This is a genomic window from Sphingomonas sp. CFBP 13603 (assembly GCF_014892665.1).
Classification (GTDB): Bacteria; Pseudomonadota; Alphaproteobacteria; order Sphingomonadales; family Sphingomonadaceae; genus Sphingomonas.
Map to the genome: position 1 here is coordinate 57,672 of NZ_JADBIA010000004.1, position 57,671 is coordinate 115,342.

The 57,671-nt window shown below is 66.0% G+C and carries 45 protein-coding genes (1 of these 45 only partly in view); 22 read left to right on the forward strand and 23 right to left on the reverse strand.

Going from position 1 to position 57,671, the window contains the following annotated elements; all coding sequences use genetic code 11:
* Positions 1–968 carry the 3' portion of a glutathionylspermidine synthase family protein gene (locus IFR23_RS08075; protein WP_192975439.1) on the forward strand. Its footprint begins 202 nt before the window's first position, so 968 of the gene's 1,170 nt are visible here — the last part of the coding sequence; its start codon lies off the left edge, out of view; the stop codon is at positions 966–968.
* On the forward strand, positions 961–1,479 hold the full coding sequence (locus tag IFR23_RS08080) for an ankyrin repeat domain-containing protein (RefSeq protein WP_192975440.1): 519 nt from the start codon (positions 961–963) through the stop codon (positions 1,477–1,479). The genes IFR23_RS08075 and IFR23_RS08080 overlap by 8 nt, the downstream gene beginning before the upstream one ends.
* 73 nt (positions 1,480–1,552) lie before the next feature.
* Here the strand turns inward: IFR23_RS08080 and trhO are convergent, their stop codons facing one another.
* The 5 genes from trhO to hppD all read right to left on the reverse strand — a co-directional run bounded on the left by trhO (position 1,553) and on the right by hppD (position 6,174).
* Positions 1,553–2,527, reverse strand: a complete 975-nt coding sequence (gene trhO, locus IFR23_RS08085; RefSeq protein WP_192975441.1) for an oxygen-dependent tRNA uridine(34) hydroxylase TrhO — start codon at positions 2,525–2,527, stop codon at positions 1,553–1,555.
* A gap of 55 nt (positions 2,528–2,582) precedes the next feature.
* Positions 2,583–2,948: a Rieske (2Fe-2S) protein gene (locus IFR23_RS08090; protein ID WP_192975442.1), complete on the reverse strand. Its 366-nt coding sequence runs from the start codon at positions 2,946–2,948 to the stop codon at positions 2,583–2,585.
* Positions 2,945–3,589, reverse strand: coding sequence for a maleylacetoacetate isomerase (gene maiA / locus IFR23_RS08095; protein WP_192975443.1), 645 nt, complete (start codon positions 3,587–3,589; stop codon positions 2,945–2,947). Before maiA ends, IFR23_RS08090 begins: the two co-directional genes overlap by 4 nt.
* On the reverse strand, positions 3,586–4,911 hold the full coding sequence (hmgA, locus tag IFR23_RS08100; protein ID WP_192975444.1) for a homogentisate 1,2-dioxygenase: 1,326 nt from the start codon (positions 4,909–4,911) through the stop codon (positions 3,586–3,588). Before hmgA ends, maiA begins: the two co-directional genes overlap by 4 nt.
* A 192-nt stretch (positions 4,912–5,103) precedes the next feature.
* A complete protein-coding gene (gene hppD / locus IFR23_RS08105) occupies positions 5,104–6,174 on the reverse strand; it encodes a 4-hydroxyphenylpyruvate dioxygenase (protein WP_192975445.1) in 1,071 nt (356 codons plus the stop codon).
* Between the two features lie 79 nt (positions 6,175–6,253).
* Between hppD and IFR23_RS08110 the strand changes: the two genes are divergently transcribed.
* A complete protein-coding gene (locus tag IFR23_RS08110; protein WP_060525429.1) occupies positions 6,254–6,742 on the forward strand; it encodes a MarR family winged helix-turn-helix transcriptional regulator in 489 nt (162 codons plus the stop codon).
* Here the strand turns inward: IFR23_RS08110 and IFR23_RS08115 are convergent.
* Entirely contained in the window at positions 6,697–7,572 is an 876-nt protein-coding gene (locus IFR23_RS08115; RefSeq protein ID WP_192975446.1) for a LysR family transcriptional regulator, read from the reverse strand. The genes IFR23_RS08110 and IFR23_RS08115 overlap by 46 nt on opposite strands.
* Before the next feature lie 102 nt (positions 7,573–7,674).
* On the opposite strand from IFR23_RS08115, the gene IFR23_RS08120 reads away from it, so the two are divergent.
* Together IFR23_RS08120 and IFR23_RS08125 are read left to right on the forward strand one after the other, a co-directional pair.
* Complete coding sequence (locus IFR23_RS08120) at positions 7,675–9,774, forward strand: malate synthase G (protein WP_192975683.1); 2,100 nt, start codon at positions 7,675–7,677, stop codon at positions 9,772–9,774.
* Complete coding sequence (locus IFR23_RS08125; protein WP_192975447.1) at positions 9,774–10,301, forward strand: gamma carbonic anhydrase family protein; 528 nt, start codon at positions 9,774–9,776, stop codon at positions 10,299–10,301. The genes IFR23_RS08120 and IFR23_RS08125 overlap by 1 nt, the downstream gene beginning before the upstream one ends.
* 38 nt (positions 10,302–10,339) lie before the next feature.
* Here the strand turns inward: IFR23_RS08125 and IFR23_RS08130 are convergent, their stop codons facing one another.
* The 4 genes from IFR23_RS08130 to IFR23_RS08145 all read right to left on the reverse strand — a co-directional run bounded on the left by IFR23_RS08130 (position 10,340) and on the right by IFR23_RS08145 (position 15,831).
* A complete protein-coding gene (locus IFR23_RS08130) occupies positions 10,340–11,644 on the reverse strand; it encodes an OmpP1/FadL family transporter (protein WP_192144745.1) in 1,305 nt (434 codons plus the stop codon).
* A gap of 50 nt (positions 11,645–11,694) precedes the next feature.
* Positions 11,695–12,105 carry a DUF2147 domain-containing protein gene (locus IFR23_RS08135; RefSeq protein WP_107953232.1) on the reverse strand — a complete coding sequence of 137 codons (411 nt, stop codon included), beginning with the start codon at positions 12,103–12,105 and terminating at the stop codon, positions 11,695–11,697.
* 271 nt (positions 12,106–12,376) lie between these two features.
* Positions 12,377–14,695 (reverse strand): 3-hydroxyacyl-CoA dehydrogenase/enoyl-CoA hydratase family protein, encoded by a 2,319-nt coding sequence (locus IFR23_RS08140; protein WP_192975684.1) that lies wholly within the window; start codon positions 14,693–14,695, stop codon positions 12,377–12,379.
* Positions 14,695–15,831, reverse strand: coding sequence for an acetyl-CoA C-acyltransferase (locus tag IFR23_RS08145; protein WP_192975448.1), 1,137 nt, complete (start codon positions 15,829–15,831; stop codon positions 14,695–14,697). Before IFR23_RS08145 ends, IFR23_RS08140 begins: the two co-directional genes overlap by 1 nt.
* 131 nt (positions 15,832–15,962) lie before the next feature.
* Between IFR23_RS08145 and IFR23_RS08150 the strand changes: the two genes are divergently transcribed.
* Together IFR23_RS08150 and IFR23_RS08155 are read left to right on the forward strand one after the other, a co-directional pair.
* Entirely contained in the window at positions 15,963–17,648 is a 1,686-nt protein-coding gene (locus IFR23_RS08150) for a long-chain-fatty-acid--CoA ligase (RefSeq protein ID WP_244655531.1), read from the forward strand.
* 44 nt (positions 17,649–17,692) lie between these two features.
* Positions 17,693–18,037 (forward strand): MerR family transcriptional regulator, encoded by a 345-nt coding sequence (locus IFR23_RS08155; RefSeq protein WP_197978367.1) that lies wholly within the window; start codon positions 17,693–17,695, stop codon positions 18,035–18,037.
* Between the two features lie 327 nt (positions 18,038–18,364).
* Here the strand turns inward: IFR23_RS08155 and IFR23_RS08160 are convergent, their stop codons facing one another.
* Together IFR23_RS08160 and IFR23_RS08165 are read right to left on the reverse strand one after the other, a co-directional pair.
* Complete coding sequence (locus IFR23_RS08160; protein ID WP_192975449.1) at positions 18,365–20,839, reverse strand: PhoX family protein; 2,475 nt, start codon at positions 20,837–20,839, stop codon at positions 18,365–18,367.
* A 49-nt stretch (positions 20,840–20,888) separates the two neighbouring features.
* On the reverse strand, positions 20,889–23,276 hold the full coding sequence (locus tag IFR23_RS08165) for a TonB-dependent receptor (protein WP_192975450.1): 2,388 nt from the start codon (positions 23,274–23,276) through the stop codon (positions 20,889–20,891).
* Positions 23,277–23,447: 171 nt separating this feature from the next.
* Between IFR23_RS08165 and IFR23_RS08170 the strand changes: the two genes are divergently transcribed.
* The 7 genes from IFR23_RS08170 to IFR23_RS08200 all read left to right on the forward strand — a co-directional run bounded on the left by IFR23_RS08170 (position 23,448) and on the right by IFR23_RS08200 (position 31,665).
* Complete coding sequence (locus tag IFR23_RS08170; RefSeq protein WP_192975451.1) at positions 23,448–25,127, forward strand: alkaline phosphatase D family protein; 1,680 nt, start codon at positions 23,448–23,450, stop codon at positions 25,125–25,127.
* A 250-nt stretch (positions 25,128–25,377) separates the two neighbouring features.
* Positions 25,378–26,271, forward strand: a complete 894-nt coding sequence (locus tag IFR23_RS08175) for a fatty acid desaturase (RefSeq protein WP_197978355.1) — start codon at positions 25,378–25,380, stop codon at positions 26,269–26,271.
* The gene (locus IFR23_RS08180; RefSeq protein ID WP_192975453.1) at positions 26,268–27,065 is read left to right on the forward strand and encodes a phosphate/phosphite/phosphonate ABC transporter substrate-binding protein; all 798 of its coding nucleotides are present in this window, start codon (positions 26,268–26,270) and stop codon (positions 27,063–27,065) included. The genes IFR23_RS08175 and IFR23_RS08180 overlap by 4 nt, the downstream gene beginning before the upstream one ends.
* A gap of 1 nt (position 27,066) precedes the next feature.
* Positions 27,067–28,029, forward strand: coding sequence for a serine O-acetyltransferase EpsC (gene epsC / locus IFR23_RS08185; protein ID WP_192975454.1), 963 nt, complete (start codon positions 27,067–27,069; stop codon positions 28,027–28,029).
* Positions 28,026–28,796: a gamma-glutamyl-gamma-aminobutyrate hydrolase family protein gene (locus tag IFR23_RS08190; protein ID WP_192975455.1), complete on the forward strand. Its 771-nt coding sequence runs from the start codon at positions 28,026–28,028 to the stop codon at positions 28,794–28,796. The genes epsC and IFR23_RS08190 overlap by 4 nt, the downstream gene beginning before the upstream one ends.
* A 68-nt stretch (positions 28,797–28,864) precedes the next feature.
* The gene (locus IFR23_RS08195) at positions 28,865–31,324 is read left to right on the forward strand and encodes a TonB-dependent receptor plug domain-containing protein (RefSeq protein ID WP_192975456.1); all 2,460 of its coding nucleotides are present in this window, start codon (positions 28,865–28,867) and stop codon (positions 31,322–31,324) included.
* 122 nt (positions 31,325–31,446) lie between these two features.
* Positions 31,447–31,665, forward strand: coding sequence for a hypothetical protein (locus tag IFR23_RS08200; protein ID WP_107962349.1), 219 nt, complete (start codon positions 31,447–31,449; stop codon positions 31,663–31,665).
* Positions 31,666–32,067: 402 nt separating this feature from the next.
* Here IFR23_RS08200 and IFR23_RS08205 read toward each other — a convergent pair whose 3' ends face one another.
* Genes IFR23_RS08205 through IFR23_RS08215 form a run of 3 tightly spaced genes read right to left on the reverse strand, consistent with a single transcriptional unit; the run spans position 32,068 to position 33,748 of the window.
* Entirely contained in the window at positions 32,068–32,652 is a 585-nt protein-coding gene (locus tag IFR23_RS08205; RefSeq protein ID WP_192975457.1) for a DedA family protein, read from the reverse strand.
* A gap of 42 nt (positions 32,653–32,694) precedes the next feature.
* Positions 32,695–33,195 carry a DUF1993 domain-containing protein gene (locus IFR23_RS08210; RefSeq protein WP_192975458.1) on the reverse strand — a complete coding sequence of 167 codons (501 nt, stop codon included), beginning with the start codon at positions 33,193–33,195 and terminating at the stop codon, positions 32,695–32,697.
* 10 nt (positions 33,196–33,205) lie between these two features.
* Positions 33,206–33,748: a DNA-deoxyinosine glycosylase gene (locus tag IFR23_RS08215; protein WP_244655532.1), complete on the reverse strand. Its 543-nt coding sequence runs from the start codon at positions 33,746–33,748 to the stop codon at positions 33,206–33,208.
* A gap of 142 nt (positions 33,749–33,890) precedes the next feature.
* On the opposite strand from IFR23_RS08215, the gene IFR23_RS08220 reads away from it, so the two are divergent.
* A complete protein-coding gene (locus IFR23_RS08220) occupies positions 33,891–35,402 on the forward strand; it encodes an ATPase domain-containing protein (RefSeq protein ID WP_274599170.1) in 1,512 nt (503 codons plus the stop codon).
* Position 35,403: 1 nt separating this feature from the next.
* The gene (locus IFR23_RS08225; protein ID WP_107962354.1) at positions 35,404–37,383 is read left to right on the forward strand and encodes a PAS domain-containing hybrid sensor histidine kinase/response regulator; all 1,980 of its coding nucleotides are present in this window, start codon (positions 35,404–35,406) and stop codon (positions 37,381–37,383) included.
* 43 nt (positions 37,384–37,426) lie between these two features.
* On the opposite strand, the gene IFR23_RS08230 is transcribed toward IFR23_RS08225, so the two are convergent.
* From IFR23_RS08230 to IFR23_RS08260, 7 genes are all read right to left on the reverse strand, one after another.
* Positions 37,427–39,820 (reverse strand): TonB-dependent receptor, encoded by a 2,394-nt coding sequence (locus IFR23_RS08230; RefSeq protein WP_192975460.1) that lies wholly within the window; start codon positions 39,818–39,820, stop codon positions 37,427–37,429.
* Between the two features lie 142 nt (positions 39,821–39,962).
* The gene (locus tag IFR23_RS08235) at positions 39,963–41,369 is read right to left on the reverse strand and encodes a coniferyl aldehyde dehydrogenase (RefSeq protein ID WP_446740901.1); all 1,407 of its coding nucleotides are present in this window, start codon (positions 41,367–41,369) and stop codon (positions 39,963–39,965) included.
* A gap of 155 nt (positions 41,370–41,524) precedes the next feature.
* A complete protein-coding gene (locus IFR23_RS08240) occupies positions 41,525–41,770 on the reverse strand; it encodes a hypothetical protein (RefSeq protein WP_192975462.1) in 246 nt (81 codons plus the stop codon).
* A gap of 84 nt (positions 41,771–41,854) precedes the next feature.
* Positions 41,855–43,060 (reverse strand): acyl-CoA dehydrogenase family protein, encoded by a 1,206-nt coding sequence (locus tag IFR23_RS08245; protein WP_192975463.1) that lies wholly within the window; start codon positions 43,058–43,060, stop codon positions 41,855–41,857.
* Positions 43,061–43,072: 12 nt separating this feature from the next.
* The gene (locus IFR23_RS08250; RefSeq protein ID WP_192975464.1) at positions 43,073–44,170 is read right to left on the reverse strand and encodes an acyl-CoA dehydrogenase family protein; all 1,098 of its coding nucleotides are present in this window, start codon (positions 44,168–44,170) and stop codon (positions 43,073–43,075) included.
* Entirely contained in the window at positions 44,167–45,705 is a 1,539-nt protein-coding gene (locus tag IFR23_RS08255; protein ID WP_192975465.1) for an acyl-CoA synthetase, read from the reverse strand. Before IFR23_RS08255 ends, IFR23_RS08250 begins: the two co-directional genes overlap by 4 nt.
* Positions 45,705–46,958, reverse strand: coding sequence for an acetyl-CoA C-acetyltransferase (locus IFR23_RS08260; protein WP_187504768.1), 1,254 nt, complete (start codon positions 46,956–46,958; stop codon positions 45,705–45,707). Before IFR23_RS08260 ends, IFR23_RS08255 begins: the two co-directional genes overlap by 1 nt.
* Positions 46,959–47,070: 112 nt before the next feature.
* Here IFR23_RS08260 and IFR23_RS08265 point away from each other — a divergent pair, with 112 nt between their 5' ends.
* Both IFR23_RS08265 and IFR23_RS08270 read left to right on the forward strand, forming a co-directional pair.
* Entirely contained in the window at positions 47,071–47,643 is a 573-nt protein-coding gene (locus tag IFR23_RS08265) for a TetR/AcrR family transcriptional regulator (RefSeq protein ID WP_192975466.1), read from the forward strand.
* Between the two features lie 52 nt (positions 47,644–47,695).
* Positions 47,696–49,315: a choline dehydrogenase gene (locus IFR23_RS08270; protein ID WP_192975467.1), complete on the forward strand. Its 1,620-nt coding sequence runs from the start codon at positions 47,696–47,698 to the stop codon at positions 49,313–49,315.
* A 210-nt stretch (positions 49,316–49,525) separates the two neighbouring features.
* Here the strand turns inward: IFR23_RS08270 and IFR23_RS08275 are convergent, their stop codons facing one another.
* Entirely contained in the window at positions 49,526–50,305 is a 780-nt protein-coding gene (locus IFR23_RS08275; protein WP_192975468.1) for an SDR family NAD(P)-dependent oxidoreductase, read from the reverse strand.
* Positions 50,306–50,409: 104 nt separating this feature from the next.
* On the opposite strand from IFR23_RS08275, the gene IFR23_RS08280 reads away from it, so the two are divergent.
* The 4 genes from IFR23_RS08280 (at position 50,410) to IFR23_RS08295 (ending at position 57,671) form a co-directional block, all read left to right on the forward strand.
* Positions 50,410–51,780: a cytochrome P450 gene (locus tag IFR23_RS08280; RefSeq protein WP_192975469.1), complete on the forward strand. Its 1,371-nt coding sequence runs from the start codon at positions 50,410–50,412 to the stop codon at positions 51,778–51,780.
* Positions 51,781–51,822: 42 nt separating this feature from the next.
* Positions 51,823–53,910, forward strand: coding sequence for an alpha/beta hydrolase family protein (locus IFR23_RS08285; protein ID WP_192975470.1), 2,088 nt, complete (start codon positions 51,823–51,825; stop codon positions 53,908–53,910).
* Positions 53,907–56,015, forward strand: a complete 2,109-nt coding sequence (locus IFR23_RS08290) for a S9 family peptidase (protein ID WP_197978356.1) — start codon at positions 53,907–53,909, stop codon at positions 56,013–56,015. Before IFR23_RS08285 ends, IFR23_RS08290 begins: the two co-directional genes overlap by 4 nt.
* Before the next feature lie 411 nt (positions 56,016–56,426).
* The gene (locus IFR23_RS08295; RefSeq protein WP_192975471.1) at positions 56,427–57,671 is read left to right on the forward strand and encodes an ROK family transcriptional regulator; all 1,245 of its coding nucleotides are present in this window, start codon (positions 56,427–56,429) and stop codon (positions 57,669–57,671) included.

The window sequence follows — 57,671 nt, forward strand, 5'->3', positions numbered from 1 at the left end:
TCCGGGACCAGCAGCTGATGGAACGTTTGGCTATCCCGCGCGAGCAATGGAACTACGTCGCGGAAACGTGGCGCACGCGTCAGCCGTCGCTCTACGGGCGGTTCGACTTTGCCTATGACGGGACCGGACCGGCCAAGCTCTACGAGTATAACGCCGACACGCCGACCTCGGTGTTCGAATGCGCGACGTTCCAGTGGATGTGGCTGGAGGACCTGCTCGCGTGCGGTGCGTTGCCGGCGGGGACGGACCAGTTCAACAGCCTGTTCGACAAGCTACGCGAGCGGTTCCGTGCGCTGTTCCCGACCGGCGGTTTCGTCCACTTCGCGGCGGACGCTAGTGCCATCGAGGACCGCCAGACGGTGCGGTTCTTCGAGGATCTGGCGAGCCAGGTCGGGATCGAGCCGAAGTTCGTCGAGATGAAGGACATCGGCCTCGCTGCGGACGGGCGCTTCGTCGATACCGACGGCTTCGAGGTGCAGGCGGCGTTCAAGCTGTATCCGTGGGAGTTCATGCTCCGCGAGCCCTATGCGCCGAACCTGTCGCGCGCCGACGTGCGCTGGATCGAGCCGGCGTGGAAGTCGATCCTGTCGAACAAGGGTATTCTGCCGCTGCTGTGGGAGCGGCATCCCGAACATCCGAACCTGTTGCCGGCATTCTTCGACGACGATCCCGCCGCGAAGATCCTCGGGCCTAAGTATGTGCGCAAACCTTTGTTCTCGCGCGAGGGTGCCAACGTCGAGGTGATCGGCGAGGATGGCCACGCGGTGCTTGATCAGGGCTACGGCGCGGAGGGCGCGATCCGTCAGGCCTATGCGCCTCCACCCGTGTTCGACGGTCGCCATCCGGTGATCGGCGCGTGGATGGTCGGCAACGAAGCCGCGGGGATCGGCGTTCGAGAAGATGACACGGTCGTGACGCGCAATCTCGCGCGGTTCGTGCCGCATATCATCGAGGCGAATGATGACTGACGCGCGAGACCTGCCCCCGTTGCCGCCGATGGAGCGGTTGGTCGAACTGATGTTCGACGCCGCGAGGACGGGACGGGACGAGATGGTACCGGCGCTGGTGCAAGCGGGCGTCGATATCGAGGTGACTGACGCGAAGGGCTACACGCCTCTGGTGATCGCCAGTTACAATGGCCAGGCCGAGGCGACGGCGGCGCTGCTCGCGGCCGGTGCGCAGGTCGATGGCGCGGCGGACGCGCGCGGCAACACCGCACTGATGGGCGTGTGCTTCAAAGGCTATACCGAGATCGCGCAAATCCTGCTCGATGCCGGCGCGGACGTGAATCGTCGGAATGGCGTCGGACAGACTGCGTTGATGATGGCGGCGTTGGTGAACAAGACCGCGATCATCGATCTGTTGCTGGAGCACGGCGCGGACCCGAGGATTGCGGATGCGGCGGGGAACAGCGTGCATTCGCTGGCGGTGTCGCAAGGGAACGCGGCGCTGGCCGCCCGCTTCGCAACGACTGGTTAGCTACCCCAAATGTTCACCCGCGAAGGCGGGTGCCCAGACTGGGCACTCGCCTTCGCGGGTGAACAAGCTTCGGTCAGTCATCAACCGCTTGCTCGACGCTAGCATGCGTCTTCGGCAACACCGCTCCGACATGCGCCTCGCCCCGAGCCTCAGCCAGCCGAACCTGCCGCTCGCGCTCGGCATAACCCGCGCGCTGCACCTCGTCCCGCGCATCATGACACGCCGGGCAACTCACCCCCTCGACGTACAGCGGCGAGCCACGGTCTTCGACACTCACCGGCATCCGGCACGCATGGCACAGCACATGGCTTCCCAGCGCTAGACCATGTCCAACCGCAACCCGCTGATCGAACACGAAACACTCCCCCTCCCAGAGACTCTCTGCCTCGGGCACGGTCTCCAGATACTTCAGAATGCCGCCCTTGAGGTGATACACCTCGTCCAGCCCCTCGGCCTTCAGGAACGCGGTCGACTTCTCGCACCGTATCCCCCCGGTGCAGAACATCGCGATCTTTGGCGGCGAGCCGTCCCCTACCAGTTCGTCACGATGCTCGCGAAACCACGCCGGAAAATCCCGGAACGTCCGCGTCTGCGGATCGACCGCGCCGGCAAACGTCCCGACCGCGACCTCGTAGTCGTTGCGCGTGTCGATCACGATCGTCCCCGGCTCGGCGATCAGCGCGTTCCAGTCTTCCGGCTCGACATAATGGCCAACGCCCTCCAGCGGATCGATCGTCGGTTCGCCCATCGTCACGATCTCGCGCTTCAGCCGAACCTTCATCCGATGAAACGGCATCGTTTCCGCGCGCGATTCCTTGACGTCGAGGTCGGCGCATCCCGGCAGCGCGCGGATATGCGCGAGCACCGCATCTATACCTTCCTCGGACCCGGCGATCGTCCCGTTGATCCCCTCGGCGGCGAGCAGCAGCGTCCCCTTCACGCCGTTGGAACAACACACCAGCGCGAGCGGCGGCTGGATCGCGGCGATATCGGCGAACGGCGTGAAGCGGTACAGCGCCACGACGCGGATGGGCAGGGTTTCGGTCATCGGTTCAACGTGCAGGGGAGGAGGTGCGCGCCCTTAGCGCATGTCGCCCGCCGCGTCAGCCTGCGGTGACGATCATCCCGTCGACCACCGCGACTGGCCATGGCGTCAGCCGAGTGCCCCCGCAGGGCCCGCCAACGCACGCGCCGCTGTCGATCTCGAACAGCGCGGAGTGCCAGCTACACGCGATCAGGTCGCCGCGTGGCGTGAGATAGTCGTCGAGCACCTGCGCGAGCGGCAGGCCCATGTGCGGGCAGCGATCGACATAGCCGAACACTGCATCGTCCTTGCGCACGACGAAGCCGTGGAAGCGGCCCGCACGCATCTGGAGTACGAAATTCCGTGCCTTGCCGTCCGCGATCGCGTCGAGCGGCGCGAGCTTGATCCCGCCCGGTATCGCGCTCAGCCGTTCGCCGTCGCTCATGCGCGGTCGGCGTCCGGCTGGCGGTCAGGGTGGGCGGCGGCGAAGGCGGGGAGGGCGCGGGCGTTCTCTGCCGCCGCCTTGAGCTTCGGGTAAGGCGAGAGATCGACCGCAAACCGTTCCGCGGAGTAGACCTGCGGGACGAGGTGACAATCGGCGATCGTGGGTGTCGCGCCGAATGCGAAGCCATCACCATAGCGCGCGATCTGCGTCTCGAGCGCAACGAAACCGTCGCCGATCCAGCGTGCGATCCATCGGTTCACCGCCACCTCGTCGGCCCCGAACTCTGTGCGCAAGGCGTTCAGGATACGAAGATTGTTCACCGGATGAATGTCGCAGGCGATCGTTGAGGCCATCGCACGGACGATCGCCCGGCCGTTCGCGGCAACGGGGAGCAGCGGTGGATTGGGATAGGTCTCGTCGATCCATTCGAGGATCGCCGGACTCTGCGTCAGGACCGCGTCTTCGGTCTCCAGCGCCGGCACGAGCCCCTGCGGATTGAGCGCACAATACCCCGGCTCGCGTTGCGCGCCTTTGCGAAGATCGTGCGTCACCTGCGCATACGTCACGCCCTTCAGCGCTAGCGCGATGCGGACGCGGTAGGCGGTGGTCGAGCGCCAGTAACCGTGCAGCGTCAGGCTCACCTTGGCAGGATCGCCTTGGGGAAGTCCGACCAGACCGCATCATAATCGAGTTGCGAATGCTCAAGCGCATAGGCGGTCGGCTTGTACGGCCAGCAGCTCTCCAGCATGAACGCCATCGTCCCGTCGATCTTGTGCGGTTTCAGGTCGGCCGCGCTCGCACCCTGCCAGCTCGCCAGGTCCGGCCCATGGCCCGACATGAGGTTATGCAGCGAGATACCGCCCGGCGCAAACCCCTCCGCCTTCGCGTCATACGCGCCGGTGATCAGGCCCATAGCCTCGGACATGACGTTGCGGTGGAACCACGGCGGCCGGAACGTGCCCTCGGCGACCATCCAACGCGGCGGGAAGATCACGAAATCGGCGTTCGCGCGGCCAGGCACGTCGCTCGGCGAGGTAAGGAGCGTGAAGATCGACGGATCGGGATGGTCGAAGCTGACCGTGTTGATCGTGTTGAACCGCGACAGATCGTACCGCCAAGGCGCGAGGTTGCCGTGCCATGCGACGACGTCGAGCGGCGAGTGATCGAGCGTCGTAGTCCACAGCGACCCCATGAACTTCTGGACGACTTCGACCGGTTCGTCGCGATCCTCGAACCACGCGACCGGCGTCTCGAAATCGCGCGGGTTGGCGAGGCCGTTGGCGCCGATCGGGCCGAGATCGGGCAGCCGAAACAGCGCGCCGTGGTTCTCCGCGACATACCCGCGCGCTTCGCCATCGGGGAGTTCCGCGCGGAACCGGACGCCGCGCGGGACTAGCGCAATCTGGCCAGGCGCTATGTCGATGCGGCCGAGTTCGGTCAGCAACCGCAGTCGTCCGGCCTGCGGCACGAACAGCAGCTCGCCGTCCGCATCCATAAACACGCGGTCGGTCATGTCGGTGTTGGCAGCGTAGACATGCAGCGCAACGCCTTCGAGATCGGCGGGATCGCGGTTGGCGAGCATCGTCGTCATACCGTCGATCAGGTCGGTGCCCGGGAAGGGCGCGGCGATCGGGTCCCAGCGCAGGCGGTTGGGTGCGAGCAGCGCGTCGGTGGTGCCGGGCGCGAACCGCTCGGCGCCGATGTAGCGCTCGAACGGCGGATGCTCGGCGGTCGGGCGCATGCGGTAGAGCCAGCTACGGCGGTTTTCGGGGCGCGGCGCGGTAAACGCGGTGCCGGAGAGCTGTTCCGTATAGAGCCCGAAGGCGGGGCGCTGTGGTGAATTGCGCCCGATCGGCAGCGCGCCGGGGATCGCCTCGGTCGATACGTGGTTGCCGAAGCCGGGTAGGTACTCAGTCTGGCCGGAGGTCTCGCCCGCGGCGTCGGTCGGCTGGTGAATTGTCATGGCTTCCTCTCCGTCACCTGTTCCGATCAACGCCCGAACCGCTGGCCGTTCAAACTCTTTTCGAACCGCGACCCCGTCGGTCACGGCGAAGCCGCGCCCTATGGGGCAGCTCCGTCCGCGCCGGCCGCGCCGGCCGGTCGACGGCAGCGCCTGCGCGCTGCATCTCGACCGAAGCTGCGCGTCGATCCTCGATCAGGCGTCGACGGTGATCACACCGCGACGGATCTGGTCCAACTCGATCGACTCATACAACGCCTGGAAATTGCCGTTGCCGAAGCCCTCGTTCCCCTTGCGCTGGATGATCTCGAAGAAGATCGGCCCGAACATGTTCTCGGTGAAGATCTGCAGCAGCAGCCCCTCTTCGCCGACATTGCCGTCGATCAGGATGCGGTTGCGGCGCAGGCGTTCGAGGTCGTGGCCGTGGTTCGGCACGCGCTTGTCGACCAGCTCGTAATAGGTCTCGATCGTGTCCTGCAGCTTAACGCCGCGCGCGCGCAGCTTCTCGACCGTCTCGAAGATATCGTCGGTGGTCAGCGCCAGATGCTGGATGCCCTCGCCGTTGTAATCCTTGATGAATTCCTCGATCTGGCTCTTGTCGTCCTGGCTCTCGTTGAGCGGAATCCGGATCGCGCGGTCGGGGGCGATCATCGCCTGGCTAAACAGGCCTGTCGCCTTGCCCTTGATGTCGAAATACTTTTGCTCCTCGAAGCCGAAGATCTGGCCGTAGAACTCCGCCCAGGTCCGCATCTGGCCACGCTTCACATTGTGCGTGAGGTGGTCGAGCAAATCGAGGCCGACGTTGTTCTCGGCTTCCGCTTCGGCCGCGCCCGGAACCGCATTCCAGTCGTCGTACAGGCTGCCGGCCGCGCCGTGCTTGTCGACCAGATACAGTAGCGAACCGCCGATCCCTTCGAGTACATAGCTGCCCTCGCCGAGCGCGCCCATGCTGGCATCGGCCGCCTTGGCGCCGCGTGCGAGCGCCGCGTCGAACGCTTCCTTGGCATCATGAACGCGGAATGCCATGCCGCTCGCGGACGGACCGTGATCCGCACGGAACGCCGCCGCATGGCCACCGTCCTCGCGGTTTAGCAGCAGGTTGATGCGGCCCTGCTTGTAGCGCGTGACGGCCTTGGTCGGGTGGGTCGAGGCGGCGACGAAGCCGAACTGCTCGAACTGCTCGGCCATCCGGTCGGGATCGGGCGAAGTGAACTCGGCGAACTCGAACCCGTCGAGACCCATCGGGTTTACGTCCATATGGTTCATGATCACATCCTGACAGTTGGTATCCGTTGTTACCAATCTGCCGGGTTGAACAACTGGTGTCAATCGTTACGATTTCAACATGGCTGACCGCGCACTCGTCCTGGACGATTTCATCCCGTATCGCCTGTCGATCACCTCGAACCTTGTAAGCGAGGCGGTGGCGGACACGTATGAGGCACTGTTCGGGCTGACGATCCCGGAGTGGCGGCTGGTGGCGGTGGTCGCCGAGGCGGATGGAATCACGCAACAGCAGGTCGGCCAGCAGACCCGGATGGACAAGGTCACGGTCAGTCGCGCGGCGATCGCGCTGGTCGAACGCGGGCTGATGCAGCGTCATGCGAACCCCGAGGATCGCCGCTCGCATCTGTTGAAGCTCACAGGTGATGGTCACACGCTTTACGCCTCGGTCGCACCAAAAGCACTCGATCTGGAGCGCCGGATCTTCGCCGGGTTCTCAGGCGCAGAGGTGGAGCAGTTCGTGGCGATGCTGAGGCGGATCGATGCGGTGACGATCGACCTCGTTCAGGACTCCCACGGCGGCGTTGGCGACCAGAGACCACGCAGGTAGTCGAGCAGCGCAGTGGTGCCCGACGATACCGGCCCGCGCGCATGCACCGCGTAAATCCCGACATCCGCCGAACCAGCCAGTTCCGGGAGGACACGCTTGAGTCGACCACCCGCCAAGTCCGCGCTGACATCCCATAGCGAGCGCAGCGCGATGCCGACGCCAGCCAGCGTGAGTTCGCGGACGACTTCGCTCGAATTGGTCGCGACGTAGCTCGGGCGATCGATCGTGACGTCGCCATCGGGTCCAGCCAGGCGCCACGGCATCTGGCCTTTCGCGGCAAGCAGGCGGTGTTCCGTAAGATCGGCCGCGTCGCACGGCGCGCTGTAGCTCGGAGCAGCGCAGAGGACGCGACGGCTGTCGGCGAGGCGATGGCCGGTCAGGCTTGGCGGCACGGCTGGGGCGATCCGGATCGCGAGATCGAGTCGGTCCCCGATCACATCCGAGAAGCCGTCCGACAGGTCAAGATCGAGTTCGATTGCCGGATATGCGTCGAGGAACGGCTTGAGGTGCGGCGCGATGTGGAGGCGGCCGAACGACGTGGGTGCGCTGACCCGTAGTGGTCCGGCCGGCGTATCCGTACGGTCCGACACGCGCGCCTCGGCGTCGTGGATCGCTGCGAGAATCTCAACCATGTCGCGGTGATAGGCGGCGCCCCGCGCGGTGAGGTCGAGGCGGCGCGTCGTCCGGTTGAGCAACCGCACGCCCAGCCGGGCCTCCAGCCGCGCGATCCGCTTCGACACCATGGCCGGCGAGATCCCCAGCGAACGCCCCGCCGCGCTGAGGCTGGCGGTGCGGACGACTTCGGCGAATAGGACGATGTCGGGGTCCATTCGTTCTCCAGGCGATCAACAGCTTTCGGTTTATAGTGTCTAGTGGCGAAGGTGGCGGGCGTCTATCGTCCCGACAGAGCATAGGAGAGTAGAATGGCCGAGATGATCGAAAAGGCAGGCCTGAAGGTCGCCGCATCGCTGGTGGACTTCATCGAAACGCAGGCGTTGCCGGGGACGGGGCTTGAAGCCGCCCCGTTCTGGAAAGGCGTTTCCGATATCTACGCGCGGTTCGCGCCGGAGAATGCCGCGCTGCTGGCGGTCCGCGACGACCTCCAGGCGAAGATCGACGCGTGGCACGAAGCCCGCGCCGGCAAGCCGATTGATCAGGCCGAGTACCAAGCGTTTCTGCGCGAGATCGGCTATCTCGTCGACGAGCCTGCGCCGTTCTCGGTTGCACCGGTCAACGTCGATGCGGAAGTCGCCTCGCTCGCCGGTGCGCAGTTGGTGGTGCCGATCCTCAACGCTCGCTTCCTGCTGAACGCCGCGAACGCGCGGTGGGGCAGCTTGTATGACGCGCTCTATGGCACCGATGCGATGCCGGGGGTGGCGTCCGGCAAGGGCTATGACGCGCCCCGCGGTGCGCAGGTGATCGCGTGGGCGAAGGCGTTTCTCGACGACGCCGTGCCTTTGGTGAGCGGGTCGTGGACCGACTGGACCGGTGGCACGCCGGACCTTGCCGATCCGAGCCAACTCTTCGGGCATGCGGGCGACAATATCCTGCTGCGTCACAACGGCCTGCATATCGAACTGGTGATCGACTCTCAGCATCCGATCGGGCGCGATGATCCCGCCAGCCTCGCAGACATCGTGCTCGAATCCGCGCTGACCACGATCGCCGACCTGGAGGATTCGATCGCCGCGGTCGACGCCGAGGACAAGGTGGCCGCCTACGCCAATTGGCTCGGGCTGATGAAGGGCGACCTGACCACCAGCTTCGACAAAGGCGGCCGCACGGTCACGCGCGCGCTCGAACCGGATCGCCCATACACCGCGTCCGATGGCAGCGCGTTCACGCTCCCCGGCCGCAGCCTGATGTTCGTGCGCAATGTCGGCCACTTGATGACGACGCCAGCGATCCTGCTCGCTAACGGCAGCGAGGCGCCCGAGGGCATCCTCGACGGTATCGTCACGTCGTTGATCGCGCTGCACGATCTGAAGGGCACCAGCCCGATCCGCAACAGCCGCGCGGGCTCGATCTACATCGTCAAACCGAAGATGCACGGCCCCGACGAAGCCGCCTTCACCAACCGGCTGTTCGACGCAATCGAGGACCTGCTCGGGCTCGCGCGCCACACGATCAAGGTCGGCGTAATGGACGAGGAACGGCGCACATCCGCCAATCTCGCCGCCTGCATCGCCGCGGTCAAAGACCGGGTGGTGTTCATCAACACCGGCTTCCTCGATCGCACCGGCGACGAGATGCACACCTCGATGCGGGCGGGCCCGATGATCCGCAAGGGCGACATGAAAGCCTCGTCGTGGATCAAGGCGTATGAGGATCGCAACGTCCAGATCGGGCTCGCCTGCGGGCTCAGCGGCAAGGCACAGATCGGCAAGGGTATGTGGGCCGCACCCGACCGGATGGCGGATATGCTCGAGCAGAAGATCGCGCATCCGATGACTGGCGCGAACACCGCCTGGGTGCCGTCGCCGACCGCCGCGACGCTGCACGCGACGCATTACCACCGCGTCGATGTGTTCGCGCGGCAGGCAGAGCGCAAGGCGGAACCGATCGCGTCGCTCGATGCGCTGCTGACGATCCCCGTGGCGACCGGGCACAATTGGCAGCCCGACGAGGTGCGCGAGGAACTGGAGAACAACGCGCAGGGTATCCTCGGATATGTCGTGCGCTGGGTCGACCAGGGCGTCGGCTGTTCGAAGGTGCCCGACATCCACGACATTGGCCTGATGGAGGACCGCGCGACGCTCCGGATCAGTTCGCAGCACATGGCGAACTGGCTGCTCCATGGCATCGCCACGCCCGACGAAGCAGACGCGGCGTTGCGGCGGATGGCGGCGAAGGTCGATGCGCAGAATGCGGGCGATCCGCTGTACCGGCCGATGGCGGGGCATGAGGACGAGAGCCTCGCGTTCCAGGCCGCCCGCGCCCTCGTGTTCGATGGCCTGACGCAGCCAAGCGGCTATACGGAACCGCTGCTCCACGCGTTCCGCGCGCGGGCAAAGGAAAGGGACGCCGCCTGATGCCACTCTACGCGATCGAGGGGAAACGCCCGACGCTGGCCGACGACGTCTGGGTCGCGCCGTCCGCCGACGTAATCGGCGACGCGCGGCTGGGGGAGGGGGCGAGCGTCTGGTTCGGGGCGGTGATCCGCGCCGACAACACGCCGATACTCGTCGGCACGCGGACCAACATCCAGGAGGGCGCGATGCTGCACTCCGACCCTGGAGCGCCACTGACCGTCGGCGAGGGGTGTACGATCGGCCATCACGCGATCCTTCACGGCTGCACGATCGGCGACAACGTGCTGGTCGGGATGGGCGCGACGATCCTCAACAACGCGGTGATCGGCGAGAATTGCCTGATCGGTGCGAACGCGCTGGTGACGGAGGGGAAGGTGTTCCCGGCTGGCAGCCTGATCGTCGGTGCGCCAGCCAAGGCGGTCCGCGAACTGTCACCGGAAGCGATTGCCGGCCTGAAGATGTCGGCGGCCGGTTATGCAGCCAAGCAGCGCGTCTACGCCGAGGGCTTGAGACTGGTCGAGGTATGAAATCCTCCCCCGCGAGGGGGAGGATCGTGACGGCGGTGTTAGAAGCTCACCCGCCCGCCGAGCGAGAGCACGACTGCCGACGCGTTGCGCAGCGCACCCGAGGTTAGGATGTTGGTCTGCGCGGCCGTCCCGACATAAGCCGCCGTGATACGGTCGATCGTCGTATTTTCGAAGTCGACATATTGCGCGGCAGCGTCGAGCGCGATGCGCGAGGACAGCTGGTACGAGCCACCCGCCGCATAAGTCCACCGATCCGCATCGGGCACGCGTGCGTCGCGCTGACCATCCTGCGTCGGCGACTTGGTCCGCTGCAGGCCGGCGCGTACGGTCAGCTTCGGCGTGACGTCATAGTCGAAGCCGCCCGCCAAGCTCCAGCTGTCCATGTAGTTCTCGGGGATCGCGGTGTTGAGCGGCGCGCCGAGATCGATCGTGTCGAACTTGCTCCAGCTGTACGCGACCACCTGCGCGTTGAGCGTCAGCTTATCGGTACCGCGGAACCGGCCTGCGACGATGACCTGGCCCGGCGTGTTGAAAGCAGCCTTCGCGCCCGACACGGTGGTGTTCGATCCGCCGAGCGGACCGACGAGACCGCTGACGGTCAGATCGCCCTTCAGGTTATGGCGGATGCTCGACTTGTAGCTGATGCCGACCGTCGCGAAGTCGTTGTGGAGCTGTACGCCCGCGGTCCAGCCGAAGTCCCAGCCATCGCCCTTCAGCTCCTGCTGGCCATCGGGCAGCGCCGCGGACAGATTGGGCAGCGCGTTGCTGAGCGACGCATCGGTATATTCGACGTTGAGCGCACCACCGACGCGGAGCCAATCCGTCACGACGATACCAACCGAAGGCTGGATGTCGATCGTCCGCAGCCGGGTCTTGTCGGCGCTGTACCGCGCCCAGCTGTTCGCGTCGTAGTTGGTCGTGAAGCTGAATGGCGAGGTCACCGCGAGGCCCACCGCGATGCGATCGGTCAGCGGATACGCGACCGCACCCGACGGCACGACGCCCTTGTTGATCGGGTCGCGCGAGTTCGACTGGCCGCTGATCCCCGTGCAGGCCTGGCCCGGGCGGCAGATGCGCGTGCCGGTATCGACGACATCGCCCTTTGGCAGGATCGCGGAGGCGGCGAGCGTCGCGCTGCCGTCGCGGATACCGGCGATCGCCGCCGGGTTCCACCACAGGGAGTCAGGACCGGTGTCGGCGCCTTCGCCCGAGAATGCGCGACCGGCGCCACGCGCGGACTGCGCCTGGAGATAAAATGCGTCGGCATAGGCGGTGCTGGCGAATCCGAAAGCGGACACGAGCGCGGATACCGCGAGAAGTGGAGCCTTGGTGCGAAACATCATGGATAAGGTCCTGAAAGCTGTACTGATAATGAGGAGGCGGAGGCGTCGCCTCAGCGCACGCGCGTCCAGGTCTGGGTCTTGCAGAGCGGGAAGAAGACGCAGCCGCGCAGCTTCAGCTGGTTCGCACCGAGCGGCGTGATCTTCCCGCTATAGGTCTTGCCGTCCTCGGCGTTGTAGACCTGCCCGCTGCTCCAGACGCCGTCCGAGTCCGACTTGAACCCGCTCAGCATCTGCATCCCCTGGATCGGGCGATTGCGCAGCGCGGTGTTGGAATTGTTCGCGTCCTTCATCGAAGGATTGGCGCGCAACGCGTCGGAGGTGAGGATCTTGCCGCAGATCGACGGGCCACAGCGGGCGATCTCGACGATGGCGTTGTGCGTCTCGGTCTTCCAGCGGCCGATGACGGTCTCGGGCGTGGCGGACGCGCCGGCGAGCAGGGCGGTGGCGATCAACAGGGACATCTTCTATCCTCTCCTAGCGTCGTTGGTGACGCCGCATGCGTGCGGTCGTCGAATGTTTCGTCAGGCCGTCGACGTTATCGCGACCTTGTTGCCGTATACGGCAGTTATCGATCCCGACTAGAATTGTACGAAGACAAGTCAAGTCTTCTTACTGATTCCGGGCGATGAAAAAGTGTTCATGCGCACGGTGTGCCCCCGCGCAGGCGGGGGCCCAGGATCACGAACGTAGCGCTGCTTGACCCTGGGCCCCCGCTTTCGCGGGGGAACAGTCTTAGTTGCGGAGTGGCTTGCCGGTCTGCAGCATGTGCACGACTCGCGCCTGAGTCCGCGGGTCCTTGACGCTTGCCATGAACGCCGCACGCTCCAGGTCGAGCATCTGGTCCTCGGTCACCGTGTCGACCAGATCGGCCTCGCCCCCCGTCAGCACCTCGGCGAGACGATCCGCGACGACGAGGTCGTAGTCGGTCGCCATGCCCTTCTTGTGGAAGTCCGCGACCGCCATGTTCAACCCCGTCCGGCCGCTCGCGCCCGCCAGACGGAAGGTCGGCTTCTCCGGCGCGACATAGCCTTCGACCAACGACAGCGCCTTGGCCTTCGCATCCGCGAGCAACCGATCGCGGTTCATCGAGATGCCGTCGGCCTTGCGCAGGATCATCATTTCCTTCGCCTCCGCCGCCGACTTGGCGACCTGCGCGGTGGAGACCGCCTGGAACACCTTCGTCAGCACCGGCATCGGCCCGTTCGGCAGCGTGCGCGACTTGGTCCAGCGATCAAGCATCTCGCCATTGCCGCCCCAGCCGGGGACGAGCCCGACGCCGCACTCGACGAGACCCGCATAGGTCTCGGCATGCGCCTGCACCGCGTCCGAGTGGAGCAGGATCTCGCACCCGCCACCGAGCGCGAGCCCGGCCGGTGCGCTGACGACCGGGAAGGGCGCGTATTTGAGCGCCTTGTACGCCTGCTGACCGCCCGCGACGCTGGCCTCGACCATGTCCCACAGGCCAGCCCCGACCGCGAACATCGCCGCGCCCAGGTTCGCGCCCGCCGAGAAGTTCGACGCCTCGTTATACACCACCAGCGCCTTGAAGCGCTCGCGGACGACCGGGATCGCTTCGTTGATGAGCGCGACGACCTGATCGTCGAGCGCATTCATCTTGGTGTGGAACTCGAGCGCCGCGACGCCGTCGCCGACGTCCCAGAGCGACGCCGACAGGTTCGTGAGGATCGGCTGCGAGCGGAGCTTGATGTCCTCCAGCAGCTCGACGCCGTCCGCGCGGGGGACATCGGCGTAGTCACCGCCAGCCGTGAGATACTGACGCTGGCCGTTCTCGACGCGGTAGAACGGACGGTCGCCCGCGGTCGTCAGGATCGCAGGAACGTCGCGACCTTCCTCGGCGAGGCGTGCGGCGAGCACGCCGGGACCCATCCGGTCTATCAGTTCGAACGGCCCGTATTTCCAGTTATAGCCGAGCTTCATCGCGTCATCGATCGCAACGACATCGTCCGCCGCCTCGCCGACGAGCATCGCCGCGTAGGACAGCACGCTGCCGAGAATCGTCCACGCATAGGTGCCAATCTTGCCCGGCTCGACGATCAGCGCGCCAAGGTCCTTACCGGTCTTGCCCGGCAACTCCGCGGGCTTGGCTTCCGCACGATACTTGCCGGTCGCGAGATCGAGCGACAGCTTTGTGCGCGTCGCCTTGTCGAACCGGTAGAACCCACCCTTGCCCTTGCGACCGGTGAAACCCTCCGCAATCATCTTGTCCACCAGCGGCAGCGGACGCACCGTATCGAAATACGGATCGCCAGCCGGCAGCGTGGACGACAGGCTCTTCGACAGCAGCGGCATCAGGTCGACGCCGACGAGGTCGACCAGCCCGAAGATCCCGGTCTTCGGCACGCCCATCGGACGGCCGCCGATCTGGTCGGCCTCCTCGACGGTCAGCCCCTGGTCCATCGCCGCGTTGATCGCGATCGCCAGCCAGTAGGTGCCGATGCGGTTAGCGATGAAGCCTGGCGTATCCTTCGCGCGGACGATCCGCTTGCCCATGAAGCGATCGACGAAATCCTCGACCTTCTCGGCGACCGCGACGTCGGTATGCTCGCCGCGAACGATCTCGACCAGCCGCATGTAGCGCGGCGGGTTGAAGAAGTGCGTGATCAGGAAATCGGCCTTGAACTGGTCCGAACGCCCCTCGACGAGGTTGCCGAGCGGGATCGTCGAGGTGTTCGACGACACCGCGGTGCCCGGACGCTTGAGCGCCTCGAGCTTGGCGTACAGCGCCTGCTTGATGTCGAGTCGTTCGACGATCGCCTCGACGATCCAATCGCACTCGGCGACCCGGTCGAGATGATCGTCGATGTTGCCCGTCTCGACCAGCTTGGCCGCACGCTTCGACATGAACGGCGCGGGATCGGTCTTGAGCATTTTCGCGACCGCGCCCTTTGCCACTGCGTCTCGATCGTCACCCTCGCGAGGAACGATGTCGAGCAGAAGCACCGGGATCCCAGCGTTCGCGACCTGCGCAGCAATACCTGCGCCCATCACGCCTGCGCCGATGACGCAGACCTTCTTCACAGCGTTGACCATCATGCGCGCTCCAGCACCGTAGCGATGCCCTGACCGCCGCCGATGCACTGGGTCGCCAGCGCATAACGGCCACCCTCGCGCGCCAGCAGCGACGCCGCCTTGCCGACGATCCGCGCGCCGGTCGCGCCTAGCGGATGGCCGATCGCGATCGCGCCGCCATCGAGGTTGATCGTCTCGTCCTTCAGGCCGAGGTCGCGGATGCAGGCGATCGCCTGGCTCGCAAACGCCTCGTTGATCTCGACCACGTCGAGGTCGGCGACGGTGATCCCGGCACGCTCCAGCGCCTTCTTCGACGCCCCGATCGGGCCGAGGCCCATCGTCTCGGGCGCGCAACCCGACACACCGATCGACTTGATCCGCGCGAGGATCGTCAGGCCATGCTTCTTGGCGAACTCTTCCGAGGTGACCAGCACCGCGGACGCGCCATCCGTTAGCGGCGAGGACGTGCCAGCGGTCACCGACCCATCCGCGCTGAACGCAGGCTTCAGGCCGGCGAGCGCCTCGGTCGTCGTACCGGCGCGGATCGTGCCGTCCTGGCTGACCGGGCCCGCCTTGGTCTGGATCGTCACGATCTCGTCGGACAAGCGGCCATCGGCGCGCGCCGCGGCAGCCTTGTCCTGGCTTTTCACCGCGAACGCGTCTTGCTCGGCGCGCGTGATCTGGTAGTTGCGCGCGACGTTCTCGGCGGTCTCGCCCATGCCCATGTACGCGCCGGCGCTCTTCTTCGCGAGCTCGGGGTTGGGGAGGGGGTTATAGCCACCCATCGGCACGCGGCTCATCGATTCGAGGCCCGCGCAGATGAACGCCTCGCCCGCGCCGACCGCGATCTGGCCGTAGGCGATATGGATCGCGCTCATCGACGAGCCGCAGAACCGGTTGACCGTCATGCCGCCGACCGAGATCGGCAGGTCGGCGATCTGCGCGATCAGCTTGGCGACGTTGAGGCCCTGCTCGCCTTCGGGGAACGCGCAACCGAGGATGATGTCCTCGATCTCGGCCGGATCGACGCCGGTCTTGTCGAGCAACCCGCGAATCGTCTGTGCGGCGAGATCGTCCGGACGGACGCGGGCGAGCTCACCCTTGCCGGCGAGGTGGAACGGCGAACGGGCGTACCCGGCGATGACGACGTTGGTCACGATGATCCTCTCATATTGCGGTCGACCCGGTTAACGCTTGCGGGTTACCCTTAAGGTGCGATACCTCACCTTTACGTCAAGGTGAAGCGGCCGACAATATGGCTTACGCACACCATGTTATGGAGAGCGAGATGCAGGACACTTCCGGGGGCAAGGCGATCGGCGTTCCGTTGCTGGGCGAACCACGGCTGCTGGGCGACATGCTCGACCTGTCGGTGCGCCGGTTCGGGTCGCGCAACGTGCTCGACTTCATGGGGCGGACGCTGACCTATGCCGCGCTCGGCGAGTCGGTCGATCGGGCGGCACGCGGACTTCAGGACATGGGCGTCGTGAAGGGCACGCGCGTTGCGCTCTGCCTGCCGAACACGCCTTATTACCCGATCCTGTTCTTCGCGATCCTCAAGGCCGGCGGCGTCGTCGTCAACGTCAACCCGCTCTACGTCGAGCGCGAGCTCGCGCACCTGCTGGAGGATTCGGGCGCAACGATCATCGCCACCTGCGACATCGCCGAGATCCACGCGCGCGTGCTCAAGGTCGCGGGGCAGATGGGTGTGAAGCACGTCATAACCTGTCCGATCGCCGGCGCGTTGCCGACGCTGAAGTCGATCGCCTACCGCATCTTCAAGAGCGCCGAGATCGGTCGGGCACCGACTGACGCGCGCCATTCCACGTTCGACGCGCTGCTCAAGGCGAAGGGTGCGCCGTCCCCGGTCGCGGTTTCCCCGGACGAGGTCGCGGTGCTGCAATATACCGGCGGCACGACCGGCGAGCCCAAGGCGGCCATGCTCAGCCACGCCAACCTCGTCGCGAACGCCGATGCGATGGTCGTCTTCGTCGGCGGCGAGCAGCCGCACCAGGACCGCGTGCTTGGCGCGTTGCCGCTGTTCCACGTCTTCGCGCTGACAACCGTGCTGACCTACTCGATCCGCACCGGTGCGGAGATGATTCTACTGCCGCGCTTCGAACTGCAGCAATTGCTGAAGACGATCGAGCGGACCAAGCCGAGCTATTTTCCCGCGGTGCCGACGATCTATGCGGCGATTACGACAGCCGCCGAGACGCAGAAGATCGACCTGTCCTCGATCCACGCCTGCATCTCGGGCGGGGCGCCGCTGCCAGCCGAGGTTCGTACCGCGTTCGAGGCCGCTACGGGCGCCAAGCTCGTCGAAGGCTATGGCCTGTCCGAAGCCTCGCCGATCATCACGTGCAATCCGATCGACGGCATCAATAAGCCTGGCTCGGCGGGCTTGCCGTTTCCCGGCACGACAATCGAGATCCGCGACCGCGAGGATCCGACCCGGTTGCTGCCCATCGGCGAGAATGGCGAGATCTGCGCGCGTGGGCCGCAGATCACGCAAGGCTATTGGCACAAGCCCGCCGCCACCGCTGAGCTGTTCGCGGACGGCGCGCTGCGTACCGGCGACGTCGGGCATCTCGACGCGGACGGTTATCTGTTCATCGTCGACCGGATCAAGGACCTGATCCTCGCCGGCGGCTACAACGTCTATCCGCGCGTGATCGAGGAGGCGCTGTACGAACACCCCGCGGTGCTCGAAGCGGTGGTGATCGGCGTGCCCGACAAATATCGCGGCCAGGCTCCCAAGGCGTTCGTCGTGCTGGCCGAAGGTTTGGTCGCTACCCCGCTAGAACTGCGCGATTATCTGCGCGACAAGATCAGCAAGATCGAGCTTCCCCGCGAAGTCGAAATCCGCGACACTCTTCCCAAGACGTTGATCGGCAAGCTATCCAAAAAGGAACTTGTCGCCGAAGAGAACGCGAAAGCGGCGGCGTCGGAGGCGAGGGGAGTGGACGCGTGAACGACCGACAGGACGATCTTACCGGCATACAAGAGGTCTCGCGCATGCTCGGCGTGAGCGCGCGGACGTTGCGGTTCTACGAGGACAAGGGGCTGATCGAGCCCTGCCGGATCGGTACGACGCGCGTCTACACGCGGCGCGAAGTCGCCCGGATGCAGCTGATCTTGCGCGGAAAGCGGTTGGGTTTCACGCTGCGCGACATCGAGGAGTTCCTCGACCTGTACGACGCCGACCCTCAACATGTGGAGCAGATGCGCGCGCTGGCCGAACGCTGTCGCCAGCGGATCGACCTGCTCGACGCGCAACGCGAGGCGATCGTGCAGACGCGCGACGAGCTGGAGAAGATCGAGCAGGAGGCTCTCGCGCGGATTCCGCCGGGAACGGTCTAAGGCATAAAAGGCGCCACCCCCCTTAAAATCGCACCACCCAGCGCAGCTACACTACCCCGGCGAAGGCAGAGGCCCAGTCGGGGAGGTGGCAATAATGAAGCGCATCGCGAGTCAGCAACGTCCCCCAACTGGACCCCGGCCTCCGCCGGGGCGGGGCACCCGTACAGAACCGATGAGTGCCTGAAATCCTCCCCCGCCAGGGGGAGGTGGCTGGCACTTGCCAGACGGAGGGGCGGACAGGGTAACTCCCGTTGCGCGTCCTCCCCCTCCGTCACCTTCGGTGCCACCTCCCCCTGGCGGGGGAGGACCGCAAGTCCGCCGCGAAGCTTAAAGCCCCACGACACCCCCGTCGTTCTTCGTGATCACGATCGTCGAAGACCGCGGCCGTGACGGCGTCGTCACCGCACCGGCCTGGTTGGCAGGCCAGCTGCTCGTAATGTTGGTCGGCCCACCATTCTCGCCCGGATGCTGGATGTTCACGAACAGCGACCGGCCGTCCGGCGTCGTATGTATACCGGTGATCTCGCACTCCTTCGGCCCGACCAGGAAGCGGCGCAGTGCCGCGCCCGGTGCCTTGCCGACTCGCGTCGTCACCGAGCCGGTTGCCGCACCGATCGTGTTGGTCACCGTCCGCGTGCCGCCATCGTTGACGATCCCCGGTACCGAGGCGAGCAGCATGCAGTTGGTGACGTCGGTGTACGCGCCGTCATCCGTCTCGATCCACATCACCGGTGCGATCGTCCCCGACGCATTGCTCGGCAGACCGAACCACAGGCCGTCCGGCGACGAGAAGTCGTTGGTCGCATCGAGGCCCGACAGGTTGATGTTGGTCGCATCGAGATCGCTACCCGCACCGAACGCATAGATGTCCCAGGCGAACGTCGTTGCCTCGGATGTGTCACCGGTCTCGCGCAGGCGGATGATGTGCCCGTTGGCGTTACCCGTGGTCTGCCCGCCGGTGGTCTTCGGATCGACATAGGCGCGGGGGTTCGGCGCGTCGGCGGTAGCGACCGTCCGCGACGAGTTGTTGGTGAGCGTGCAATACATTTCGCCCGTCGCAGGGTTCACCGCCGTCCACTCCGGACGATCCATCCGCGTCGCCCCCAGTGCATCCGCTGCCAGTCGCGTGTTGATCAACACGTCGACCTGGCTGGCGAACGGATAGGCTGCGTTGGCCGAGGTGAGCGGCCCTTGGCCGAACACTAGCGGCAACCACTGGCCGCTGCCATCCGCCGCGAGCTTAGCGACGTAAAGCGTTCCAGCATCGAGATATTTGTCGCCGATCGCGAGACGGTTCGCTGCCGTCGCATCCGCTGCGGACCACGGCGTGGCCGACACGAACTTGTAGATATACTCGTTCTGCGCGTCGTCGCCCATGTAGAAGGCCGGCCTCACGCCCGCGATCGTCCGGCCGATCTCGCAGCCTTCATGGTTCATGCGGCCAAGTGCGGTCCGCTTGCGCGGCGTCGAGGCTGCGTCGAACGGATCGATCTCGACAACCCAGCCGTACTGGAAGATCTCGTTGCGGAAATCGCCCGTGCCGTCGGCAGGCGCGCTGGCCTGCGCGGTGATGTTCCAGCGCGAATAGATCGTGCTGGTCGTGTCGGCTGCCGTGACCGTCGACCACCCATAGTTACCACCGGTGTTGCTCTCGCCCTTGCCGTAGCGGGTGAGTGAAGTGTTCGCCTTCACGCCGACGGGGCCGGAGGCCGCACGCCGTGCCGCGTCGCCGACCTCACGACGGAAATAGCCGACCCAGTTCTCTTCATTCGTCAGGTACGTGTGCCAAGGCATTGTACCGTTGGCACAATTGTTGATCGTGCCGCGGCCCGTGGTGGCGTCCGGCGAGTAGCGCGTCTTGAGGCTGTCGGCGCCGCGTACCGGGCCCGAGAAGCTCATCGGCGTCAGAGGTGTGACCCGACGGTTGAAGGACGAGGCGGGCGCGTAGCTCCAGGCGGCGGCGCGGTTGACCTCGATGACGGACACGCCGTGGCACTCCATCTCCTTAAGCGCTTCGGCTTCGGGACGGACGCCGCCGGTGTTGGTCGGGCCGTTCGGATGCAGATATGCCTGCGTGATGTTCTCATGGTTGAGCACGAGCAGGCCGCGCGTGTTGCCGTTCGCGTCCGGCGTACCGGTGGCGGACATGCCGAAATAGCTCATGCCGTCATGATGATCGCCCGCGCGCTTCGAGAAGGTCGCGTCGGTACCGTCATTGGAATACGCGCCGACACCGCTGCCGATCGGATCGCCGAGCCGGTACAGCACGGTCACCGCGTAACCCGCAGGCACGGCAACGACATCCGCAAGGCTCTTCGCAACGGCCGTGAAGCCCAACGAGGCCGCGCCGACGGTCACGCTGGTGGTTGCGCTGACCGAACCGCTGGCCGATACCGCCGTAAACTGGAAGCTGAGCACGGTCCCGGCCGCAGCGCCCGGTACGACGAAGGTCGCGGTGGCGGTCGAGGCACCGGCGAGCGTGACGGCGGGGCCGGCGGTCTGCGTCCAGGTCACGCTGTCGACCTGGCCGATCGCTGCGCCGGTCAGCGTCGCGACGCGGCCCGCGGTCGAGCTGCCGCCAGCGGTCGCCGTCACCGTGACGGGGCTTGAGCCGTTGCCGTCATTGTCGTCGTCGCAGCCGGTCAGCAGCATGCCGCCGAACACCGCTGCGGCGGTCGCGGACATGCCGCCCATCAAGGTCTGGCGACGCGAATAGCGCGACTCGATCAGGTCGTTGATGTGCGGGTTGGCGGTCGGGTTGGTATCGATATCGCCGTCGGTATAGATGGTCTCGAACGTCATGCTTGGTCCCCCCGGGGATGGTTGCGCGGTGTGTAACGATGCGTGAGAGTTAGAATTTCGCGCCCAGTTCGACGCCGTAGAAGCGTGGCTCGCCGGCGATGTAGGTCGGGATGCCGAAGCCGCCGCCAGTATTGCCCGCATCGATCAGATAGCGCTTGTTGGTGACGTTCCGGGCGAACCCCCCGACGCTGTACCGACCTTGCGCGAACGCGACGCCGGCGCGCAGGTTGACCAGTGTGTAGCCTCCCTGACTGATCGCATCGTTGTTCGGCAGCTCGAAGAACACCTTCGAACGGTAGGTGACGCTGGGTGTCGCGTAGAGGCTGGCGCTGCCGACGGGTACGCGGAGCATCGCGCCCGCCGAGGCCGATGTCGACGGCTGCAGGCGGAACTTGTTGCCCGCGAACGAGCCGATCGGCTTGTCCGCGATGCCACCGTCGATATACGCGAATGCACCGAATACAGAGAGATAGTCGGCGAGCTTGAGATTCCCTTCGAGCTCTACGCCGATGTTCTTCGCGGAACCGGCGCTCTGTGTCAGCGCAGAGCCGTTCGGTTGCGTCACCGAGACCTGGAACCCGTCATAGACTTGATAGAAGACGGAGGCGGCACCGGTGAACGGACCGACCCGCCCCTTGATGCCGCCCTCGTAGTTCCAGACGTTCTCCTCGGGCACGTTCTGGAGATTGGGGCCAACGCCGAACGGCGTGGACTGTGCCGTCAGCTGGACGACCGGCGAGCGGCGGCCTTTGCTGATCGTGCCGTAGAGATTGACGTCGTCGTTGAGCTTCAGCAGCGCGTTGAAGCGCGGCAGGATCGCGGTGAAGCTCTTCTCCGCGACGAACTTGTTGCCGTTGGTGTTGGCCGTTCCGAGCAGGCTCGACCGGATACCGAGCGCCGCCAGGATTACCGAGTTCGGCTGAACCGACGAATAGCCCGACTGGCGATCCTCGATCAGGATGCGCGCGCCCGCGGTCAGTTCGAGCGCGGGCACCGGGATATAAGTCGCGTCGGCGAACACCGAGTAGGTGTTGTTCCTGCCATAGTTCGTGAACTCTGCCGCGTAAGGTATTGCCGTGGCGCGTCCGCCGGTCAGGATCGACGTCGCGCGGGTGGCCGGGATCGTGCCGTTGGCGGCGACACAGCCCGTCTCGGTCGGAATGCCCGCGCGGTTCAGCGCGGTACGGATCGGCTGATAGGCCGTCGCGACCGAGCAGGCGAGGTACGTGCCCTCTTCGGTCGCGAACGGGACGCGCTGGAAGCCGTTCTCGAAGAACGCGTTCCAGCCGACCGAGGCGCGATATTTCGGTCCTTCGAAGGCGAAGCGGCTTTCATGGCTCCACTGGTCGCCCTTCGCGTCTTCGGCGAATTCGAGATACGCGGCGGGGCCACCATCGGCGTCGAACACTTCGAGTGCGTCGAACCGGCGATAGCCGTTGACGGTGGTGAAGGTGATCCCCGGTGACAGGTCTGCGGTGATCGTCAGGTTCGCGTCATAGACGTTGCGGTCGAGACCGAGCTTGCGCGCGCCGAGAACCGCGGCGCTGTACGGGGAGCCGGAGAGTTCGGCATAGCCATAGTCGCCGGTCTGGCCGCCCGTCGGGGCGTGCGCGCGGCTCTTGAATGCGGTGCCGGGGTTGCGCTGTCCGTCATAGGTCAGGACGAGGTCGGCGGTGATGCTGTCGCTCGGGCGATAGCGGAGTGAGCCGCGGATGCCGCGCTGGTCCTGGCCGTTCAGGTCGTCCTGATCGACGCCGCCCTGGTTCTGGTTGGGGACGTTCGCATCGCCGGCGATGTTCCGGACATAGCCGTCGCGGTATTTATAGGCGAACGCGATGCGGCCGGCGAGCACGTCGTTGCCAGCGTTGAGGAAGCCCGACACCTGCGTGCGGTTGAAATTGCCATAGGTCCCGTTGATCGCCCCCGACACGCCCGGTTCGGGCTTGGCCGAAACGAGGCTGATCGCGCCGACCGCGGCAGCGGTGCCGAACAAGGTGGCCTGTGGACCCTTCACGACTTCGATCCGCTCGAGATCGTACAGATCTTGATACGCGCCACGCGACCGGCTGATGTCGATGCCGTTGTAATAGAGCGTGACGCGCGCGCCCTGCTGCGACGAGCCGTTGTCCGAGGTGATGCCGCGGATCACGAAGCCGGGGTTGTTGGCGCTCTGTTCCTGGATCTGCAGGCCCGGAATGTAGGCGGCAACTTCGGAAAGCGAATTGACGCCGATCGAGGCCATCCTGGCGCCGGTTACCGCGGTGACGGTGACGGGAACGTCGGCGATCCGCTGCTCGCGCTTTTGCGCGGTGACCAGGATTTCGTCGTTATCGGTGCCCGCCTGGAGTTCGGTCTGGGTATCTGCCTGCGCGAGTGCCGCGGTCGAGCAGGTCGTGGCGAGCGTCGCAAGCGCGAGCCGCGTGAAGATACGTGTCATTAAGTCCCCCGTTTTCGTTGCCGTCGCATTACGGGGGCGAGGTGACGTTTCGATGGCGTCTTCATGAAAGCAAAATGACTATTCCGTAACGACGCTGTCACATCGTTGCCGCCGGGGTGTCTTCGATCGCGGCTAGCAGGCGGGCAACACCCGTTACGAAAGCCTGAGCCGATGACGATCAACCGCCGCGATGCCCTGAAGAACGTCCTCAAACTTGCCGGGTCCGGCGCAACGCTCGCGCTCCCCGCAGCAGCGTCACACGCGGCAGGTACGGCGAAAGCTCGCTTCGATCACGGGGTAGCGAGCGGCGATCCTTCGGTCGACGGCGCCATCCTGTGGACGCGGGCGACGCCGGTCGATGCGGTGCAGGCCGGCGACATCGCGCTGACCTGGCACGTCGCGGAGACCGAAGGCGGCAAGCCGATCCGCTCGGGCACCGTCAAGGCCCGTGCGGCGCGCGACTTTACCGCCAAGGTGGAGGCGACCGGGCTCCAGCCGGGCCACGAATATCGCTACTGGTTCGATGCCGCGGACGGCACGCGCTCGCCGGTCGGCCGGCTCCGGACGCTGCCCAAGGGCAAGGTCGCCGATGCCGTGATGGCCGTCGTCTCGTGCCAGCTCTACGCGGGCGGGCTGTTCAACGCGTATGACGCGATCGCCAAGCTCGACCGGCTCGACGCCGTCCTGCACCTCGGCGACTATATCTACGAATACGGCGCCGACGGGTACGGCGCTGACATCGCCAAGAAGATCGGCCGCCTGGTAGAGCCGCGCCACGAGATCGTCAGCCTCGCCGACTACCGGATGCGCCACGCGCAGGTGAAGCGCGACGTCGACATGCAGGCGGCGCACGCCCGCGCCGCGTTCATCTGCGTGTGGGACGATCACGAGGTCGCCAACGACGACTGGATGCACGGTGCCGAGAACCACGATCCCAAGACCGAGGGCGACTGGGACGCGCGCAAGGCGGCCGCGATGCAGGCGTATTTCGAATGGATGCCGATCCGCGATCCCAAGCCCGGCCAGCCCTGGGCGGCGATCAACCGGAGCTTCGACTTCGGTGATCTCGCCACGCTGGTGATGGTCGAGACGCGGCTGCTCGCGCGAAGCCATCAGGTCGTGTCGAAGGGCGAGGCGATCACACCCGCCGAATACGCACCGATGCTGGCGGAGCGCGCGCGGCCCGATCGCGAACTGCTCGGGCCGGCACAGCTTGCCTGGGTCGAGAAGACGATGGCGGCATCGGTGACGGCGGGAAAGCCGTGGCAGGTGCTGGGCAACCAGATCGTGATGGCGAAGGTCGCGGGGCCCGACATGGAGCGGCAACTCGGGCCGGTAAAGTTCGGCGAGACGATGGCGAAGCTGCCGGCGATGTGGCGCGAGCGACTGGCGGCAGGCATCGCTTCGTACCGGGCTGGCATGCCGTTCGGCCTTGATAGCTGGGACGGGTATCCGCCCGCCCGCGAGCGTCTGTACGCGGCATTCCGGCGTGCGAAGTCGCGGCCGATCGTGCTGTCGGGCGACAGTCATGCCGCCTGGGCGAACGATCTGCACGACGACGCAGGCAAGCTGGTCGCGGTCGAATTCGGCTGCACCGCGATCACCAGTCCGTCCTACGGTTCGCTGTTGCCGGGTATCGGCACGTTGATCGCCGATGCCAACAAGGGCGAAGTGCGGTTCTGCGATCAGGACGCCAAGGGCTTCACGCTGCTGACGCTGACGCCCGAGCACGCGACCGCCGACTTCCGGACCGTGTCGACCGTGTTCGCCAAGCCGTTCACGGAAGGAACGGCGAAGCGGTTTCGTGCGCTCGCCACACGGCCCGAACTGCCGCTGGAAGAGATCGCCTGAGCTAGCCTCTCCCGACAGGGGGAGGTCGCAGGCGCTTGCCTGATGGAGGGGGTGGTCGCCAACGACCGGTGGCTGTGTCCCTCTCCCTCCGTTCTCTTCGGCGACACCTCCCCCTGCCAGAGTAGGATCAGAATGATCGTCGGTGCCTCGGACTAGCGCCTGACAATCAAAGTTTTTCCGCCGCAAAGTTCAATCGACTGTCAATTCCCATTCCCGCGGGGGATATTCATCTCATCGGACGGAGATGGGAATGCAGCGAGAGGCTTCGAGTTCGACGGTAGGATGGCCGACCGTCCTTCTGGCAGGTATCGTGTACGGCGGATGGGTGGTCGCGACGGCGTGGCATGCGGTCATTCCGACGCCGTTGCTGGTGCTGATCGGCGGGTGGCTGCTCGCCTGGCAGGGATCGCTGCAGCACGAAGTCATTCACGGGCATCCCACGCGGATCCGGTGGATCAACGACGCGATCGGGTTTGCACCGCTGTCGCTGTGGCTGCCGTACCGCCTGTACCGCCGCAGCCACGTCGCGCATCACCGCGCGGAGGTCATCACCGATCCTCGGCATGACCCAGAGTCCCGCTACCGCGTGCAGGCGCGTGGTTTCGCCGCAGTCCTCGGCCGGCTTCAATCCACGCTTCTCGGTCAGATGGTCTTCGGACCTGCAATCTCGGTCGGCCGCTTCTTCCTGCAAGAGACCCGCCGACTGGCGCGCGAACCGGCGCGCGTCGTGCGCGACTGGGCGCCGCACCTCGTCGGGGTCGCGCTGGTGCTCTGGTGGCTCGATCATGTCGGTCTTGGCGTCGGCCGTTACGTGCTCTGCTTCGTCTATCCGGGGATGTCGCTGACCATGGTGCGCTCCTACGCCGAGCACCGCGCCGATCTTGCGAGCCCCGGTCGCGCCGCCAGCGTCGAGCATGGCGGGCTGCTCGGGCTGCTGTATCTCAACAACAATTTGCATGCCGCGCATCACGAGCGGCCGTCGCTCGCCTGGTACGACCTGCCAGCGTACCATCGCCATAATCGAGCGCGGTTCGCGGAGGCGGGGGCACCGATCTATCGGGGGTATGGCGAGATCGTCCGGCGGTTCGCATTCAGCGCGCATGACGACATGGTCCATCCCCTCCACCGCGAGCCCGTGTCTTGACGGGCCGGATCGCCTCGCTCGGGATGTACGATCACCCCGCGCAGCATGATGCGAACGACCGGCTGTGGTCGGCGATTGCCGCCGTCCTGCGCGAACGCGGTGTCGCGGAGGTGCCCGATCGGCTCGATCGAACGCGCGACGTCCATGCGATCTGGCGTGATCCGGCGCTGCTGTTCGGTCAGGCCTGTGGCTATCCGTTGATCGCCGATCCGACGCTGGACCTGCGCGTGATCGCGTTCCCGATCTACGCCGGGCGAGAAAGTGGCAGCGTGATCGTGGCGAGGGCGGACGATCCCCGCGGTTCGGTCGCGACGTTTCGCGGTAGCCGCGCGGCCATCAACGATCGCCAGTCGAACACCGGCATGAACCTGTTCCGCGCGACGGTAGCGCCGTTTGCGGGGCAGGGGGCGTTCTTTGCCGAGGTGGTCGAAACCGGCGCGCATCGAGCCAGCATCGTCGCCGTCGGGACGGGCAAGGCGGATCTCGCGGCGATCGACCGCCTGACTTATGCGGCGATCGCGCGGTTCGAGCCGGCATTGGTGGCGGGCCTGAAGATCGTCACGCCCAGCCCTGCATCGCCGAGCCTGCCCTTCGTGACCGCGGCCGGGACCGACGCCGAGACGGTGGCGGCATTGCGAAGTGCGCTCGATCATGTCGCCGCCGATCCCGCGCTCGCGGCGGTACGCGAGACGCTGTTCCTCGCCGGGATCATACCCGCCGAGCCAGACGCGCTGACGCCGATATCGACGCTGGAAGCCGAGGCCGTCCGGGCCGGCTATCCCACGCTCCGCTGACATGAAGGACAACGCCGTGTCATCAGCATCCGACCCGATCGACCTCGCCGCGACGATCGACGAACTCCGCAGCGCGCGTCGCGCCTGGCGGCAGGAGCAGGACGGCCGACATAGCGTCGCGCGGTTTCCGTCGCTGGACGAGACCGGTCGCGCGCTCGACGATCTCGTCGCGGCGCTGTTTCCCGGGCGGCTCGGCATGTTCACAGGTCCGGTCGAGCGCGAGGATGCGTTCGTCGAGACGCGGCTGCGACAGGCGCTGGAACGACTGCAGCGGCAGGTCGAACGCGAATTCGCCTATTGGCAGGAAGAGGCGGTGCTGTCGTTCGACGTCAGCCACGCGAGCATGATCATCGGCCTGTTCTGCGCGGAACTGGGGCCGATCCGCGAACTGGTCGACGACGACGTCCGCGCGGCATTCGTCGGCGATCCGGCGGCCCGTAGCGCGGACGAGATCCTGATCTGCTACCCCGGCATCGTCGCGATCCTGTATCACCGGATCGCGCACGCGCTCTATGGCCTGGGCGCGCCGATCGTCGCACGGATCATCTCCGAACTCGCCAACAACCGCACCGGTATCGACATCCACCCGGGCGCGACGATCGGCCGCAGCTTCTTCATCGATCACGGCACCGGCGTCGTGATCGGCGAGACCGCGATCATCGGCAACCGGGTGCAGATCTACCAGCACGTCACGCTCGGCGCGCGCAGTCCGCTCGGCGTGACCGACGTGTCGGCGCGCGAACGGCTCGCGCGGCATCCGATCGTCGAGGACGACGTGGTGATCTATGCCGGCGCGACGATCCTTGGTCGCGTGACGATCGGGCAGGGCGCGACGATCGGCGGCAATGTCTGGCTGCTCGAGGACGTTCCCGCCGGCAGCGTCGTCGCACAGCCGACCGCGGTGATCCTGGCGGGCGATGCCGCGGATCAGCTGCACGAGACGCTCAGGGGGCGGGGGGCATGAGGCGGTTCGCCTGCTGCCGCGACGAGGACGGCCCGGTCAAGCCGGTGATCGGCGTGCTGTGCTGCAACGAGATCGCCGATCGACCGATCCAGGCAGTCGCGACGCGCTTCGTCGAGCCGCTGGTCCGCTATGCCGGCGCCACCGTGCTGCTGGTGCCGGCGGTGGCGGACGCGATGGACACGCGCGCGCTGGCGGGGCGGCTCGACGGGCTGTTGCTGACCGGGTCGCGCTCGAACGTCGCGGGTGCGCGGTACGGCAAGACGGATGCCGCGGACGATGCGCTCGACCTCGACCGCGATACGGTCGCGCTCGCACTCGCCGGTCGCATGATCGAGGCGGGGCGACCGGTGTTCGGCATCTGTCGCGGCCTGCAGGAGCTGAACGTGTTGTTCGGTGGCACGCTGACCGAAACGCTGGAGGAGGGGCACCATCGCTGGACCGACGACGAGACGGCGTATGAATCGCTGTTCGATCACGTCCACGATGTCGCGTTGCAATCGGGTGGCCTGCTGGCGACGGCGACCGCGCAGAGAAGCATCTCGGTCACGTCGGTCCACCGGCAGGGGATCGATCGTCTCGGCGCCGGCCTTCAGGTCGAGGCGCATGCCGTCAGCGATGGTCTGGTCGAGGCGTTCTCGGCCCGGCCCTGCGGCGGCGACGTGCTCGCGGTACAGTGGCATCCCGAATGGGACGTTGCGGCCAGCGCATCCAGCCGCGCATTCTTTTCACTTATCGGCCAGTCGCTCGGAACCTATCGGGACCATTGAACGCGTCTGATCGTTTCACGCCTACCGCAAAGATCGTCACAGAACGATCCACCTACAGGGACACTAGAATGACTGCTTATCGTACCGCGTTGGCGCTTGCCGCCTCTACTTTCGCCTTTGCGAGCGCGCATGCCGCATACGCCCAGGACGTGCCCGCCGATGCCCCGGCTCAGGCTGCGGCGCTGCCCGACACGCAGGACGACATCATTGTCACGGGCACGCGGACGGCGGGCCGGTCGCGGCTCGACAGCGCGGCGCCGGTCGACGTGCTGAGCTCGGCGGCACTCCAGCGGCAGGGCACGACCGAGCTTGGCGCAGCGCTGTCGGCGATCGCGCCGTCGATCGACTTCCCGCGGCCGTCCGCGGTCGATGGGACCGATGCGATCCGCCCGGCGACGCTGCGTGGCCTTTCGCCCGACCAGACTTTGGTCCTGATCAACGGCGTGCGCGGCCATACCGCGGCTTTGCTCAACCTCGGTGGCTCGGTCGGGCGCGGTTCGGCAGCGGTCGATCTGAACACGATCCCGACCGTCGCACTCGACCGGATCGAAGTGCTGCGTGACGGCGCGTCGGCGCAATATGGCTCGGACGCGATCGCCGGCGTCGTCAATCTTCGTTTGCGTGAAGCACGCTCGGGCGGCGCGGCATCGGTCACCTACGGCTTCTACAACACCAATATCGACACCGCGCGCGGCAGCCGCAGCAGGACGGGCGAGCCGACCGTGTCGGTGTCCGGCTGGCAGGGGCTCGGCTTCGGCGAGGACGGGTTCCTGACCCTCTCGGGCGAATATCTGAACCGCCAGGCGACCAACCGCGCCGATTTCGACACCCGCGCCCTGGTCGGGGTTCCCGGCACACCCGCCCGGGTGACCGGTCGCTTCGGCGATCCCAAGGTCGAGCAATACAGCATCTTCGCCAATGCCGGCACGACGCTGAGCGGCACGTGGAAGCTGTACGGCTGGCTCGGCTATCAGGACCGCGACACGCGTAGCGCGGCCTTCCCGCGGCTGCCGCTGGCATCGGACCCGGTAGCCGTCGCGCGACTGGAACTCGCAGGACTTTCCGACGGCTTCCTGCCGCTGATCAATACCAAGTCGCGCGACCTCAACTCGGCGCTCGGGATTAAGGGCGAACTCGCCGACTGGAACGTCGACCTGAACGTCAGCTACGGCCGCAACAAGATCGGTTTCCGCACGCTGGACTCGGCGAACTACGCCTATGGCCGAGCGACGCAGAGGGATTTCTCGGACGGCGCGCTGATCTACGACCAGTACATCGTCGGGCTCGACGTCGATCGCAAGTTCGACGTGTTGCAGGGCGTCAACGTCGCGTTCGGGCTCGAAGGGCGCCGCGAAGGATTCAAGATCCAGTCGGGCGAACTCGCCTCCTATGGCTATCCCACCACCGGCACCGTGACCGGCGCATTGCTGACCGCACCCCCGGGCGCGCAGGGCTTTGGCGGTTTCTCGCCCGACAACGCGATCGAGCGGAGCCGCCGCAATGGCAGCGTCTATCTCGATATCGAAGCACAGGTGACGGACAAGTTCCTGGTCGGCGTGGCCGGCCGCGCCGAGGATTATTCCGATTTCGGCTCGACCGCGACCGGCAAGGTTTCCGCACGCTATGACTTTGCGCGTTGGTTCGCCCTGCGCGGTACGGCCTCGACCGGCTTCCGTGCGCCGGCGCTTCAGCAGCAATACTTCACCTCGGTTGCTACCGTCATCCAGAACGGAAACCCGATCCAGACCGGCACGTACCCATCGATCAGCCCCATCGCCAGCAGGCTCGGCGGCCTCCCGCTCGAGCCCGAGAAGTCGACCAATCTTTCGGTCGGCACGGTCTTCCGCTTCGGCGGGTTCGACCTGACCGTGGACGCCTACCGCATCCGCATCCGCAACCAGATCGGGCTGTCGGAGAACCTCGCCGCCGCCGGCAATGCACAGGTTGCGGCATTGCTGGCGCCGTTCAACGTCAGCGCCGCACGGTTCTTCATCAACGGGCTCGCCTCGACCACCAAGGGGATCGACGCCGTCGCGCATTACCGCGTGCCGACCGATGCCGTCGGAACGTTCGACCTCACGATCGCTGGCAACATCAACGATGCGGACGTGACGCGCGTGCCGACCTCGACCTCGGCGCTCAACCCCGCACCGACGCTGTTCGCGCGCAGCCGTATCGAGTCGCTCGAAAACGGCACGCCGGGCGAGAAGGTGACGGGCTCGATCGACTGGTCGCTGGCCGATTTCGGCGCGACTGCGCGCGTCACCTATTATGGCGACGTCAACCAGCCTGGGACGACCGAAGCGGGCGACGTGCACAGCGGCAAGCACGTCATCACCGATCTCGAACTCCGCTATCAGGCGAAGAGGGGCGCGCAGTTCGGGCTGGGCGTGAGCAACCTGTTCGACGTCTATCCCGATGCGACGATCGCCGCGAACAATTCGACCGGCGTGATCGGCTTCCCCTATTACTCGCCGTTCGGGTTCAACGGCCGCTACATCTACGCGCGCGCCGGCTTGAGCTGGTGATTAAATCATAGCGTCACGATAGGGTATTGCGTTCGACCGCATCGCTCGGTAGCTTTCGGTTCCAGAATCGATGTTGCGCAATGCGGTCGTAATTCTGAATTAGTCATTACGGAGACCATTCGATGAAGAAGATCACGATCGTGCCGATGATTGCAGTCATGGCACTCAGCCTTGCCGCATGCTCCAAGCCGGCTGACACGTCGAATGTCACCGACATCGAGACGAACACGGTCGTCGAGGATACGGATTCGAACCTGTCGGCAGTCGACGGTATCGAAACCAGCAACTCGGCCGATCTCGAGAACTCCGCCGATCTGAACAGCAGCGGTAACGCTCTCTGATCGTCTGATACTTGATCTGACGGCGGGCGGGAGGCCGATCTCAGTGATCGGTTTCTTGCCTGCAAACAACAAGGCGATGCGTTCCATTTCAGGATGGGGCGTGTCGCCTTTTTTGTATTTAATCGTTTGTATTCGGATCGTTACGAGTAAATTTAACTGGTCGCATTTAGTACTCGATCCGCCGCTGATACTGACGAATCCTATTCCCTATGCAATCGGTGTGTATTACGAGGGGATAACGTCAAGGCGAAGTGAAGCTCCCTAGACGGAACCTCGTGGTCCAGCAGAACCCCTCTGCTGGGCCACCGTTTTTTCGTGGCCCGATCGATCCGGTCACGCGCATGCCGTCGGCTCGAACCGGCCGACGGCATCGCTGCGACAGTCGAGACGTGGGGTGGGTCGTCAGCGCGGTGACGCGACGGCGTTCGATCGTCGTCCGCGCCAGTACCGGATCACCGCCATCACCGATGCGATCACGATTGCCAGGATCGCGACTCCGACCAGCTTGTGCTTCGGCATGATGCTGTGGACCGCGTCCAGCAACGTGTCGCCGAACAGATAGCCGATCCCGGTGAACAGCACGCCCCAGACCGCAGCCGAGATCGCGTTGAGCGCCATGAACGTGCGCGCCGGGACATGCGACGTGCCGATCGCGATCGGGCTGATCGTGCGCAGGCCGTAGAGGAAGCGGAAGCCGAGGATGAAGATCGTCGGATGCCGTTCGAGCGTGTCGAGTGCCTTGGCGAATGCGGGTTTCGCCGCGATCCTGCGGACCCGTGCCGTATCGCGGTAGCGCCGCCCGGCGAGGAAGAAGAGCTGGTCCGCGGCGAACGAGCCCGCGATCGCCGCTGCTGCGCTGCCCCAGAGCGGCAGCAGATCCTGATGCGCGAGCAGACCGCCGGTAACGACGGCGGTCTCGCCCTCTATCCCTGCTCCCAAGAAGATCGCGGCGAGGCCGTATTGGGCGATGAGCGTTTCGATCGACATCCACCGTCCTTGCCGCAGCACCGCGCGGTTCGCCAGCGTTGCTTAGCGGCCGAGATAATCCATCTTGCCGATCGGCACGCCGCGCATCCTCAACAGGGCATAGGCTGTCGTGACGTGGAAATAGAAATTGGGCAGCACGAACCCGAGCACATAGCTTTGCGCTGTGAATTCAAACGTCTGGCTGCGCGTGACGAGTGTGACGGGTGTGCTTTCCTTGCCGTCGATCGCATCGCGCGGCACGGTGTCGAGGAAGGCGAGCGTTGCCGCGATACGCTGCTGGAGCGCGGCGAAGGTCGTTTCGTCGTCGGCCATCGCCACCGTCGGGACGCCACCGATCCGGACCATCGCGCCCTTCGCGGTGTCGCTCGCGCGCTGCACCTGCGCCGTCAGCGGCGCCATGTCGGCGATCAGGCGCGTATCGAGCATCTCGGACTCCGCGACGCCGGTGTCGCGCGCGAACGCCTCGCCGGTCGTGAGGATCGCCGAGAGGCTGGCGAACCCGCGCCGAAAGGCGGGGACGGTGAGATCATGGAGACTGGTCATGGACCCAGGCCTAGGCGCGCGAACCCGGCGGGTCGAGCAGGAACGCGGTGAGCTGGCTCCAGGCGGGTTGCTTGGCGGCGAGCCCGATCGTGTGGAGCGGGCTGCTCGATGGCAGCGGGACGATCGCCGGCCCCTTATGGTCGGCGCCCAGCAGTTTCAGCCCCTGCTTGAGCGCGGTGCCGCCATTGAATGCGATCGCGCGAAGTCGGGGCAGGCGGGCGACCAGCCCCGCGATATCGTTGCCCGCTATGTCGACGATCGCGGCATCGCTGCTGCCCGGCCGTCGCGCCGATCCGACCACGTCCCACAAGGCAACGCCGCGCGCACGCAGCGCGGCGAGCCGATCGTCATAGGTCATCGCGACCAGATCCACCCCGACGACCGGTCCCATCAACTGCCAGAACTGGTTCTGCGGATGCGCATAATAGCGCTGGGCCGCGAGCGATCGGTCGCCAGGCAGGCTGCCCAGCACCAGCACGCGCGCATCTGCCGCCGCAACGGGCGGGAACGAATGCTTCAGCGGCATGGGGAGCGGCATGGGGGTCTTTCGCATCACGAGCCCGTCCGTGTCACGACCGACACGGTAACCGCAAGCCCGGCGGTGCGAGACTAGTCGGTGACCGGGTTAGTCCCTATGATCGCAGTAATTCGTCGCGTCCGGCATGGGCGTCGATCGACAGGGGAGGATTGCCGGTTTGGCACAGGACGTACAATTGCCGGCGCTCGCGCGGACTGGGATCGCGGGTCTGGACGACATCCTCAACGGTGGATTGACGCCCGACCGGATGTATCTGATCGAAGGCACGCCAGGTACGGGCAAGACCACGCTGGGGCTCGGCTTTCTGCTGGCCGGCGCATCGGTCGGCGAGACGGGGCTGTATATCACGCTCGCGGAAACCGAGATCGAACTCCGCGCGGTCGCGACGACGCATGGCTGGTCGCTGGATTCGCTCAACCTGTTCGAGATGGTCCCGGCCGACGGCTTGGGCGAGGATCACGAACAGACGCTGCTGCATCCCAGCGAAGTCGAGCTGGGCGAGACGATCCGCGACGTGATGGCCAAGGTCGACGAGCTTCGCCCGAAGCGCGTGGTGATCGACAGCCTGTCCGAACTGCGGCTGCTCGCGCAGAGCCCGATCCGCTATCGTCGCCAGATCCTCGCGCTCAAGCACTTCTTCTCGACGCGCGCCTGCACGGTGCTGTTCCTCGACGACAAGAGCGGCTCGGGCAGCGACCTCCAGTTGCACAGCATCGCGCACGGCGTCGTCTCGCTCGAACAGACCTTGTCCGGGTTCGGTGCGCAACGTCGTCGCCTGCACGTCGTGAAGATGCGCGGCGTGCGGTATCGTGGCGGCTATCACGATTTCGAGATCGAACGCGGCGGGCTGTGCGTCTATCCGCGTCTCGTCGCGTCCGAGCACGTCATGGCCTATTCGGACGAGGCCGTGTCGACCGGGTCTACCGAACTCGACACCTTGCTGGGTGGCGGGCTGATCCCCGGTACCGCGACGTTGCTGACCGGTCCGGCCGGCGTCGGCAAGACGACGGCCTCGGTCCAGTCGATGACCGCGGCGTTGAAGCGAGGCGAGCGGGCGGCGTATTTCCTGTTCGACGAGCGGCTTCCGACTTTGCTGAAGCGCAGTGCGTCGCTCGGCATGGACCTGTTGCCGTTCGTCGAGAACGGGCAGCTCGAGCTGCGCGCGATCGATCCGGCCGAGATGTCGCCCGGCGAGTTCTCCGGCGCGGTGCGGGCCGCGGTCGAGGAGCACGGCGCCAAGATCGTCGTGATCGACAGCCTCAACGCGTATCTCCAGGCGATGCCCAACGAGCAGTTCCTGATCCTGCAAATGCACGAGATGCTGACGTATCTCGGCCAGAAGGGGATCGTCAGCCTGCTGATCCTCGGTCTGCACGGGATCACCGGTGACGTCCGGTCCGACGTCGACCTGAGCTATCTCTCCGACACCATCGTCCAGCTTCGCTATTTCGAGGCACACGGTGAGGTGCGCCAGGCGATTTCGGTCATCAAGACGCGTACCGCACGGCACGAACGGACGATCCGGGAGTTTCAGATCGGTAGCAACGGATTGCTGGTCGGCGAGCCCCTTCGCGAATTCCAGGGCGTGCTGACCGGTGTTCCGACATTCTCGGGTGAAGGAAAGACGTTGATGGCCAGCCGAATGGGGACGCGTGACGGTCGCGGCTGACATGGATGACCGTGTCCTGATCCTGGCGCCGAGAGGCCGCGACGCCGTCATCGCGGCGGATCTGCTCGGTCGAAACGAGATCGTCGCCGTCGTTTGCGCGGATCAGGCCGTGCTGCTGTCCGAGCTGGATGCGGGTGCCGCGGTCGTGATGTTGACCGAGGAAGCGCTGACGATGGCGGACAATACGCTCCTCGCCGACTGGGTCGCGGCGCAACCCAAATGGGCGGACATCCCGTTCGTCGTGCTGACGAACGGCAACAAGGCTCCGCGGACCGAACGCGCGACGCAACGCCTCGGCGATCTCGGCAACGTGATCTTGCTGGAACGTCCCCTGCACGCCGAGGCGATGCTCGGGGCGATCCGGTCCGCTTTGACCGCGCGCCGACGGCAATATGAGCTGCGCGACGTCGCCGTGACGCTCGAACGCGCGGTGCTGGACCGTACGAGCGAGCTGCGATCCGCGCGCGAAAGCCTTGAGATCGCGCTCGAAGCTGCCGGCATGGGCAGCTGGGACATCGACCTGCAGACCGGCGAATCCCGGCGGACGTTGCGGCACGATGCCATCTACGGCTATCCCGAGGGTAGGCCTGACTGGAACATGGAGACGTTCCTGAGCCATGTCGACCCGAAGCAGCGCGGCACCGTCACGCGCGCGATGACCGAGGCGACGCGGACCGGCAACATCGACGTCGAATATCGGATCGATGCCGCCGATGGCCAGTCGCGGTGGCTCGTCGCCAAGGGCCGGGTCCGGTATGACGAGAACGGCAAGGCATCGCGGATGACCGGCGTCGTCTCGGATGTCACTGATCGCAAGGAAGCCGATCAGCAACTCGCGCAGGCGCAGAAGATGGACGCGATCGGCCAGCTCACGGGCGGCGTCGCGCATGATTTCAACAATCTCCTGACCCCGATCGTCGGCAGCCTCGACCTGCTGCGCCGGCGACACAAGGACGACGAGCGCACGCAACGGATGATCGGCGGGGCGTTGCAAGCCGCCGAGCGCGCGGCGACGTTGACGCAGCGCCTGCTGGCGTTCGCGCGGCGACAGGCGTTGCAGCCCAAGGCGGTCGATATCGGCGCGCTGATCGACGGTCTGGTCGATCTGATGCGGCGCTCGCTCGGCCCGTCGATCGCGGTCACGATCGAGATCCCGCGGCATCTGTCGTCGGCGCGCGTCGATCCCAACCAGCTCGAACTCGCGCTGCTCAACCTCGCGATCAACGCGCGCGACGCGATGCCGGGGGGCGGCAAGCTGCTGCTGTCGGTCAGCGAGACGGTGGTCGACGACCGCAACACGGTCGGTCTCGCGCCCGATCGGTACGTCCGCATCGCCGCGATCGACACCGGCACCGGCATGGACCGCGCGACGCTGGCGCGCGCGACCGAACCGTTCTTCTCCACCAAAGGCGTCGGCAAGGGCACCGGGCTCGGCCTGTCGATGGTGCACGGGCTTGCGGCGCAATCGGGCGGCACGCTCCGCCTGACGAGCGAGCCGGGCGCTGGGACCACGGTCGAGCTGTGGCTCCCCGCGACCGACGAAGCCGCGGTCGATACCGTCGAGAATGCCGCCGAACCCGTCGCCGCGCGCCGCGCTGCCAAGGTGCTTCTGGTCGACGACGAGGATCTGGTCCGGACCGCCACGGCCGACATGCTGCGCGACATCGGGTATTCGGTGGTCGAAGTCTCGTCCGCCAGCCAGGCGCTGTCGGCGATCCGATCGGGCGTCGACGCCGATATCCTGGTCAGCGACTATCTCATGCCGGGCATGACGGGCGGGCAATTGATCACCGAACTGCGCGCCTCCGGAAACCGAATTCCCGCGCTTCTGGTCACCGGATATGCGGCGGCCGGCGAGGACGTCCCCAGCGACGTCATCCGCCTCTCCAAGCCGTTCCGCCAGACCGACCTCGCGGCACGGGTCGACGAACTGCTCCGGCAATCACCTCCGGGACGTCCGAAACTCCGCGCGGTAGAATGATCGGGTCCGGCGTTTACCGTCGGACCCGCTTCAGTAGCGAGGATCAGAAGCCCTTCTTCAACGAGACGAAGAACTGGCGTGGCGCGCCGGCCAGCAACGTCTGGTTGTCGCCGCTGGCCGTGAAGCCGTTCGAGCCGATCGTCGCGATGTATTTCTTGTCGGTGAGGTTGGTGACGCTACCCTCGATCGCCACGCCGTGCAGCGCGCCGTCGCCCTCGAAGCGGTAGCCGATGCTCGCATCGACCAGCACGCGGCTCGGCACCGACTGGTCGTTGAGATAGGTGAAGTAACGCTTGCTCATGTAATCCGCGCCGACCCGGCCGGTGAAGCCCGACTGTTCGAGCACGATTTCGCCCTTGACCATGTGCTTGGGCGTATCGACGACCGTGTCGCCCTTGCGAACCTGGACCGATCCCGAGGCGTCGGTGACCGTGTCCTGATATTCGGCGTTGGTGTAGGAATAGCTCGCGAACAGCGAGAGCGGGCGGAACACGCGGTAGTTGGCGGAGACTTCCGCGCCATAGGTCCGCACACTGCCGGCGTTGTTGAGCGTCGGTGCGTTGCCGAGGATGCCGACGCCGTTGGCAAACGCGAGCAGGCGGTTCGAGAAGTCGACGTAATAGCCGACCGCCGAGGCCTGGAACGGCCCGCTGTGCAGGCGAACGCCGCCTTCCGCGGTCTTCGATCGCTCCGGCTTCAGCCGCCCGCGGACGGCGTTGAAGCCGGCCTGCGTCGCCGCGAACGGTCCGGTCGTCGCCGACGAGACGAACGCGCGCATGTTCTCGGTATAGTCCGCAAACACTTCCGCCGCCGGGGTCAGCTTGAACAGGATGCCGGCCTGCGGCTGGAACCAGTCCTTTGCCGAGATACGACCGACCGACAGCGGCGAGGTCGTGTCGGGCAGCATCGTCGCGCTGTTGACGACATAGGCGCCCTTCCACCCGGCGTTGACGATCAGCCGGTCGCCCGCCAGCTTCAGCGTGTCCTCGACATGATACTGCATCGTGTCGGTGCCGTATTTGCCGTCCCACTGCGTCGCGTACGCATTCTCCTGGAACTTCAGCACGTCGCGGTTGGGCGTCGCGCTGTCGGTCATCCCATAGAAGCGCCGCGCCTGCGTGAAGGTGTTGGTCTCCAGCCAGCCACCGACCTCGACGGTGTTCGCACCCGTCTCATAGGCGATGTTGCTGAGCGCGCCGCCGCGCTTGATGCTGTATTCCGTCGTGCGGAAGCCGAGCGGGCTGGTCGCGGTGATCGCACTGCCGTCCTGGTTCAGCGCGCCGGCCGGGGTAGGCGAATAGGGCGTGATCCAAGATCCTTGCCCCTTGTTGTTGTGATAATAGCCGGTCGTGGTCATCGTCAGTTCGGGCGTCAGGTTCGCGTTCAGCGTGACCCCGCCAAGATAATCCTGCCGCACGCCGCCGGCATCGAAATAGGCATCGTCGACGGTGCCGAACCCGCTCGGGAAGGTCGTGCCGGTACCCGCCCATGGCGCGACGAAGCCGACCGACGAGCCGTTGTTCGCCTTGGTGTAGCTCGCGAGCGCCACCTGGTTCTGGTAGGTCTTCGCGATCTGCAACGCGAGCGGGTAGTTGTCGGCGATGTTGTCGTTGCGCAGCCCACGGCGGCGAATGATGTCGTAGCTGAGATCCTGGTAGTCCTGCTCGCGGCGATCGGAGAAGTTCACGAACGCGGACAGGCTGCCGAACGCGCCCAGATCCTTGACGATCTTGCCGTTCGCCTGATGCTGGCGCTGGACGCCGTCGCCCTTCCACTTGTCGGTGGTGAGGTAGCCATAGCTCAGATAGCCCTTCAGCCCGCCGCCGAGATCGCCGCTGTCGATACGCGCATAGCCGCGGTACGTGTTGTCGGAGCCATAGGTGCCGCCGCCGGTGACGTTGGCGGTGTCGCGCGGCTTGTCGCTGAAGAACTGGATCGTGCCGCCGAGATTGCTGGTCGATGCGGTGCCGAGCGCGCCCGCGCCCTGTGCGACTTCGGTGCGGGCGACGTTCTCGGAAATGATCGCACGGCTGATGTGCAGGCCGTTGACGTTGCCGTAGCTCATGTCGCCGAGCGGCACGCCGTCAAGCGTGAAGCCGAGCTGGTTCTGGTTGAACCCGCGCAGTGAAATGCGGACCGCCCATTCATACGCGCCGAACGGGTCGGATGCCTGGAAATTGACGCCGGGAAGCTTCTCGATCGCCTTGAGCGGGCTCGATCCGGGGGTGAGGCGCGCGAGATCGACCGCGCTGACGCTCTGGACCTGGCGGCTCTGGCCGAAGCCGAGCACGACGATGTCGGATCCCGCCCCGGCATCGTCCGGTGCTGCATCGACCGATGGTGCGACTGGCGCTGCGTCGGGTAGCGTCTGGGCGGCGGCGGGCACTGCGAGCGCGGTTAGCGCGACGCCGGTCAGCAGCGACGAGATGATGTGCATGGAGCCCCTTTGCAGCGCGCGATTGCGCTGCAGTGCACATTGCCGCTCGACGTTACGGTGCGGCGTCAGTTCGAAGACGATTGTGAGACGCTCGTCCTAATTGACCGCTAGCGTATCCCGTGCGCCACACTGTCGGCGTTCGTCAGCGTATCATCCGCGCGATCGTCTTGGCCGCGGCAGCTCCGTAAGGCGGTTTGAGCCCGGCGAGCTTGGCGACGTCGAGCCGCGACTGCTTGAAGACCGCGCGCGCGTGGCTGAAGGTGCGGAAGCCGTCGATCCCGTGATACGCGCCCATCCCCGACGGGCCGCTGCCACCGAACGGAAGGTCCTCCATCGAGATGTGGAAGATCACGTCGTCGAGCGTCACGCCACCCGAGATCGTCCGGTCGAGCACGCGGCGGCGTTCGGCGTCGTCGCTGCCGAAATAATAGAGCCCGAGCGGTCGGTCGCGGCGGTTCACCTGCGCGATCGCATCGTCGATGCCGTCGTAGCGGCGGATCGGCAGGACCGGGCCGAAGATCTCTTCCTGCATCACGATCATGTCGTCGGTGACGTCGCGGACGATATGCAACGGCATTTTCCGCGAGTTGGCGCTGGCAAAATCCTCGTCCGCGGGGTTCACGACCTCGACGGTTGCGCCCTTTGCCTTGGCGTCGGCGATCCACTCGGTGAGGCGCTGGTGATGGCGATCGTTGATCACCGACGTATAGTCGGCGTTGGCGAGCAACGTCGGGTACATTGCGCTCGCCGCCGCCTTGATGCCGTCGACGACCTTGGCTTCGTCTGCGGAAGGAACGAGGAGATAGTCGGGCGCGAGGCAGATTTGCCCTGCATTCATCATCTTGCCGAGCGTGACGCGTTCGGTCGCGCGCGCGATGTCCGCAGATGCGCCGAGGATCACGGGCGACTTGCCGCCGAGTTCGAGCGTGACGGGCGTCAGATTGTCGGCGGCGGCGTGGAGGATGTGACGGCCGATCGCGGTTGCACCGGTGAAGATCAAATGGTCGAACGGCAGCGCGGCGAAGTCCTTCCCCACATCCGCACCGCCGGTGACGATCGCGAGTTCGTCCTGCGCGAAATATTTCGGCGCGAGCTCTTTGAACAGCGCGGCGGTGGCAGGCGTGTACTCGCTCGTCTTCGCCATCGCGCGATTGCCCGCGGCGAGCACGCCTGCGAGTGGCGCCATCAACAGGTTCACCGGAAAATTCCACGGCGCTATGATGCCGATCACGCCCTTGGGCTGGTACTCGACCCACGCCTTCGCGCCCAGCAGTCCCAAGGGAAACTGCACCGGGCGGCGGTCGCGGCGCATCCAGCGATCGAGATGCTTGGCGGCGTGCGCGATCGGCGCGAGCGAAGCGCCGATATCGGTGATCATCGTCTGCTCGCGGCTGCGATGCCCGAAATCCTCCGACATCGCGTCGCAGAACCGTGACGCGTTATCCCGCACCATCGCCGCCGCGCGCTTGAGACGATCGAGGCGAACGGCCTTGGTGACCGGAAGCTCTGCCATGAACGCGTCTCGCTGGGTGGTGAGGATGGTGTGCATGTCAGTCATTCGTGAATCCTTGGCAGATCGATACTCGACGGAAGCAACTTACATTCTCGTACCGACGGGTAGTGCCGACCCTCGACGGCGACGCTCAGCTCAGCTCGCGAACACGAACTTAAGTGGGGGCGCCCATCCCTTAGAAAAACCGGCTCTTATGCATCGAAGGTGTGCCTAATCGCACTCCATTCGGCCCAAACATTATCCTGGTCTATGTCGTCGTAACCGCGCTCTTCGGCCCTGTCCGCGGCCACGTCTCGCGGCAACGCTATCGATACGGCATTATCCCGAATAGCCAGAACCTCGCCCTCGGTCAGAGGTACTCCCTTTGCCCGCTCGCGGTTGAGCAGGATTGTCACCAAGGCCGGTATGGGCACGATTACAAGCGGTTCGCTGTTCATTCCGGTACTTTCGCAACTTTCATCAGGGGCTGCAATTTGGCATGTTCCGACCGCAGATAATCCGCGTCAAACCCAGCGCCGCTTTCAAGCCCCGACCGGCAAATCGCGGAACGCCTGCTCCTTGTCGACACGGATTTCGCCGGGGAGGCCGAGCACGCGTTCGGCGATGATGTTCTTTAGGATCTCGTCGGTGCCGCCGGCGATACGCAGGCCTGGCGCCCACATCGTCGCGGCATGGAACGCGCCTTTGAGCGGCGTCAGCGCAGGGTCGGAGATGATGCCGTATTGATCGCCGGCTTCGACCGCGGTGTTGCCGATCGCCTGTAGCTGGTTGGCGGCAACGATCTTGCCGATCGAGCTTTCGGGGCCGGGCACCTGACCCTTCGACAGCGCGGTGATCGTCCGCATCCGGGTGTTGCGCAGGCCCTCAGATTGCACCCACCAGTCGGCGAGCGTCTGACGGAACGCGGCATCCTTCAGCAGCGGGCCGTCTGCGCCGTTGGCTTGGGCGGCGAAGGCGAGGATGTCCTCGGGCCCGACGCCACCGCTCGTACCGATCGCGAGGCGCTCGTTCATCAGCGTGAACAGTGCGACCTTCCAGCCGCCGTCTACGGGTCCGAGACGTTGCGCGTCGGATATCCGGACGTCCTCGAACCAGACTTCATTGAAGCTCGAGCCACCGGACATCTGGTGGATCGGACGGATCTCGATCCCCGGCGCCTTGAGATCGAGCCAGAACATCGTCAGGCCCTGGTGCTTCGGCACGTCGGGATTGGTGCGGACCAGGACGATGCCATAGTCGCTGTAATGCGCGCCCGAGGTCCAGACCTTCTGGCCGTTGATCAGCCAGTCGTCGCCATCGCGGACGGCGCGCGTGCGGATCGCCGCGACGTCCGAGCCACCGGCGGGCTCGGAGAAGAGCTGCGACCAGATCTCGTCGCCGCGGACTGCGGGGCCGACGAAGCGGTGCTTGGTCGCGTCGTCGGCATAGGCCATCACGGTCGGCACGCACATCCCGAGCCCGATCGTGAAATAGCTGCCGTCGACCGCGTGGCGCGCTTCTTCCTGGCCGAAGATCACGCTTTCGATCGGCGTACCGCCGCCGCCGCCCCATTCCTGTGGCCAGGTGATGCACGCATAGCCGCCGGCCGCCTTCCGCGCCTGCCACGCCTTCGCCTTGGCCATGTCGTCGGGGTAGTGGCCGGCGTCGTGCTCGGCGATGTTCGCGCCTAGCCAGGCGCGCGCGGCGGCGCGGTAAGTGGCTTCGGCGTCGCTGTCCTTGAAATCCATGTGCTGCTCCGATCAGGCGGCGTTGCGCATTTCGAGTTGACCGACGAGGCGTTCGCGCCACGCTGCGGGGCTGCCGGCGACGAGCGCGAGCTGGCGCGAGCGGCGGTAATAGAGGTGGCAGTCGGACTCCCAGGTGAAGCCCATCCCGCCATGCGTCTGGATGTTCTCCTTGGACGCGAACCAGTATGCGTCGGACGCGGCAACGCGCGCGGTGGCGGCAGCGAGCGGCAGTTCGGCGGCGCCCGCGTTCAGCGCCCACGCGCCATAATAGGCGTTCGAGCGCGCGAGTTCGTTCTTCACGTACATGTCGGCGAGCTTGTGCTTGATCGCCTGATAGCCGCCGATTTGCCGGCCGAACGCGTAGCGATCGAGCGCATAGCCCTTCGCCATCTCAAGGCACCGATCCGCGCCCCCGAGTTGCTCGAACGCGAGGAGCACGGCGGCGCGGTCGAACACTGCCTGCACCGCGGCGATGCCGTCGTCGGTGCCGAGCTTTTCGCAAGGCGCGTCGGTGAAGGTGAGGCGCGCCGCACTACGTGTCGGGTCGAGCGTTTCGAGGACTTCCGCTGTGACGCCCGACCCATTCTCGACGAGGTAGAGGCCGTCGCGCGCGAGGACGACGATCAGGTCGGCGACATCGCCGTCGGTGACGGGGATCTTGTCACCAGTGAGCTTGCCACCGGAGACGGTGGTGCGGATCGAGCGCGCGGTGACCGGGCCGGCGCCTTCGGAGGTGGCGAACGCGCCGATGACATCGCCCGCCGCGATCCTCGGCAGCCATCGGACTTTCTGGGTGTCGCTGCCGTACAGCATCAGCGCTTCGGCGACGAAATAGACGGTCGAGGCGAACGGGATCGGCGCGCAAGCCCGCCCGAGTTCCTCGGCGATCGCGCAGAGTTCGATATGGCCGAGGCCCAGTCCGCCAAATTCCTCGGGGATCGCTGCGCCGAGCCAGCCCTGTGCGCCTACCGCTTTCCATAAGTCCGCATCATACGCTTTGGCGGAATCGTCGAGCACTGCGCGGACGCGGTCGCTGCCGCAATGCGCCGCAAGGAACTTGCGCACTTCGTCCTTGAGGAATTTCTGGTCGTCGGAATAATCGAAGTTCATGCGGACTCCTTCGAATGCGCCCAATATTCGTCGCGGAGCAGCCGCTTGTAGAGCTTCCCCGTCTCGTGCCGCGGCAGCGTGTCGCGGAAGTCGATCCTGCGCGGCGCTTTCACATGGCTGAGGTTCGCGCGGGCGAAGGCGCTGAGTTCGGCCGCCAGTTGCGCGCGGTCTCCGGACGGGTCGGCGGGGCAGACGATCGCCACCACCTGCTCGCCCATCTCGTCGTCGGGCGCGCCGATCACCGCGACGTCGGCGACCTTCGGATGCGTGACGAGGAGGTTCTCGATCTCGGCCGGATAGATGTTCACGCCGCCCGAGATGATCATGAAGCTCTTGCGGTCGGTGAGGTAGAGATAGCCCTCCTCGTCGAGCCAGCCGACATCGCCGAGCGTCGTCCAGCCGTGTGCGTTCGCGGCCTCCGCGGTCTTGGCGGGGTCGTTGTGATATTCGAACGCCCCACCGCCCGCGAAATACACGTCGCCTTCAGCGCGCGGGGGCAATGCGTTGCCGTCCTCGTTGCAGATCATCGTCTGCGCGGTCAGGTTGCGACCGACCGAACCCTGATGCGTCAGCCACTCCGCGCTGGAGATCGCGCAGAACCCGTTGCCTTCGGTACCCGCGTAATATTCGCCGATGATCGGGCCCCACCAGTCGATCATCGCCTGCTTGACCGGGAGCGGGCAGGGGGCGGCGGCGTGCCAGACAGCCTTCAACGACGACACGTCGTAGCGCGCGCGGACTTCGGGCGGGAGCTTGAGCAGGCGGATGAAATGCGTCGGCACCCATTGCGCGTGCGTGACATGGAACCGTTCGATCGCCGCGAGCGCGGCTTCGGGATCGAAATGCTCCATGACGACGACGGTGCCACCGACCTGATGCACCGCCATCGACCAGCGTAGCGGCGCGGCATGATAAAGCGGCGCAGGCGAGAGATAGACCATCTCGGGCGTGAACCCGTACAGCCCCTTGCCGAGCATCACGAGCGGCGAGACGTTGGTCCCGAATGGCTCGTCCGACAGCGCGTGTTTTACCCCCTTCGGCTTGCCGGTGGTGCCCGACGAATAGAGCAGAATTCCACCAGGAGACGGGTCGGCAATGGGCGTGGCGGGTTTTGCATCGCGCGTGGCTTCGTAAGACGCGTACCCGTCGATCGCGCCGTCGACGACGTAGCGGCGCACGTCGTCGAGCATCGGCACCAGCGCCGCCGCCACCTCGCCGCACCCCTTGCTTGCAATCAGCACGCGGCAATTGCCGTCGCGGATGATGTACGCCGCCTCGCTCGCGGTGAGTTTCGACGACAAGCACGTGCAATAGACGCCGGTGCGCTCGGCCGCCCACATCACCTCGAGATAGCGCGGCGAATTGTCCATCAGTACCGCGATGCCCTCGCCGCGCTTCAGCCCGAGCGAGCGGAGCAGGTGCGCACCCCGGTTCGCCCGTTCGTCGAGGTCGCGATACGTCACCGTCTCGCCCGTCGCCGCCATGATGTAGGCGGGTTTGTCGGGCGTCGTCAGCGCATGCGCGACGGGGTGCATCAGACGCGCTCGATGATGATCGCCGGCGCCATCCCGCCGCCCGCGCACATCGTCACGAGCCCGCGCTTCAGGTCGCGGCGTTCGAGTTCGTCCAATATCGTGCCGATCAGGATCGCGCCGGTCGCGCCGATCGGATGGCCGAGCGCTATCGAGCCACCGTTGACGTTCACCTTGTCGCGATCGAGCTTCAGGTCGCGGATGAACTTCTCCGCGACCACCGCGAACGCCTCGTTGATCTCCCACAGGTCGATGTCGTCGACCGTCAGCCCGGCCTTCGCCAGAACCTTCCGTGCCGCGGGGACGGGGGCGTTGAGCATCAGCGTCGGGTCATCGCCCATGTTCGCCATCGCGACGATCCGCGCGCGGGGCTTGAGGCCATGCTTGGCGGCGTAATCGGCACTCGCGAGCAGCACCGCGGCGGCGCCATCGACCACGCCCGACGAATTGCCGGCATGATGGACGTGCTTGATATCGACGTCGGGATAACGCCGGTTGATCTGCTTGCGATACGTCGTGCCCTTCTCGTCGAGCGGAATGTCGGCGATCCCAGCGAACGAGGGGCGCAACGCCGCGAGGCCCTCGGCAGTCGTATCGGGCCGCGGGTACTCATCCTTCTCGAGCACCAGCGCACCGGTATCGTCGGTGACCGGCACGAGGCTGCGATCGAACCGTCCTTCGGCAATCGCAACCGCGGCACGGCGCTGGCTCTCAAGCCCAAGCGCTTCGAGCGTTTCGCGGTCGATCCCCTCGATGCTGGCGATCGCGTCGGCGCAGATCCCCTGGTTCGATTGCGGATGCGCCGCGTCGAGCCTCGCGTTGCCCGATCCGATCCCGAGCGGCCGCTTGCCCGCCGCCATGTCGTCCTGCATCATCGTCGTGGTCAGCGACATCATCTCGGTCCCGCCGGCGATGACGAGGTCTTCCATCCCGCTCATGATCTGCGCCGCAGCGAAGTTCACCGCCGTGATCCCGCCGCCGCAGAACCGGTCCAGCGTCGTCCCGCTCGCCTTGACGTCATAGCCCGCATCGAGCGCCGCCATCCGCCCGAGATCACCGCTCTGCTCGCCACGCTGCGTCGAGGTCGACCAGATGATGTCGTCGACATCGGCGGTTTCGAGGTGGTTGCGCTCGGCAATCGCTTTCAGCACGGTCGCGGCAAGGTGTTGGGGATGCATATGGGCTAGGGCGCCCTTGCCCGTCTTGCCGATCCCGCGCGGGGTACGGACGGCGTCGATGATCAATGCCTCGGCCAACATCGCTCTCCTGTCGCATCCGCCGGTCTGGTCCGATCGTGATGCCTAATGCTAGGTGAAGCCGGATTGCGCCCGGCCTCGTTCCGACGTAACATTCGTTATGGAGGGTGGCTTGTCAAGCACGGTATCGATCGAAGACGCGGCGGCGACCCGGGCGGATCTGGCGCCGCGCGACTGGCTCGAGATCGGCCAGGCGCTGCTGAAAAGCGGCGGCCTGCGTGCGCTGAAACTCCGCGGCCTGGCGCAGGCGGCGGGGGCGTCGACCGGCAGCTTCTATCATCATTTCAAGGATTTCGACGGCTATCACGCGGCGCTCGCCGAGTATTTCGCGGAGGCGCAGATCGATCCTTTGCTCGCGTCGCTGACCGCGTCTGACCTCGCGCCGGTCGAGCGGATCCGCGCGTTCGCCGAGCATGTCCGCGAGCACGACATGTCGCAACTGGCGCTGGCAATGCGTGCCTGGGCGAAGAGCGACGTACGCGCGGCGGCGGCGATCCGCGAGCATGACGACAAGGTCATGGCGTTCCTGGTCGCGCAGTTGACCGCGCACGGGTTCGATTCCGTCGAGGCGGGTATTCGTGGCTATGCGCTGCTCGCGGTAGGGTTGAGCGAAGTGCATCCGGTCGAGGGTCTCGATCGCGGCGTGCTACGCAACGGGTTGCTAACGCTGCTGTGCGAGCGCTAGCCTGATACCGCGACTCCGTAAAAAAGCGGAGCGCGAACAAGAGGATGCGGGCATGCAGACGTATGACTACGTGATTATCGGCGCGGGCTCGGCCGGCTGTGTGCTCGCCGCGCGATTGACCGAGGACCCGGCGATAAGCGTGCTGCTGCTCGAGGCGGGCGGGCGCAACGACGGTGTGCTGGTGCGAATGCCCGCAGGTGTCGGCGAACTCATCAAGAGCAAGAATGCGAGCAACTGGGGCTTTTCGACCGAGCCCGAGCCACATCTCGATAACCGTCGCCTGTGGTGGCCACGCGGCAAGGGGCTGGGCGGTAGTTCGTCGATCAACGGCATGATCTACACGCGGGGCCATCCGCAGGATTACGACGAATGGCGGCAGATGGGCCTGCCCGGTTGGTCGTTCGACGACGTGCTGCCGTATTTCAGGCGGCTCGAGGGGCATCATCGCGGCGAGTGCCCCTTGCATGGCGGCGGCGGGCCGCTGACGATCTCGGGCGGCGAGTCCGACAGCCCGTTCTACGACGCGCTGGTCGATGCGGGGCGGCAGGCGGGCTATCCGGTAACCGAAGATTTCAATGGCGCGAGCCAGGAGGGCTTTGGGCGCTACGACCTTACGGTGGCGGACGGAAAGCGCTGGAGCACCGCGGCGGCGTATCTGCGCCCGGTATTGTCGCGGCGCAACCTGACCTGCGTCACCGGCGCACGGACGACGCGGATCCGGATCGACAAGGGGCGTGCGACCGGCGTCGATTACGTGCTCGACAAGGGGGCGCGCGCGGAGTCGGTGACCGCCACGCGCGAAGTGCTGCTATGCGCGGGCGCGGTGCAGTCGCCGCATATCCTCCAGCTGTCGGGAATCGGCGATCCGGATCGGCTGACCGCGGCGGGGGTCGGCGTGGTGCATGCGTTGCCCGGCGTCGGGGAGAATTTGCAGGACCATCTCGATGTCGTGATGAACTGGAAATCGCGCGGGCTGCGGACCGGGTACGCGATGACCAAGGGCGTGGGGATGATTGGCGTCGGGCTGAACTACTTGTTGCGCGGCAAGGGGGCGGGGCGGCAGCAATTCCTCGAGGCGGGCGCGTTCGTGTCGTCGCGCGAAGGGCTGTCGCGGCCCGACGTGCAGATCCACGCGGTGCTCGCGATCATGCAGGATCACGGGCGGACCAAGGCGGTCGAGGACGGCTTCACGCTGCATCTCTGCCAGTTGCGGCCGCAGAGTCGGGGGCGCATCGGGTTGCGCTCGGCCGACCCGTTCGCCGACCCGACGATCGTCGCGAACTATCTCGCGACCGCGGAGGATCGCCGCGTGATGCGCGCGTGCGTCGGGATCGGTCGCGATGTCGCACGGCAGGCGGCGCTCGATCCATACCGCGCGGGGGAATTGTCGCCGGGTGAGGACGTGCGGACCGACGACGAGATCGACGCCTGGGTAAGGCGGACGGCGGAGACGATCTACCACCCCGTCGGGACGTGCAAGATGGGCGCCGCAGACGATGCACTGGCGGTGGTCGATGCGACCTTGGCCGTGCGCGGGCTTCAGGGGTTGCGGGTGGTGGACGCCTCGGTGATGCCGACGCTGATCGGGTCCAACACCAACGCGCCGACGATTATGATCGCGGAGAAGGCGGCGGACATGATCAAGGGACGGCAACTGGCGCGGGCGGCCTGAAGAAACCGCTCCCTACGCCAAAGCATCAACCCGCCTAACTACCACCACCCCGGCGAAGGCCGGGGCCCAATTGGAAAGGTCGCGGTAACGAGGCGCCGTCTTCAGTTACGAACACTCCCCCATTTGGGCCCCGGCCTCCGCCGGGGTGGGGCAACTAGGATAACCGATGATCCTTCCCTCATTGTCGCCGCGGTAAGTGTGGAGACGATCCTACCGAGGCGCCATCCGGATCGCGCCATCCAGCCGTACATCCTCGCCGTTAAAATACCCGCATTCGATCATCGTCAGCGCCAGCGCCGCAAACTCCTCCGGCCGCCCGAGCCGTTTCGGAAACGGCACCGACGCCGCCAGCGCATCGCGCACCTGCTGCGGGGCGGCCGCCAGCAATGGCGTGTCGAAAATCCCCGGCAGGATCGTGTTGACGCGAATCCCCTCGCCCATCAGGTCGCGCGCGATCGGTAAGGTCATCCCGACCACCCCCGCCTTCGATGCGGAATACGCGGCTTGCCCCATCTGGCCGTCCTCCGCCGCCGCGCTCGCGGTGTTGACGATAGCCCCCCGCTCGCCGTCTTCACCCGGCTCCAACGTCAACATCCCAGCCGCCGATTTCGCGAGACAACGGAATGTGCCGACGAGGTTGATCTGGATGATCCGGTCGAATGCATCGAGCGGGAAATGCTTGATCGAGCCGTCCTGCTTCGAGCGCCCCGCCGTCTTCGCCGCATTCCCCGTGCCCGCGCAATTGACCAGGATCCGCTCCTGACCATGCACCGCACGCGCCGCCGCGAACCCCGCTTCGACGCTGTCGTCGGACGTGACATCGACCTTGCAGAACACCCCGCCGATCTCGTCCGCCAGCGCCTCGCCCTTGTCCGCCTGAAGGTCGAAGATCGCCACCTTCACCCCCTTGGCGGCCAGCGCGCGCGCTGTCGCCGCGCCCAAGCCCGACGCGCCGCCGGTCACCACGGCAGCACTGTTTGCGAGGTCCATGCATCTCTCCTGTCAAAGCCCCGGGATCCGCGCCCCGGTTGCAGAACAATAGTTATGCCGGTATCCGGGACTTGCCAAGCCGGCATGTCGCTGAGGATTTGTCGATGAGCCACGCCGTGTTGCAGAACGCCAGTCCGCACTGGCTCCCGCGTCAGCAAAAAGGCGCGCTCGATCACATCCCCGGCAGCTATGGCCTGCCGTTCTTCGGCAACACCTTCAAATTGCTGGCGGATCCGATCGCGTTTTCGGAAGGTATGGCCGCACGATACGGCCCGATCTATCGCAACCGCGCGCTCGGAGGCACCGGCGTGAACCTGCTCGGCCCCGATGCGAACGAACTGGTACTGTTCGATCGCGACAAGATCTTCTCGTCCGAACAGGGCTGGGGGCCGCTACTCAACATGCTGTTCCCGCGCGGCTTGATGCTGATGGATTTCGACAAGCATCGCGCCGACCGCAAGGCGTTGTCGGTCGCGTTCAAGCCCGAACCGATGCGGCATTACGCGACCGAACTCGATGCCGGGATTGAGGCCGCGATCGGCGGCTGGGCCGGGCAGACCTTGCGATTCTACGACGCGGTCAAGAAGCTCACGCTTGATCTCGCTGCGACCAGCTTCCTCGGCGTGCCGCTCGGCGCGGAGGCGGACCGGATCAACCAGGCGTTCGTCGACGAGGTCCAAGCGAGCGTCTCGCCGATCCGCAAACCCTGGCCCGGCACGCAGATGCGCAAAGGCGTCCGCGCCCGCGCGTATCTGGTCGACTTCTTCGAACGCGAGATCCCGGCACGACGCACCGGAAACGGCCAGGATTTCTTCTCGCAATTCTGCCGCGCGACCGATGACGACGGCGCGCCGCTGTCCGCGCTGGCGATCGCCGACCACATGAACTTTCTGATGATGGCCGCGCACGACACGATCACCTCGTCCGCGACCAGCCTGGTGATGCTCCTCGCGCGCAACCCGGAGTGGCAGGAGCGGCTGCGCGAAGAGGTCGCGTCACTTGATCCGGCCGTGCCGCTGACCGAGCAACTCGATCGGCTCGTCCTCACCGAATACGCGTTCAAGGAATCGCTGCGGATGATGCCGCCCGTCCCGTCGATCCCGCGGCGCGCGCTCAAGGATTTCAGCTTCGGCGGCTATGACATTCCCGCCGGGACGAGCGTCGGCACGGGCATCACCTATACGCACCGCATGGCCGAGCATTGGCCCGATCCCGACAAGTTCGACCCGCTCCGCTTCACGCCCGAGGCATCGAAGGGCCGCCACCGGTTCGCCTGGGTGCCGTTCGGCGGCGGCGCGCATATGTGCATCGGCTTGCATTTCGCGACGATGCAGATGCGCCTGCTGATCGCGCATCTGCTCCTGCGCTACCGGATCGAGGCGGCGGCGGGCAGCGGTGACGCGTGGCAGGTGTTCCCGATCCCGCGGCCGAAGGACGGTTTGCCGGTCACGTTCGTACCGCTTGCCTCCACGTGATAATGTGTCATCGTAACGCGGTTCAATCGAAGGAGCCGTTCGTTGCGCTTGACCCTTGCCTTCCTCCTGCTCGCGGCGACGCCGGCCTTTGCCCAGCAACAGCAGACCGCGCCGGTACCTGCCCCTGTACCTGATGGCCCGACGCGCAGCTTCACCGGGAGCGACCTGTTCGGCCTGACGATCGCGGCCGATCCGCAGATCAGCCCGGACGGCAAGACGATCGTCTATGTCCGCCGCACCGGCGACGTGATGACCGACACGATGCAGTCCTCGCTCTGGCTGATCGACGTCGCGAGCGGTCGCCAGACGCCATTCGCCACCGACGGCAGCAGCCCGCGCTGGTCGCCTGACGGTGCGCGGATCGCCTATGCCGCGCGCGACGGCGAGGGATCGCAGCTGTTCGTCCGCTGGCTAAGTGGTTCGACGAGTGCGCGCGTAACGAGCTTCCCCGGCGATCCGCAGGCGCTCGCGTGGTCGCCCGACGGCACCAAGCTCGCCTATATCGCCACGGTAGCAGGCGAGGGGACCAAGCTCGGCACGCAGCCGCCCAAGCCCGAGGGTGCCAAATGGGCCGAGCCGCTGACGATCATCGACCGGGTCAACTACCGCAACGACGGACCGGGCTATGTGAAGCCGGGCTACGACCACCTCTTTGTGGTCGGCGCGGACGGGGGCGCGGCGCGGCAGCTCACATACGGCAAGTTCGACGATGGCGGCCCGCTGTCGTGGACGCCCGACGGCCGCAGCATCGTCTTCGCCGCGATCCGCGGGCCGGCCGCCGACCGCCAGGTGATGAACTCCGACGTGATCGCGGTCGACGCGATGAGCGGCACGATCCGGACGCTGACCACGCGCGACGGTCCCGATGCGCAGCCACGCGTGTCGCCGGATGGCTCGAAGATCGCGTGGCTCGGCTTCGACGACAAGCGCCGCAGCTACGAGAACACGCAGCTCTATGTCGGCGACCGCGACGCCGCCTCGCCGCGCTCGCTGACCGCGACACTCGACCGCGCGATCGAGGACGCGGTGTGGTCCACCGACGGGCGCAGCCTGTATGCGAGCTACGACGACCACGGCCAGCGCCGCGTCGCCCGCGTCGGGGTCGATGGTCGCGTCACGCCGCTGATCGACAATGTCGCGGGCGGCGGGCTCGACCGGCCCTATACCGGCGGCGAGTTCTCCGTCTCGAAGGGCGGCACGATCGCCTATACCGGTGGCGATGCGAGCGCGCCGGCCGACGTCTGGGTGCTGGCGGGCGGTAAACCGCGCCGCCTGACGACGCTCAACGCCGTGCTGACCGGATCGAAGGCGCTCGCACAGGTCCGCAAGATCGCAGTGACCGCACCCGATGGTCGCCCGATCGACGCATGGCTCGCCACCCCGCCGAGCCGTGCCGGAGGTCAACGCGTACCGCTGATCCTCGAGATCCACGGTGGCCCGAACGCCGCCTACGGCCCCGGCTTCGCGACCGACATGCAGCTCTACGCCGCCGCCGGCTATGCGGTGCTCTGGACCAACCCGCGCGGCTCGACCTCCTACGGCGCCGAGTTCGCCAACCTGATCGACAAGACCTACCCTGCCGCGGATTACGACGACCTGATCGCCTCGGTCGACGCGGCGATCAAGGACGGCACCGCCGATCCGGACAATCTGTTCGTGACCGGTGGCTCTGGCGGCGGGCTGCTGACCGCATGGATCGTCGGCAAGACCGACCGGTTCAAGGCCGCCGCGACGCAGAAGCCGGTGATCAACTGGATCAGCGAGGCGCTGACGATGGACAACACGCTGTTCACCTCGCGCTACTGGTTCACCAAGCTGCCGTGGGAGGATCCGATGAGCTATTGGAACCGCTCGCCGCTGAGCCTGGTCGGCAACGTCAAGACGCCGACGCTGGTGGTGGTCGGCGGCGACGATTACCGGACGCCGGTGAGCGAGTCCGAGCAATATTACGCCGCGCTCCAGATCCGCGGCGTTCCGACCGCGCTGGTGAAGGTGCCGGGCGCCAGCCACGGTGGCCTCGCCGCTCGCCCGTCGCAATCGGCGGCGAAAGCGTCGGCGATCATCGCCTGGTTCGATCGATACCGGAAACCGGCAGGCGCAACGACGCCGGCACAGGGAGTTGCACAATGACGATACGGTACATGATGCTGGCCGGCGTGGCGCTGGTCTCGACCGCAGCGGTCGCACAGGTCCAGCCGCCGCGCGTCGCCAAAAAGCCGTTCCAGGTGACCTCGCCCAACGGCGCGCGCGAGGACGATTATTACTGGCTGCGCGACGACACGCGGAAGAACCCGGCGATGCTCGCCTATCTCGCCGCGGAGAACGCCTACGCCGATGCGCAACTCGCGTCGCTGAAGCCACTCCAGGCCAAGCTCTACGAAGAGACCGTCTCCCACATCAAGCAGGACGACAGCTCGGTTCCGTACACGAAGAACGGCTATTACTACGGCTCGCGGTTCCAGACCGGGGCGGATTACCCGATCCTCGAACGGCGCAAAGGCAGCTGCACCGCGCCCGCCGAAACGCTGTTCGACGAGCCGGCGATGGCAAAGGGACACAGCTTCTTCGCGCTGAGCGACTGGGCGGTGAGCCCCGACAACGCCCGCGTCGCCTGGGCGGAAGATACCGTTGGGCGCCGCCAATACGTGCTCAAGGTCAAGGACCTAGCAACCGGTGCGACGATCGCCGACACCGTCTCGAACATAGAGCCGAACGTCGTCTGGGCGGACGACAACAAGACGTTGCTGTACGTCGAGAAGGACCCGGTCACGCTGCGCGGCTACCGCGTGAAGGCGCACGTCCTCGGCACGCCCGTCGCCAGCGATCGGCTGCTGTACGAGGAGAAGGACGACACCTATTCGATGGGCGTCTCCCGCACGGCCGACGACAAGTTCGTCTGCATCGGCGTGAGCAGCACGGTCAGCGACGAGCAACGCTGCGCGCCGGCCGCGGCCCCGACCAGTTTCACGATCGTCGCACCGCGTGCGCGCGAGTTCCGCTACAGCGCGGATCACATCGGCAATCGCTGGATCATCCGCACCAACAAGGCCGCGAAGAACTACAAGCTCGTCACCGTCGCCGACGCCGATCTGGCGAAAGGAACGACGGCATGGCGCGACCTGACTCCGGCCAGCGACACGGTCTTCATCGAGGGGTTCAAGCCCTTCGACGGCTTCGTCGCAATCGACCAGCGCGAAGGCGGCAACCGCATGATCCGCGTGCTGAACGACGCAGGCAAGTCGACCCCGGTGACCGCCGACGAGCCCGCCTATCGGATGTCGCTCGACGTCAACGAAGAGACCGCGACGCCGTGGGTGCGTTACACCTATGGCTCGCTCGTGACGCCGACCACGACCTACGAGGTCAACGCGAAGACCGGCGAGCGCCGCGTGCTGAAGGTCGCGCCGGTGCCGGGCTATGATCCCGCGAAATACGTCACCGAACGCGTCTGGGCGCCCGCGCGTGACGGCACGCGGATCCCCGTGTCGCTGGTCTATGCCAAGGGCACAAAGCGAGACGGCACCGCACCGCTCTTCCAATATGCCTATGGCAGCTACGGAATCTCCAGCGACCCGGCAGTCGATCCGGGCCGGATCGGCCTGCTCGATCGCGGCGTGGTCTATGCGATCGCACATATCCGCGGCGGGCAGGAAATGGGCCGCGGCTGGTATGATGACGGGCATCTGCTCAACAAGAAGAACAGTTTCACCGACTTCATCGACGTCACCCGCTATCTCGTCGCGCAGAAATATGCCGCGAAGGACCGCGTCGCGGCGATGGGCGGCAGCGCCGGCGGGCTGCTGATGGGCGGCGTCGCGAACATGGCGCCGGCCGACTACAAGCTGATCATCGCGCAGGTGCCGTTCGTCGACGTGGTGACGACGATGCTCGACGCGTCGATCCCGCTGACCACGTTCGAGTACGACGAATGGGGCAACCCCGCGCAAAAGGCGTCGTACGATTACATGCTGAGCTATTCGCCGTACGACAACGTCAAGGCGAAGGCCTATCCGGCGCTCTATGTCGGCACCGGGCTGTGGGACAGCCAGGTGCAATATTACGAGCCGACCAAATGGGTGGCCAAACTCCGCGAACTCAAGACCGACACAAACCCGCTGCTGTTCCGCGTCAACATGGAGGCGGGACACGGCGGCAAGTCGGGACGGTTCGAACGCTACCGCCAGAATTCCGAGTGGCAGGCGTTCATGCTGCAACAACTGCACATCGTTCGCTGATCGCCGTCTTCTGACATCGGTGCGACCGGTTTGACCCGGGATTTGGAGGTATCGGCATTGGACAAGAGACGATGTCGACACCCACCGACGAGGACCAATCTAGTATAAGAAAATTGATTTCTTTATTGACCGTCCCGCGTGATTACTCGAAACTCGCGCAAGTTCGAGACGGTGAGAAGCTGCGATCGGCGTACATCAGCGCACCGGTGTCGTATGACGGCGGCGTCGGGGTGGGCATTCCGGATACGAGCGACGCGGTCGCCGATCGGGATTGCGCACGAAGTCGGGAGGGAATGTCGTGACCTATCGCGCGAAAGCATATGCCGTGGCGGCGGTTGGTACCTCCATGTCGGCTTTCCAGTCCGCTTCCGATCACGTCGAGACGATCGCGCCGTTCGCGCACGCTGGGGCATGAGCAAGCCGATGGATTTCTCGGATTTCGAGCCGTCGAGCTACGGTGGCGTCACCGCGGACGAGCGCGCGGTAAGGCTTGGCCCCAGTCTGTCCGGCACCAATCTGGCGCGCGCCGGCGATTACAACCAGCGGGTCGTGCTGCAGGTCATTCGCCGCCATCCGGATATCACGCGAACCGAGATCGCGGCGATGACCAACCTCACCGCGCCGACCATCGCCAACATCACCGGGCGGCTCTTCGACTCCGATCTCATCATCGATGCGGGTCGGCGCACGGGCGGCCGCGGCCAGCCTGCGGTACGCTTGCGGATCAATCCCGATGGCTGCTTTGCGATCGGGCTGAACATCGACCGGGATCACGTGACTTTGGTCTCGCTGGACCTGGCGGGCGTCGTCCGCTCGCGCTTCACGCGCCAGGTGCCGTTCGCCATGCCCGGCGACGTGGTGGAGGTCATCCGCGCGGGGATCGCCGCGATCCGCGAGACGGGCGTCATCGGCATGGACCGGGTGCTCGGCGTCGGTATCGCGTTGCCCGACGATCTCGGCCGGGTCGCGCTGCCCCACCGCCCGGCGGGCTACGAGGCGTGGGGCGCGGTCGATCTGCCGACGCTGCTCGCCGACGTCGTGCCGTGGTCGATCCACGTCGACAACGACGCGGCCGCCGCGGCGATCGGCGAAGCGCAGTTCGGCGATGGTCACGATCATGCGAGCTTCTTCTACGTCCTGGTCAGCGCAGGACTGGGCGGCGGCCTGGTGATCGACGGCGCCTATTATCGCGGCGCCAACGCACGGAGCGGCGAGATCGGTTTTCTCCCGCTGGCGGACGATGCGACGCGCGTGCTTCAGGATGTCGTGTCGCTGTCGGCGCTGACCACGCGTCTGGAAAAGGCCGGCGTGATGCAGCCCGGGATCGATCCGACGCAGCCATTCCCCGACGCCTTCGCGCCGCATGTCGATGCATGGCTCGACGATGCATCGAGTGCGCTGGTGCCTGCAATCACCGCGGTGAACTGTCTCATCAATCCCGCCGCGGTGCTGTTCGGCGGGCGGCTGCCGGCGGACGTGCTCGATCGACTGGCGGCGGACACCCACCGCAAGCTTCGCGTCGCAGCGCCCAACATGCCGGCAACCGCACCGATGCAGCGCGCCAGCCTGTCGCTGGACGCGCCTGCGGTGGGCGCCGCGATCCTGCCGTTCCTCGATCGCATCCTGCCGTCGGATGCGATCCTGATCAAAAGCTGA

Excerpts from the sequence above, each read along its gene's own strand:
- IFR23_RS08080 (WP_192975440.1), top strand. The coding sequence starts at position 961 with ATGACTGACGCGCGAGACCTGCCCCCGTTGCCGCCGATGGAGCGGTTG.
- trhO (WP_192975441.1), bottom strand. The coding sequence starts at position 2,527 with ATGACCGAAACCCTGCCCATCCGCGTCGTGGCGCTGTACCGCTTCACG.
- IFR23_RS08090 (WP_192975442.1), bottom strand. The coding sequence starts at position 2,948 with ATGAGCGACGGCGAACGGCTGAGCGCGATACCGGGCGGGATCAAGCTC.
- hmgA (WP_192975444.1), bottom strand. The coding sequence starts at position 4,911 with ATGACAATTCACCAGCCGACCGACGCCGCGGGCGAGACCTCCGGCCAG.
- hppD (WP_192975445.1), bottom strand. The coding sequence starts at position 6,174 with ATGAACCATATGGACGTAAACCCGATGGGTCTCGACGGGTTCGAGTTC.
- IFR23_RS08110 (WP_060525429.1), top strand. The coding sequence starts at position 6,254 with ATGGCTGACCGCGCACTCGTCCTGGACGATTTCATCCCGTATCGCCTG.
- IFR23_RS08115 (WP_192975446.1), bottom strand. The coding sequence starts at position 7,572 with ATGGACCCCGACATCGTCCTATTCGCCGAAGTCGTCCGCACCGCCAGC.
- IFR23_RS08120 (WP_192975683.1), top strand. The coding sequence starts at position 7,675 with ATGATCGAAAAGGCAGGCCTGAAGGTCGCCGCATCGCTGGTGGACTTC.
- IFR23_RS08125 (WP_192975447.1), top strand. The coding sequence starts at position 9,774 with ATGCCACTCTACGCGATCGAGGGGAAACGCCCGACGCTGGCCGACGAC.
- IFR23_RS08130 (WP_192144745.1), bottom strand. The coding sequence starts at position 11,644 with ATGATGTTTCGCACCAAGGCTCCACTTCTCGCGGTATCCGCGCTCGTG.
- IFR23_RS08135 (WP_107953232.1), bottom strand. The coding sequence starts at position 12,105 with ATGTCCCTGTTGATCGCCACCGCCCTGCTCGCCGGCGCGTCCGCCACG.
- IFR23_RS08140 (WP_192975684.1), bottom strand. The coding sequence starts at position 14,695 with ATGGTCAACGCTGTGAAGAAGGTCTGCGTCATCGGCGCAGGCGTGATG.
- IFR23_RS08150 (WP_244655531.1), top strand. The coding sequence starts at position 15,963 with ATGCAGGACACTTCCGGGGGCAAGGCGATCGGCGTTCCGTTGCTGGGC.
- IFR23_RS08155 (WP_197978367.1), top strand. The coding sequence starts at position 17,693 with ATGCTCGGCGTGAGCGCGCGGACGTTGCGGTTCTACGAGGACAAGGGG.
- IFR23_RS08160 (WP_192975449.1), bottom strand. The coding sequence starts at position 20,839 with ATGACGTTCGAGACCATCTATACCGACGGCGATATCGATACCAACCCG.
- IFR23_RS08165 (WP_192975450.1), bottom strand. The coding sequence starts at position 23,276 with ATGACACGTATCTTCACGCGGCTCGCGCTTGCGACGCTCGCCACGACC.
- IFR23_RS08170 (WP_192975451.1), top strand. The coding sequence starts at position 23,448 with ATGACGATCAACCGCCGCGATGCCCTGAAGAACGTCCTCAAACTTGCC.
- IFR23_RS08175 (WP_197978355.1), top strand. The coding sequence starts at position 25,378 with ATGCAGCGAGAGGCTTCGAGTTCGACGGTAGGATGGCCGACCGTCCTT.
- epsC (WP_192975454.1), top strand. The coding sequence starts at position 27,067 with ATGAAGGACAACGCCGTGTCATCAGCATCCGACCCGATCGACCTCGCC.
- IFR23_RS08190 (WP_192975455.1), top strand. The coding sequence starts at position 28,026 with ATGAGGCGGTTCGCCTGCTGCCGCGACGAGGACGGCCCGGTCAAGCCG.
- IFR23_RS08195 (WP_192975456.1), top strand. The coding sequence starts at position 28,865 with ATGACTGCTTATCGTACCGCGTTGGCGCTTGCCGCCTCTACTTTCGCC.
- IFR23_RS08200 (WP_107962349.1), top strand. The coding sequence starts at position 31,447 with ATGAAGAAGATCACGATCGTGCCGATGATTGCAGTCATGGCACTCAGC.
- IFR23_RS08205 (WP_192975457.1), bottom strand. The coding sequence starts at position 32,652 with ATGTCGATCGAAACGCTCATCGCCCAATACGGCCTCGCCGCGATCTTC.
- IFR23_RS08210 (WP_192975458.1), bottom strand. The coding sequence starts at position 33,195 with ATGACCAGTCTCCATGATCTCACCGTCCCCGCCTTTCGGCGCGGGTTC.
- IFR23_RS08215 (WP_244655532.1), bottom strand. The coding sequence starts at position 33,748 with ATGCGAAAGACCCCCATGCCGCTCCCCATGCCGCTGAAGCATTCGTTC.
- IFR23_RS08225 (WP_107962354.1), top strand. The coding sequence starts at position 35,404 with ATGGATGACCGTGTCCTGATCCTGGCGCCGAGAGGCCGCGACGCCGTC.
- IFR23_RS08230 (WP_192975460.1), bottom strand. The coding sequence starts at position 39,820 with ATGCACATCATCTCGTCGCTGCTGACCGGCGTCGCGCTAACCGCGCTC.
- IFR23_RS08235 (WP_446740901.1), bottom strand. The coding sequence starts at position 41,369 with ATGCACACCATCCTCACCACCCAGCGAGACGCGTTCATGGCAGAGCTT.
- IFR23_RS08240 (WP_192975462.1), bottom strand. The coding sequence starts at position 41,770 with ATGAACAGCGAACCGCTTGTAATCGTGCCCATACCGGCCTTGGTGACA.
- IFR23_RS08245 (WP_192975463.1), bottom strand. The coding sequence starts at position 43,060 with ATGGATTTCAAGGACAGCGACGCCGAAGCCACTTACCGCGCCGCCGCG.
- IFR23_RS08250 (WP_192975464.1), bottom strand. The coding sequence starts at position 44,170 with ATGAACTTCGATTATTCCGACGACCAGAAATTCCTCAAGGACGAAGTG.
- IFR23_RS08255 (WP_192975465.1), bottom strand. The coding sequence starts at position 45,705 with ATGCACCCCGTCGCGCATGCGCTGACGACGCCCGACAAACCCGCCTAC.
- IFR23_RS08270 (WP_192975467.1), top strand. The coding sequence starts at position 47,696 with ATGCAGACGTATGACTACGTGATTATCGGCGCGGGCTCGGCCGGCTGT.
- IFR23_RS08275 (WP_192975468.1), bottom strand. The coding sequence starts at position 50,305 with ATGGACCTCGCAAACAGTGCTGCCGTGGTGACCGGCGGCGCGTCGGGC.
- IFR23_RS08280 (WP_192975469.1), top strand. The coding sequence starts at position 50,410 with ATGAGCCACGCCGTGTTGCAGAACGCCAGTCCGCACTGGCTCCCGCGT.
- IFR23_RS08290 (WP_197978356.1), top strand. The coding sequence starts at position 53,907 with ATGACGATACGGTACATGATGCTGGCCGGCGTGGCGCTGGTCTCGACC.
- IFR23_RS08295 (WP_192975471.1), top strand. The coding sequence starts at position 56,427 with ATGAGCAAGCCGATGGATTTCTCGGATTTCGAGCCGTCGAGCTACGGT.